The 57,671-nt window shown below is 45.2% G+C and carries 51 protein-coding genes (2 of these 51 only partly in view); 13 read left to right on the plus strand and 38 right to left on the minus strand.

Annotated features, from left to right (window positions below):
- The 20 genes from FM107_RS03245 to FM107_RS03340 all read right to left on the minus strand — a co-directional run.
- On the minus strand, window positions 1-693 hold the 5' portion of the coding sequence (locus tag FM107_RS03245; protein WP_086947071.1) for a heme ABC transporter ATP-binding protein. It extends 111 nt beyond the left edge of the window; only the first 693 of its 804 coding nucleotides appear in the window; the start codon lies at window positions 691-693; its stop codon lies beyond the left edge, outside the window.
- 11 nt (window positions 694-704) lie between these two features.
- Window positions 705-1,745, minus strand: coding sequence for an iron ABC transporter permease (locus FM107_RS03250; protein WP_086947072.1), 1,041 nt, complete (start codon window positions 1,743-1,745; stop codon window positions 705-707).
- Window positions 1,746-1,760: 15 nt separating this feature from the next.
- A complete protein-coding gene (locus FM107_RS03255; RefSeq protein ID WP_086947073.1) occupies window positions 1,761-2,636 on the minus strand; it encodes a hemin ABC transporter substrate-binding protein in 876 nt (291 codons plus the stop codon).
- Window positions 2,637-2,690: 54 nt separating this feature from the next.
- Entirely contained in the window at window positions 2,691-3,515 is an 825-nt protein-coding gene (locus FM107_RS03260) for a ChaN family lipoprotein (protein WP_256959305.1), read from the minus strand.
- Window positions 3,490-3,855, minus strand: coding sequence for a transcriptional repressor (locus tag FM107_RS03265; protein WP_179204388.1), 366 nt, complete (start codon window positions 3,853-3,855; stop codon window positions 3,490-3,492). The genes FM107_RS03260 and FM107_RS03265 overlap by 26 nt, the downstream gene beginning before the upstream one ends.
- 16 nt (window positions 3,856-3,871) lie before the next feature.
- Window positions 3,872-5,983, minus strand: coding sequence for a TonB-dependent siderophore receptor (locus FM107_RS03270; RefSeq protein WP_086947076.1), 2,112 nt, complete (start codon window positions 5,981-5,983; stop codon window positions 3,872-3,874).
- 188 nt (window positions 5,984-6,171) lie between these two features.
- The gene (locus FM107_RS03275; RefSeq protein ID WP_086947077.1) at window positions 6,172-7,452 is read right to left on the minus strand and encodes an HmuY family protein; all 1,281 of its coding nucleotides are present in this window, start codon (window positions 7,450-7,452) and stop codon (window positions 6,172-6,174) included.
- Window positions 7,453-7,521: 69 nt separating this feature from the next.
- Complete coding sequence (locus tag FM107_RS03280; protein ID WP_086947078.1) at window positions 7,522-9,051, minus strand: hypothetical protein; 1,530 nt, start codon at window positions 9,049-9,051, stop codon at window positions 7,522-7,524.
- An 88-nt stretch (window positions 9,052-9,139) separates the two neighbouring features.
- The gene (locus FM107_RS03285) at window positions 9,140-11,746 is read right to left on the minus strand and encodes a TonB-dependent siderophore receptor (RefSeq protein ID WP_086947079.1); all 2,607 of its coding nucleotides are present in this window, start codon (window positions 11,744-11,746) and stop codon (window positions 9,140-9,142) included.
- 75 nt (window positions 11,747-11,821) lie between these two features.
- Complete coding sequence (locus tag FM107_RS03290) at window positions 11,822-12,802, minus strand: FecR domain-containing protein (RefSeq protein WP_179204389.1); 981 nt, start codon at window positions 12,800-12,802, stop codon at window positions 11,822-11,824.
- A gap of 156 nt (window positions 12,803-12,958) precedes the next feature.
- A complete protein-coding gene (locus tag FM107_RS03295; RefSeq protein WP_179204390.1) occupies window positions 12,959-14,200 on the minus strand; it encodes a S41 family peptidase in 1,242 nt (413 codons plus the stop codon).
- 136 nt (window positions 14,201-14,336) lie between these two features.
- Window positions 14,337-14,837 (minus strand): RNA polymerase sigma-70 factor, encoded by a 501-nt coding sequence (locus FM107_RS03300; RefSeq protein WP_086947082.1) that lies wholly within the window; start codon window positions 14,835-14,837, stop codon window positions 14,337-14,339.
- A 718-nt stretch (window positions 14,838-15,555) separates the two neighbouring features.
- Complete coding sequence (locus tag FM107_RS03305; protein WP_256959306.1) at window positions 15,556-16,182, minus strand: biliverdin-producing heme oxygenase; 627 nt, start codon at window positions 16,180-16,182, stop codon at window positions 15,556-15,558.
- Window positions 16,136-16,456, minus strand: coding sequence for a DUF6686 family protein (locus tag FM107_RS03310; RefSeq protein WP_086947084.1), 321 nt, complete (start codon window positions 16,454-16,456; stop codon window positions 16,136-16,138). Before FM107_RS03310 ends, FM107_RS03305 begins: the two co-directional genes overlap by 47 nt.
- A 13-nt stretch (window positions 16,457-16,469) precedes the next feature.
- Window positions 16,470-18,857 (minus strand): TonB-dependent receptor, encoded by a 2,388-nt coding sequence (locus FM107_RS03315; protein ID WP_086947085.1) that lies wholly within the window; start codon window positions 18,855-18,857, stop codon window positions 16,470-16,472.
- A gap of 284 nt (window positions 18,858-19,141) precedes the next feature.
- The gene (locus FM107_RS03320) at window positions 19,142-19,639 is read right to left on the minus strand and encodes a hypothetical protein (protein ID WP_086947086.1); all 498 of its coding nucleotides are present in this window, start codon (window positions 19,637-19,639) and stop codon (window positions 19,142-19,144) included.
- A 252-nt stretch (window positions 19,640-19,891) separates the two neighbouring features.
- Window positions 19,892-20,941 carry a hypothetical protein gene (locus FM107_RS03325; protein ID WP_143559411.1) on the minus strand — a complete coding sequence of 350 codons (1,050 nt, stop codon included), beginning with the start codon at window positions 20,939-20,941 and terminating at the stop codon, window positions 19,892-19,894.
- Between the two features lie 81 nt (window positions 20,942-21,022).
- Window positions 21,023-21,880, minus strand: coding sequence for a hypothetical protein (locus tag FM107_RS03330; protein WP_143559412.1), 858 nt, complete (start codon window positions 21,878-21,880; stop codon window positions 21,023-21,025).
- A gap of 142 nt (window positions 21,881-22,022) precedes the next feature.
- On the minus strand, window positions 22,023-22,835 hold the full coding sequence (locus tag FM107_RS03335; protein WP_086947089.1) for an HmuY family protein: 813 nt from the start codon (window positions 22,833-22,835) through the stop codon (window positions 22,023-22,025).
- Between the two features lie 32 nt (window positions 22,836-22,867).
- Window positions 22,868-23,551 (minus strand): HmuY family protein, encoded by a 684-nt coding sequence (locus tag FM107_RS03340; protein WP_086947202.1) that lies wholly within the window; start codon window positions 23,549-23,551, stop codon window positions 22,868-22,870.
- Window positions 23,552-23,991: 440 nt separating this feature from the next.
- On the opposite strand from FM107_RS03340, the gene FM107_RS03345 reads away from it, so the two are divergent.
- From FM107_RS03345 to FM107_RS20170, 4 genes are all read left to right on the plus strand, one after another.
- A complete protein-coding gene (locus FM107_RS03345; protein WP_086947090.1) occupies window positions 23,992-24,840 on the plus strand; it encodes a hemin ABC transporter substrate-binding protein in 849 nt (282 codons plus the stop codon).
- 28 nt (window positions 24,841-24,868) lie between these two features.
- Window positions 24,869-25,912 (plus strand): iron ABC transporter permease, encoded by a 1,044-nt coding sequence (locus FM107_RS03350; protein ID WP_086947091.1) that lies wholly within the window; start codon window positions 24,869-24,871, stop codon window positions 25,910-25,912.
- A gap of 77 nt (window positions 25,913-25,989) precedes the next feature.
- Window positions 25,990-27,828 carry a heme ABC transporter ATP-binding protein gene (locus tag FM107_RS03355; RefSeq protein ID WP_086947092.1) on the plus strand — a complete coding sequence of 613 codons (1,839 nt, stop codon included), beginning with the start codon at window positions 25,990-25,992 and terminating at the stop codon, window positions 27,826-27,828.
- A 152-nt stretch (window positions 27,829-27,980) separates the two neighbouring features.
- Entirely contained in the window at window positions 27,981-28,172 is a 192-nt protein-coding gene (locus FM107_RS20170) for a transcriptional repressor (RefSeq protein ID WP_373407987.1), read from the plus strand.
- 111 nt (window positions 28,173-28,283) lie between these two features.
- On the opposite strand, the gene FM107_RS03365 is transcribed toward FM107_RS20170, so the two are convergent.
- The 9 genes from FM107_RS03365 to FM107_RS03405 form a co-directional block, all read right to left on the minus strand.
- On the minus strand, window positions 28,284-28,607 hold the full coding sequence (locus FM107_RS03365) for a cupin domain-containing protein (protein WP_086947094.1): 324 nt from the start codon (window positions 28,605-28,607) through the stop codon (window positions 28,284-28,286).
- Window positions 28,608-28,723: 116 nt separating this feature from the next.
- Window positions 28,724-29,368 (minus strand): hypothetical protein, encoded by a 645-nt coding sequence (locus FM107_RS03370; RefSeq protein ID WP_086947095.1) that lies wholly within the window; start codon window positions 29,366-29,368, stop codon window positions 28,724-28,726.
- Window positions 29,369-29,408: 40 nt separating this feature from the next.
- The gene (locus FM107_RS03375; RefSeq protein ID WP_086947096.1) at window positions 29,409-30,092 is read right to left on the minus strand and encodes an OmpW family protein; all 684 of its coding nucleotides are present in this window, start codon (window positions 30,090-30,092) and stop codon (window positions 29,409-29,411) included.
- A gap of 3 nt (window positions 30,093-30,095) precedes the next feature.
- Window positions 30,096-31,391: a leucine-rich repeat domain-containing protein gene (locus tag FM107_RS03380; protein ID WP_086947097.1), complete on the minus strand. Its 1,296-nt coding sequence runs from the start codon at window positions 31,389-31,391 to the stop codon at window positions 30,096-30,098.
- 21 nt (window positions 31,392-31,412) lie between these two features.
- Window positions 31,413-31,955 (minus strand): hypothetical protein, encoded by a 543-nt coding sequence (locus FM107_RS03385; RefSeq protein ID WP_086947098.1) that lies wholly within the window; start codon window positions 31,953-31,955, stop codon window positions 31,413-31,415.
- A 77-nt stretch (window positions 31,956-32,032) separates the two neighbouring features.
- Complete coding sequence (locus tag FM107_RS03390; RefSeq protein WP_143559413.1) at window positions 32,033-32,629, minus strand: hypothetical protein; 597 nt, start codon at window positions 32,627-32,629, stop codon at window positions 32,033-32,035.
- A 13-nt stretch (window positions 32,630-32,642) separates the two neighbouring features.
- Window positions 32,643-33,233: a hypothetical protein gene (locus FM107_RS03395; protein ID WP_086947100.1), complete on the minus strand. Its 591-nt coding sequence runs from the start codon at window positions 33,231-33,233 to the stop codon at window positions 32,643-32,645.
- A 5-nt stretch (window positions 33,234-33,238) separates the two neighbouring features.
- The gene (locus tag FM107_RS03400) at window positions 33,239-34,018 is read right to left on the minus strand and encodes a class I SAM-dependent methyltransferase (protein WP_086947101.1); all 780 of its coding nucleotides are present in this window, start codon (window positions 34,016-34,018) and stop codon (window positions 33,239-33,241) included.
- 93 nt (window positions 34,019-34,111) lie between these two features.
- Complete coding sequence (locus FM107_RS03405; protein WP_179204391.1) at window positions 34,112-36,538, minus strand: TonB-dependent receptor; 2,427 nt, start codon at window positions 36,536-36,538, stop codon at window positions 34,112-34,114.
- 231 nt (window positions 36,539-36,769) lie between these two features.
- Between FM107_RS03405 and FM107_RS03410 the strand changes: the two genes are divergently transcribed.
- Complete coding sequence (locus FM107_RS03410; RefSeq protein WP_086947103.1) at window positions 36,770-37,786, plus strand: AraC family transcriptional regulator; 1,017 nt, start codon at window positions 36,770-36,772, stop codon at window positions 37,784-37,786.
- A gap of 60 nt (window positions 37,787-37,846) precedes the next feature.
- Here the strand turns inward: FM107_RS03410 and FM107_RS03415 are convergent, their stop codons facing one another.
- Together FM107_RS03415 and FM107_RS03420 are read right to left on the minus strand one after the other, a co-directional pair.
- Window positions 37,847-38,821 (minus strand): helix-turn-helix domain-containing protein, encoded by a 975-nt coding sequence (locus tag FM107_RS03415; protein WP_086947104.1) that lies wholly within the window; start codon window positions 38,819-38,821, stop codon window positions 37,847-37,849.
- A gap of 95 nt (window positions 38,822-38,916) precedes the next feature.
- Entirely contained in the window at window positions 38,917-39,480 is a 564-nt protein-coding gene (locus FM107_RS03420) for a hypothetical protein (protein ID WP_086947105.1), read from the minus strand.
- 279 nt (window positions 39,481-39,759) lie between these two features.
- Between FM107_RS03420 and FM107_RS03425 the strand changes: the two genes are divergently transcribed.
- Window positions 39,760-40,413 carry a CPBP family intramembrane glutamic endopeptidase gene (locus FM107_RS03425; RefSeq protein ID WP_086947106.1) on the plus strand — a complete coding sequence of 218 codons (654 nt, stop codon included), beginning with the start codon at window positions 39,760-39,762 and terminating at the stop codon, window positions 40,411-40,413.
- A gap of 947 nt (window positions 40,414-41,360) precedes the next feature.
- Here FM107_RS03425 and FM107_RS03435 read toward each other — a convergent pair.
- The gene (locus FM107_RS03435) at window positions 41,361-41,759 is read right to left on the minus strand and encodes a helix-turn-helix transcriptional regulator (RefSeq protein ID WP_086947108.1); all 399 of its coding nucleotides are present in this window, start codon (window positions 41,757-41,759) and stop codon (window positions 41,361-41,363) included.
- A 172-nt stretch (window positions 41,760-41,931) separates the two neighbouring features.
- Here FM107_RS03435 and FM107_RS03440 point away from each other — a divergent pair, with 172 nt between their 5' ends.
- The 4 genes from FM107_RS03440 to FM107_RS03455 are packed head-to-tail and all read left to right on the plus strand — an operon-like array spanning window position 41,932 to window position 46,040.
- Complete coding sequence (locus FM107_RS03440; protein ID WP_086947109.1) at window positions 41,932-42,399, plus strand: hypothetical protein; 468 nt, start codon at window positions 41,932-41,934, stop codon at window positions 42,397-42,399.
- Window positions 42,400-42,402: 3 nt separating this feature from the next.
- Window positions 42,403-43,062 carry a GIN domain-containing protein gene (locus FM107_RS03445; protein ID WP_143559414.1) on the plus strand — a complete coding sequence of 220 codons (660 nt, stop codon included), beginning with the start codon at window positions 42,403-42,405 and terminating at the stop codon, window positions 43,060-43,062.
- Between the two features lie 19 nt (window positions 43,063-43,081).
- Window positions 43,082-44,341 carry a hypothetical protein gene (locus FM107_RS03450; protein ID WP_086947111.1) on the plus strand — a complete coding sequence of 420 codons (1,260 nt, stop codon included), beginning with the start codon at window positions 43,082-43,084 and terminating at the stop codon, window positions 44,339-44,341.
- Between the two features lie 19 nt (window positions 44,342-44,360).
- A complete protein-coding gene (locus FM107_RS03455) occupies window positions 44,361-46,040 on the plus strand; it encodes a HEPN domain-containing protein (RefSeq protein ID WP_086947112.1) in 1,680 nt (559 codons plus the stop codon).
- A 236-nt stretch (window positions 46,041-46,276) separates the two neighbouring features.
- Here FM107_RS03455 and FM107_RS03460 read toward each other — a convergent pair whose 3' ends face one another.
- The 5 genes from FM107_RS03460 to FM107_RS03480 form a co-directional block, all read right to left on the minus strand.
- A complete protein-coding gene (locus tag FM107_RS03460) occupies window positions 46,277-47,452 on the minus strand; it encodes a PepSY domain-containing protein (protein WP_086947113.1) in 1,176 nt (391 codons plus the stop codon).
- A 13-nt stretch (window positions 47,453-47,465) separates the two neighbouring features.
- Window positions 47,466-50,123, minus strand: a complete 2,658-nt coding sequence (locus FM107_RS03465) for a TonB-dependent receptor (protein ID WP_086947114.1) — start codon at window positions 50,121-50,123, stop codon at window positions 47,466-47,468.
- Between the two features lie 144 nt (window positions 50,124-50,267).
- The gene (locus FM107_RS03470) at window positions 50,268-51,206 is read right to left on the minus strand and encodes a FecR family protein (protein ID WP_143559415.1); all 939 of its coding nucleotides are present in this window, start codon (window positions 51,204-51,206) and stop codon (window positions 50,268-50,270) included.
- A gap of 89 nt (window positions 51,207-51,295) precedes the next feature.
- Window positions 51,296-51,847, minus strand: coding sequence for an RNA polymerase sigma-70 factor (locus FM107_RS03475; RefSeq protein WP_179204392.1), 552 nt, complete (start codon window positions 51,845-51,847; stop codon window positions 51,296-51,298).
- Between the two features lie 143 nt (window positions 51,848-51,990).
- On the minus strand, window positions 51,991-52,968 hold the full coding sequence (locus FM107_RS03480) for an alpha/beta fold hydrolase (RefSeq protein ID WP_143559416.1): 978 nt from the start codon (window positions 52,966-52,968) through the stop codon (window positions 51,991-51,993).
- A gap of 599 nt (window positions 52,969-53,567) precedes the next feature.
- On the opposite strand from FM107_RS03480, the gene FM107_RS03485 reads away from it, so the two are divergent.
- Window positions 53,568-53,837, plus strand: coding sequence for a hypothetical protein (locus tag FM107_RS03485; protein WP_256959309.1), 270 nt, complete (start codon window positions 53,568-53,570; stop codon window positions 53,835-53,837).
- The gene (locus tag FM107_RS03490) at window positions 53,834-55,399 is read left to right on the plus strand and encodes a PepSY domain-containing protein (RefSeq protein ID WP_086947119.1); all 1,566 of its coding nucleotides are present in this window, start codon (window positions 53,834-53,836) and stop codon (window positions 55,397-55,399) included. The genes FM107_RS03485 and FM107_RS03490 overlap by 4 nt, the downstream gene beginning before the upstream one ends.
- Window positions 55,400-55,472: 73 nt before the next feature.
- On the opposite strand, the gene FM107_RS03495 is transcribed toward FM107_RS03490, so the two are convergent.
- Window positions 55,473-56,465 (minus strand): helix-turn-helix transcriptional regulator, encoded by a 993-nt coding sequence (locus FM107_RS03495; protein WP_086947203.1) that lies wholly within the window; start codon window positions 56,463-56,465, stop codon window positions 55,473-55,475.
- A gap of 204 nt (window positions 56,466-56,669) precedes the next feature.
- Between FM107_RS03495 and FM107_RS03500 the strand changes: the two genes are divergently transcribed.
- On the plus strand, window positions 56,670-57,671 hold the beginning of the coding sequence (locus FM107_RS03500) for a TonB-dependent receptor plug domain-containing protein (protein WP_086947120.1). Its footprint extends 1,389 nt past the window's final position; the window shows 1,002 of its 2,391 coding nt (coding positions 1-1,002); the start codon lies at window positions 56,670-56,672; its stop codon lies beyond the right edge, outside the window.

Consider the following 57,671-nt stretch of genomic DNA (forward strand, 5'->3'; position numbering starts at 1 on the left):
TGCGGTTACCACCTGGTTGGGTGTACCGAAAGCGATGGTTTTTCCTTGCTTCAACAAGAGGATGTAATCTGCGTATTGGCAGGCAAAATTGATGTCGTGCAGGATACTGACGACCGTACATCCCTGGCCAGTCATCATACGGGCCAGCTGCAGAATGTTTTGCTGGTATAACAAATCCAGGCCGTTTGTCGGTTCATCAAGAAACAACAGCGCGTTTTGCTGGCCATATATCTGGGCCATTACACGGGCCAGCTGTACCCTTTGCTGTTCGCCTCCGGAAAGGGTGTTGTAGTCCCTGGTACTGTAGCTGTCCATACCTGTTTCCGCCAAAGCCTTATGTACAATTTCATAATCCATCATCGAGGGCTGCTGGCTAAAATGGGGATACCGCCCCATCATGACCAGTTCATCAACCCGGAAGGAGATCGACAGGGTATTGTGCTGGCTCAGTACCGAGCGGAAGCGGGCCAGTTCGGCAACCGTATACGACGACAGGGACCTGCCACAGAGGTCTATACTACCCGAAGAGGGTTCGAGTTCTTTGCAGAGTATTCTCATCAGGGTACTTTTCCCCGCACCGTTGGCACCGATGATGGCAAGCATCTTGTTCCTGGGAAGTACAAAAGAGACATCGTCCAGCAATGTCCTGCCTGCAACCCGGTATGTGATATTCTTTACGGTAAGTGCTTCCATTTTTTAAGTGTTTAAAAAAATCTCTTTTTGCGCTCGCGCATGATGATATAGATAAAGATAGGTGTTCCGATCATGGCTGTCAATATCCCGATGGGTAATTCGGCGGGGGATACGATGGTCCTGGCCACCAGATCGGCGAAAACCAGCACCACGGCACCCAGCAGTGCTGAAGCCGGGATGACCAAACGGTGATCGGAGGAGAATGCCATACGGATAATATGGGGAACGACCAGGCCTACAAAGCCGATCAGGCCCGATACAGCAACAGATGCGCCTACACCCAATGTGGCCAGTATGATGACAATCCGCTTCAGCATATGCACATTGATCCCCATGTGCATGGCCTGCGCTTCGCCAAGGGCAAGCGCATTGATTGACTTGGCGAAAAAGGGCAGGATGGCTATGGGTATGATGGCAAAAGGGACAATGGTGGATACCGTCTTCCAATTGGCACCCCCTAAACTTCCCATACTCCAGAAGGTAATATTGCGGAGCTGTTCGTCATTGGCCAGGTAGATCAACAGTCCTGTAAACGCACCGGACAGCGCGTTGATGGCAATACCTGCCAGCAGCAATGTGGTAATGTCTGCTTTTCCACTGCGCATGGACAAACGGTACACGATCCACGTGGTCAGGCAGGCTCCCAAAAAAGCGGCAAAAGCAAGGGCATAATAACCCAGGAATGCCTTCATCGCGAGAATAACGGGAACTTCCAGTACGATCAGCAGTGCCGCGGACAACATCGCCCCGGAGGATATGCCGATCAGTCCGGGTTCTGCGAGTGGGTTGCGAAACAGGCCCTGTATCACTGCCCCGGATACCGCCAGGGCGCTACCGACCAACATGCCCAATAATACCCTGGGCAGTCGAATATTGATAAATACAGCCTCCTGTTGCGGGCGGAACAGCACTTCGCTCCCAAAACCGACCTTATGCCCGATAATGGACAGCAGTTCTGGGATGCTGATCCTGACCGCGCCCAAGCAAAGCGACAGCAGACTGACAGCCAGCAGCAATAGCAATAATGCCGTGAATATAATACTGTTCTTCAATTCGTCGGGCTTTTACTATTCATAAATCTTTGTTGAAAGCTCCTGCAGTGCTTTGCCCAGCCTGGGGCTGAAACCCGTCAGGAATTGTCCGTCCATTTCGATGACTTTTCTGTTTTTGCCAGCTTTCGTCTCCTTGACTCCCTGCACTTCGAGCAGCCCCTCGATCCCGCCCAGGCTTTTCAGTCCGGAATCAAACAATAGGATCACGTCGGGGTCGGCAGCCACCAGTGCCTCCGCTGTGAGCGGTTTGTAATCCTTAAAGCCCTTGACAGCATTTTCTGCCCCTGCAAGTTCTATGACCTTTTGTACCGGTGTGCCATCCCCGGCAACCATCATCGTTCCTGTCCCCCGGGCATAGATAAAGAGTACTTTTCGTTTTGTTTCTCTAGGCCTGGAAACGGCAACCTTTTCAAGGTCGGCCTCCAATGCATGGATGATGGAATCTCCACCTGTGCTGAGGCCGAGGCTGTCTGCCATGGAGCGGATAAGCTGTTTACTCCCTTCCACGCTGAAATTCTGTTCGAACAAAAGCGTTTTCACACCCGCAGAGGTAAGTAAGCCGGAGAGTTCGGGATTGATGTCCTGCCTGGTCCCTATGACCAATGTGGGGTTAAGCGCGAGGATACCTTCTGGGGAGAGCTTGCGGCTATGTCCGATGCGTGGTATGCCGGCCAGGCTCCCGGGATAGGTGCTGGCTACATCTACACCAACAATTTTGTTTTCCAGCCCTAGTCCGGCAAGGATTTCGGAAGCCGTACCGTTGACGGATACGATCCGTGCCGAATCAAGTAGGGAGGGTTCTTTTTGGTCGCCTATGGAACCACAGCTTCCTAATACCAGGACGCTAGCGAAAAAGAGGATCGCATAGCATGTATTTTTTGTTTTCTTCATTTCTTTATTGTTCTTAATTGTTGATTTGATACATAGCTTAACAGTACCTTCCTGTTAAAAGCTCTTCCCGACCGAAGGGTCGGTAATAATGATAAAGTCAGCCAGGTGTTGCCATGCTGCCCAGTCCGGCTTACTGAAACTTTCGTGACTGAATGCTGAAATGTTAAGCAGTTTCAACCGTTTTGCATAGCGTTGTAATTGGGCATAGGTCCCGAGTTTTTCATCACTGTGAAAGCGTCCGTTCAGGTGCAGTACCTGTTTAACGGAACTCTTCTTTGCCAATCGGGCTATGTTCCAGGCCATGGTGGCATCCCAAAGGTTCTGCGACTGATAAATTTTCATATTGCCCATGCCCTCATGCCCGCCCAACAGGGCGTTAAACTTCTCGTAATATCTTCCTGTCAGCGTATCGATGGGCAGGGGCGCGATTAGTTTTTTCGCTTCTTTCGGAAGTTCTTCCAGACTTTCGATGCCATTCCGGGTCACACGGTTGGTATAGCGTGAAGGGGCATTGGCCGCCAGCACATGGAGGACGTTCTCTTTGGCGTATTCGACCAATGGCCGGTAGTCTTTGTAATTCTTCCATGGACGGGCGTCAGCGTTCAGGTTTTTTTCGGTGACCTGTCCTGTCAGGTATTCGTCCAGAACAAGCTGCACATCCGTCTGGAACATCTCCATGGACAGGGAAAGTCCGTTCCCGTGGAGACCGTGCAATGCTTTGAACACCTCCAGTTGGAGGACATGGGCAACCGAATCGCTATGCTCCTCGCCGAAGAAGACCACCTCGGCATGGACGAGGTCCGCAGTAAGTTCAGCCAGGGTAATTTCTTTGCCGAGCTTCACGCTGTAGATTTTATAACGGTCTTCCTGCGCCATCATGGCCATGGGCATAAGGAATAGCAATAAAATCCAGCATTTCATCATTTTTCGCATATTGTTTATCTTTATGTAGTACTAATTTTTTCTTCATCCTGAATTCCCGTTTCCTGCCTTCGCTATCTGTACGGGCTGTAACCAGTTTCATGTAAGTAAGCTGCTTCAGCGTATTGTATACACTGCTGTAACTTATAGGGTATTTTTCGCGGAGCAGCAAAAACAACGTCTCGCCATCGATGTATCCATCTGTCTTCATCATCCCGTACAGGATGACGAGTTTCTTTTTGGTAAGCTGTGTGTTATATCGCTCAAAAAAAGGTCTGTATAGGTGTTCTACATTCATTAAATTTTCCATTTTACTAACGCTGATAGGTGACACGGAACGTAAAACTTCTACCATAGCCTGTATAGATGGTACGTAGATCTCCGCGATAATGTTCCTGTCTGTCGGTTGCTTCAAACCTGGCGGATGTTGAATCAAACAGGTTCCTGCCTCCCACTATAATCCCAAGCCGCCCGTTCAGCAGCGATCCGCCTATATTCAGATCGGCAAGGCGGTAGGCCGGAGCATGGTTGTGCACGCGGTCTATCTCCAGGCTTCCGTATTCACGCTCGAAGGAGTATATGGGTTGACTGCCGACGTAGCGGTAGTTGAGCTGCACCCAATAGTTTTTCAGGAGCGTGTAACGTCCCAGTATCCCTGCCTCCGAATGGAAGAGATAGCGATCGTACTGCCCACTGTCGGAAAAGTCGTTGCCACGCAGCCCCAACAACGTATATGCTGCCTGAATATGCCATCGCTCTTTGCTTACTTCCACTTCGGCCCTGTTCGACCAGGATTGGTGCGTTTGGCGGTTGGCGTACAGGTAGCGTTCCTGCTGGGCGTCGGTCTGCGGTACGGCAACGATGATGATGCGGTCTTTCAACCTGCGGTAGCCGGAGCTGAGGGTTGTCTGTACGTTAAGGCCGTTGTTGGTTGGGATCCGATAGCGCCAGTCTGCCAGTAGCGCAAGGCCACGTTCCGGATGCAGGTCGGTGCTTCCTTTCAGCAGGCTCAGCTCGCTGTCCAGGTATGTGAACATTTCGCGTTGGTTCGGAAATCGGTTTACCTTCTCACTGACCAGGCCGAAACGGTGCCGACCGGCGTTATAGGCCAGTGAAAGGGATGGAAGCGGGTCGACATGTGAGAGCGTGTGGTGATAGGATATCCGCAGAGCAGGCTGTACAACAAAGGCTGCAAAAGGTTTCCAGCGCAGGTAGCTGAACCCGCTTATCTGAGCGATGTCTTCGTCAATCTCCCGTGAGGTATACGTACCGGGCTGTGCCCCGGTGGATGCCTTTGTCCATCCCGCTTCATAACCTAGTGTCCAGTCCAGCCGGTCGCTTAAAACGGGTTTATCCAGTGTTCCTTTGCTGTACCAGGTGCGAACACCGTACAGTTTGGCCAGGGGTGTATCATCCAATGTCACATTATCGGCCGTACGTACCCAGCTCGTACGTCTCCGAGTACCGGCATCCTGATAGGAAACATCGATGGCCAGCGTAGCATCCTGCCAGACCTGTCCTTTCAATTGGGCATGGTGGAGCTGGCGACGGTACCTGTAACGTTGGTCTGTAGCGGTATAGAAGTCCAGGTAACCGCCATCCCGGTATTCCTGATTATTGATGCGGCCATAAGCGGAGATATCCATATCGGAGATACCGTAGCTGTAGAACAGCGACAGCTTATCGTTACGATAGCCAATAAAAGTATCGCCGTTTAGTGCAATTGCAGGGGACCAGGCGTAGCCGCGGCTATTGGTATAATCCGGTTGATGCAGGTTTCCTGAGTAATCATCCCATACACCTTTGAACGCATCGCGCTGCAGATCGATACCGAAGAATAGACCGCTCGGGCCTAAATGTTGCACGCCAAGCTGCTGTACGTGCCTTCCCTTAGCGCCATAGCTGGCTTTTAGGTTGTATTCACCGGCAATTGCCTGTTCATATACGCTGGCATAAGCCGAAGTACCGATTGGTGCAGTGGCGGTATCGGGCAATGTGACGATATTGATGACCTTGGCGAGCGTTCCGCTGCCATACGCTACGCCCAGCGGGGCATCCGAAATTTCGATGCGCTCCACGCGGTTCAGCGGTATGGAAGAAATATCCACATGCCCACCGAACATATCGCTGCCCGAGACGGGAACACCATTGACCAGTATTTTGATATGACGGCTGTTGAGGTCGAAGGCCCGCATACGCGCACCACCGATTTCCGGCGCCTGCTCAATTTCAACGTTCAGTTCAAAACGCAGCGCTTCGGCCAGGTTATTGGCAGACATGCCGCGCAGGGTTTCCTTGTCCAGTATCTTCAAGGGAATGACAGCGCTGCGCAGACCAACGTCGTTTGGTTCCTGCCCCAGCACTTCTGTTCCAAGCGTAACCAGGAATGTCAAAACGGCAAGATATTTTATACAATCTGTCTTCATTAATATGTGTTATTTTTCCTTCCCTGTCTGTCACTCCCTTCCAACCACAGTACCGAAAGATTCAGCTTTGGTGAGTTTCAAGAGGGAGGCCTATCATCGCAAATCCAGGTCATGAAGAAACTGCTCCATAACCTGGATTTTTAGAACGCCCGGTGTTCCCTGGTAATTATTACCAACCTCTCACGTCCTTATGGAGTGGTCGCTATTTTGGCGTATTTGATCTGTATACCGTTGTTTACCGGTGAACTGCTTCCGGCGACACCTAAAGGTAAGAAGCGTAGCTTGTAAACATCGCCGTTCTGGAGTTTGATGATGTAGAAGCGGTCTACGAACACATTGTAGTTGCCCATATCGAGGTAGCGGTAGTACTGACCGATTTCCTCTTGGCTGTTGCCGCTGAACTTGGTGTCGTCGATATTCGCTGCCACGAAGTTATCAAACTGGGTCGTGATGTCGTTGGCAGTAGCAAGTGCCGGATCGTTCTGCCAAGTATAGTTCGGGTCGAAGGGGCCCGGTGCGCCGGCTGTGCTTCCTGTGGTCTGTACGCGGTAAACTTTCACAGCGGGGTTGTTATTCAAAACGACACCTTTTAGTGCAAACGGATAAGCACCGCCGCCGGCAGTAGGATTAATATAGCGTTTCAATACTACCGCGCTTAGCCCCAGGTTCCAATCGCTAAGCTCCGGCTGGATGGCGTCTGTAATACCTGTTGTGAAGTTTAAAAAGCGGGATTGGTAATCGGAGCTTTTAGCAATCGTACGGTTGGCAGCAGCAGCAGGCAACCAAGCCGTTCCTGCAGTATTCAATGCCCTGTGGGAAATTTGATAAGCCGAACCAGTCCAGCGCACCGAAACCACAAACAAGTTTGTCGTGGTGGCGCTATCCGGATGTACCTGGACGGAATTTGCCGTACGGATCAGGTAGAAACGATCACTTGAACCCGGTGTACCGATCACAAACTGCCCTTCCCGGTGGAAGTCAAAGGTGCTGAGGTCCCCCATACCAAAGGTACCACCGTTGAAGAAATTAGTGATCGCATTGCTGATCTCAGTCTGCGCCGTGGAAGATACAGGAACAATAAGGTTTGAAATACTGGTCAGCTGCTTGCCTTGCGTATTGACCGTATAGTTCAAGTACGCAAGCAGGTTGCTGGCCGTACCATTGACGGGGAATGTACCATTCTGCGAATAAAAGCCAAGATGCCACGCGGTACGATTCGAGACTTTACCCTTTTCTCCGACACCTGTACCAACTGTTGTAAAGTCAAACCAGGCCTGTTGTTCATCAAAGGAAGTGAATCCATCTAATACCGAAGCATTAATTGCTTTAGTGGTAGGCGTCTCGGTTACGGCTGTATACGCCAAGCCATTGACGTGTAGACCGTCCGGTCCTTGGGCCTGGTCTTTTTGGCAGGATGCAGCTGTCATTGCGATTGCTACTACCATTCCTAAAATTTGTTTTTTGTTCATTTTTTTAAAATTTAATTGTTTGATATACCATAAAACCGGGTTTCTTTTTATTTTTCATGTTTTCGTAATCTATTCAAAGTAGTAGTCTTCGAGATTAGGGAACAGGCCTTTCATGTATTCCTTCGTCGGTGGGTTTGTCAAACCACTAAAGTAAATCCATTTCAATGCAGCGCCAGAATTATTCTCCAGAAAAGTACGGATATCCGCAAAGGCCAGTGCGGTACCGCCATAGGTGACATTTACTATTTCAAAATAGCCGACTTTAGAGAGATCGATAAATCCAAAATCGGGCTTTTGCGGAAAATCAACCTTGTTAATTGTAACGTTCACATCGAACTCGTCAAAGCGTTCTCTTTTCCCTACGACCACGTTTTCTAGAGACAGTTCGGCTATATCCAAATTACCAAGATTAAACCCGGAAACATCGACATTGGCGATGGACAGCTTTTTGACCTTCACTTTACCCACTTCACTTCCTCCAACGATATCAAGAGTGCAACTACCACCGTCACCCTCACCTCTACCTGTACCTTCGCCAAATCCGGATAACCGAATCTCATCGATTTCGGTATTGCTGTCAGAACCAACGGTAAAAGTGCTTCTAGGTCCTATTTCCTTGCCTTCCACTACGAGGCGCTTGATTTTTGGTAATATACGGTAATTGACATTTTGGAAAGCTAACCGCGTCAAATGTTGTTTGTCCGGCAATAGCAGGGTGGTCAAGTTCGTCGCCACAACCGCGGGCAGATCCAGGCTTTCCAGCAGCGGGTACTTATCGGTAAAGTCGATCACCTCACCAAAGGGCGAGTAACGGACATTTGAGTTCTCCTTCACGATCAGGTGTTTTAGATTTTGTAGCTGATCGATCTTAAGTTGCCAGCCCGCAGGTTGTTGCGATTGGAGTGTATACTCTAAGGTCTCGAGATTAGTCAGGTGGTTCAGATCGATAACGTCGTCAAACCGGGAATAGGTAGCCAGGTATTTCAATCCACGGAAAGGACGTAATACATTCGCAATTCTTCCCACTTCGCCTCCGTTGCCTTCATTATAAACCAAACTATCCACACGTTCTAAATCGGCGCGCAGGTATTTGGTGGGCTTTCCTTCCACAGGCTGGATATTGAAATTGTTCGCCAGGAATCTTCTTAATCCACGACCTGTATCATCCAACACGACCTCCAGAAACTCCACTTCTTCCGTATTGTAGTTGGCCAGGGTACTTTCCAGTTCTTCCAGCAGTTTGGTCTTGCGGGGCAACTTATCCGTAACCTGCTTGATCTGTTCTTCAAGGTCTGCGTACAGGTCCTGGAAAAGCACGTCAGGGTTGGTTTTTAGCTCGTTAAAGCCGGGGATGAAGTCCTTCAATATCTTCACGCCGGCAATCATTTCGGTATACTTACCCTTGAGACTATTGTCCGTAACGTTTTCCAGCAGGCGGTCCAGCGTTGCAACATCTTCATCACTGATCGTGGCCTGCTCGGAAATCTCCAGGATACGCTGCTCGGTCAGCACGTTGTAGTCTATGCCGGGTTCCACGTCCTTTTTGCAGGAGAATGAAAGCGCGATAAATAATAAGGGTAAAAGAATTTTTGTTTTCATTTCTTTATTGATTACACTGTAGTTTATTGTTTTTTATTATTGTCCGTTTATTTGCCTGTCGGTATCTCTCCATACGCGATACCGTTACTCACATCCGATATGTCAGTTTCAAAAAATACGTATGCCCATAGTATAGCCGGATCGGGTTGACCTCGCGGTCCACGATATGTGCTGGCGGATTCACCATCACATAACTGATATCGTTGACGCCGAGCATATTCCGTATACCGGCCCTGACATCGAGCTTTCGGCCAAAAAAGCTTTTGGAGACGTTGAAATCCAGATTGTGGTACGGATCGGTTTGGGCAAGGATTTTGTAAAATTCCGTCACCTCTTCGCCTGGAGCTCCCGGTTCGTTCACCGGTAGAAATATATACTGGGGCTGTTTGCCGACGTAACGGTAAAAAAGTGCTGCCCGGATTTCTTTCGGGAAAATATAGGTTGCCTGTGCAGTGGCCTGCGAATTGATCAGGAACTTCGCATATTCGTTCTCCGATGCGTCGTCGCTGCCTCTGTAGCCCACGATCGATCCGGTAATGGAGAAGTGGAACTTCTCGGACACCAGCTTGGCATCGAACTGGTTGGACAGGCCGTGATACCTGTTTTCGTTGGTAAAGGTATTGAGGCCTGTCATGACACCCTGGCGTTCGCTGGGGTAAACAATGTTCACGATACGATCCTGTATGTACTGGAACATCGTACCCAGGCTGGTCTGCAGATAGACGCCAGGGCTTACCTCCCGCCGGTGCCCCCATTGCAGCTCAGCGGTCTGTCCGTATTCGGGGCGGAGGTCTGGATTTCCCCGGTATTCGTGGATGGCATCGACATAAGACATATACATCTCCTGAAAATTCGGGAAACGCGTGGATGTCCCCAGGATTAGCCGGAGGTCATTCTGTTCGTCGAGTTTAAATCGTGTTGTAAGCGATTCGTTGGTGCGTACGTTTTGCCCGCTGCTGAAATTGGCACGGAAACCGGGGCGCAGCATGATGCGTGGCGTTACCTGCCACTCGGCGGAGAGCCAGGTGCCGCCATTGGTTAACGTATGTTGCTGTGGATCCATCAAAGTAGAACCACCAAACGTAAGGGTATAGCCTTGGTTGGCAGTAGTCTCGTCCACTTCGTAACCCAGGTTAACGTCCAGCTTGCCCGGCAGAATGGGCTTAAGAAAGGTTCCACGGGAGTAAAACCCCTTGGACTGGAAGTGTTCCATCCAGTCGTTGGGTTCCAAGCGGGTGTGTTCGGGCAAACCGTTCGCCGGATGTATAGCACTGTTATCGAAGAGGTTGATGCCCCGGCGCTTATGGTGCAGGCCGTTGCGCTGGAACGAACCATCCACGGAAAAGTAGGCGTTTTTCCAGAACTCTCCGCGGGCACTGAAATGGTGGTTGTGGCGAAGATTGCGGTAATAGTTGTTGATGCCTAGGTTAACCTCCATATTTTCATCTTTCAGATGAAATCCTTCTATTATGCGTTCGTGACGGGTGAGGTCGGACCGGAAATAGTTTGCCTTGTACATCAGCGACAGCTTGGGCGTTGCGTAGGAAATGTAGGCATTTCCGTTATAGGATACCTTGGGCGACCAGTCATACCCGCGGCTTGCGTACCGGCCTTGCTCGTCACGCTGCCAGTCTTCCGAAAAGGTGCCCCCGCCGTCCAAGCCGTTCCAGAAGCCTTTGAAATCGTCCCGGGATCCGGCGATACCGATAGATAGTCGGTCTGTCAGGTTGTGGCTGGCGTTCAAACGTTGTATGTGCCGTCCTTTGGCAGCATCGTTAAACCGCAGGTTATATTCGCTGGCAACTGTCTCTTCCTGTATATCGATGGACAGATCGGTCTTCTTGTTGGCGCGGCGTTTGGTGATGATGTTGATGACACCGGCAATGCTGTTGGCGCCATATTCCACACCCATGGCGCCCCTGATGATCTCGACACGTTCCACATCATCCATGCTGATGGTAGAGAGATCCACATCGCTGCCCATATTTTCGTCTCCGGCAATGGGGATATTGTCCATCAGGATTTTGGTATATTGGCTGTTGAGGCCGAGTACGCGGATCTTTGACCGCCCGGTGCCGGATTGGTTCTCGATATCGATATTGATCTGCTGCTTGAGCAGTTCGCCCACGTTGGTGACGGACATGCTTTCGATAGTATGTTTGTCGATGACTTCCACGTGGTAGACGGACTTATTGAGTGACTGCGGGCGGAACTGCCCGGTCACGATCACAGGGTTGAGATCGAAACTCCAGGATATTTTGTTGGTGTCCGACGGTTGGGAATATGCGCGCTGTTTGGTGGCGTTCCCTGTTTTCCGGCCTGCCGGGGGGCTTGACCCTATGTGTATGTCGTTGCCTAGGACCATTAACTGTCCTCTTTCCACACCCAGTATGTCGTTGAGGATGGTAAGGAGTGGCGTATTGCTGTATTTTAGGCGTAAAGGGCGTTTACCTTTTATGATCGCATTGCTGTAGGCAAAAGAACAGCCTGCCTTTTTTTCAAGGGCTTTTAATGCTTCCTGGACGGTCACTCTACCTGTGGCGATGGTTACCGGTTTGTTGAGGAGGGTTGATTGTGCCTGTATATTTAAGGAGCACAGGATCAACATCAGCAGGAGAAAGATTGATGGTGTCTTTTTAGAAGGCACATATAACGCATGCCATGTAGATTTACTACATTTGTAAAAATGATTCATATATAGTGTTGTCTGTATTTATTTCATTTTACCACGGTACTTTGTTTGGCGACGGGCGCCGTGGTCTTTTATTATTTAGTATATTTTAATTGTTTTATGCTCATAATCAATGTTGTATCGAAAACCCAGGACGAAGGCCATGCTTCGTAGCAGCTCCTCCAATTTCGGGGCGTCGAATCTTGCATTGTACAGCTGATTGAGTAATTGTTTTCGGGATATAACAATTTTGTACCCGTACCATTTCTCAATCTTTCTGAACGCATCTTCGAGCGGTTCCTGTTCAAATACCAGTTTATTTTCTTTCCAGTGACCGATAAATGGGATGGATGCATATCCTTGCGCAAGTGAATGCGTAGCTTCATCATAAATGGCAAACTGCCCTGCGTTCAGTTCCACGAAATCCTTCTGGTCGCTACCGGTCATAAAGTGTACCGTGCCTTCCGATACGGACACTTCCACCTGCGTTCTGTGCGGCTCCGCCCGGACATTGAATGCCGTTCCCACCACTTTTATCTGCGTATCGTATGCCGTATGGATGATAAATGGATGCTGTTTGTTTGCCGTAACTTCAAAATAGGCTTCTCCGGCCAGTTTGACCTCCCGATCATGACCTAAAAATACTTTGGGATAGCTTAAGGAGGCACCGGCATTGAGATAAACTTTCGTTCCGTCACTTAAAGTGACTATCTTTTTTTTACCGTACGGCACCTGGGTGTGGACGGTTATCTCATTTTGTTTAGGTGGCTTTACACCGTATCTGACTACGCCTATTGTCGTCAGGGCGACCAATAATACAGATGCCGCCACATAGGGTGTCCAACGCCACAATGTTCTTCTGTTGTGCTTAGGGGTAGTAATTTCTTCCTGGGGAATACGTTCCATCAGGAATTCCCACATGACCGACCGGGATCTGGCAATATCCGAAGGGGGTACTTCCGGAGCTTCATGTGTTACGGAGATCGTATCCTCCTCCAGCCAAGCGCTTACTGCTTCACGTTCTTCTTCTGTGCATTGGCCCAGGTGATATCGCTTCAGGAGTTCCGGTGTAACGTTCATATATACTATTTCGTGCTGTTGTACCATATACTCGTAAAACCGGACCTTATCCCTTAGTGTAATTTTTAATTAAATTATAACGTTCTTGTTTTCAGTGAAATAAAATTTTTAAAAAAGGTTTGTATAAGAACGATTCTGTTTAGGCAAGGGAGATGATCATTCCTTCTTTAGGGTTAATCCCGACGGCTCCATTGGGATCGGGTCTGTTATTCTCACGATCAGCTCTTTTTGGGATATTTTGGAAGGTACCCGATTTTGGCTTTTGTTCTGTATGCCTTCTCCTTCAAGAATTTCTTTGATTGCGCTGTCCGAGGGATTCCCCCAGGCGCTTGGATACATATCGACGGGTGTCGTGACCGTAGGCGGTATTCCGTCGAAATATCCGTTCCAGCCCTCCGCGTTCAGCAGATGGAAACTCGGCAGGAACAGGCTGTACTTATCGATATTTATACCAAACGATCCGACGGGTTTACCGTAGGTCGGCTGACCTACTATGCTGATATCCAGATATGGCTTTACGATACTTATCAGCAGTTCAGCTGCAGAGGAAGTCCGCACAGAAGTAATAAAAGATATTTTTCGTATATCGTTCATGTTCCCGAGTGGGTCAAAATATTTGGTATTTGCCGTGGTACTATAATCCACATCAGCCATCGTAGCCGGCCGGCCTTTATAATATACCACCTTTCCGTTTTGGTCAAGATAGGGTTGGTAGCCCAGGATAGTTGCATTTCCTTCCTGCATCTGTTTGTTGAAGACCTGGGAAAACATCAGCTTGCCCTTCAGATGAGAAGGGGCAAGGAAATTTGCTATATACTCGGCTGTTTCAACATACCCTCCATTGTTGGTCCTCAGATCAATGATCAGTTCATCGATAGATTGGCCGGAAAGAAAACTGAAGGCCTCGTCATATTCGGCCTTTGAATCCTTCAAGGTTGGGAAGGCGTCTAAGACGATATAACCTATTTTCCTGTTATGATGTGGCAGGATGGCCCGGTGCAAAACGGCTTTGCCGATGGTCGTTCCCGATGCCCGCATAAGGCCGCCCGCGGTTCCTGTTTCTGTAATGAAGGAATACTTGGGTGTATTGGACTGGATAGGATATTCAAACGGTCTGCCCGTCTGTGGATTGGTTTTAAGTTGGGTAATGTCGAAAAGCTCTTGTTTGAAAGCCGATATTTCAGATGCTTCGCCAGGATAGCGAGACCTCGGGGCAAAATCTGTATAGCTTGGCAAGGTTTCGTTCCACAGATAAAGCTGCTTGGCATATAGAAAAATGGAATCTTTGGTCATATCGAACCTTGACCCGGTAGTAGGGGACACGATAGGGTCGGATGGCAATGGGAGCGGTTCATTTTTTTTGCACCCGGCCAACAGCAACAGTATTAAAAATCCCATTTTTTTCATCTGTGTATAATTTTTTTTTATGGTGATGAAGCTACTAGATTTATTCATTCCCCTATGTGGTTGAATAAATCATGATGGTTTCATAAGGGCGGATATTGATGAAGAGTAAGGTTTCAAGGTTCTGGTCTTAGCGTGCCAGACCCAGCTTTTGGCGGATATATTTCAATGCCTTTGTCAGGTGTTGTTCCACGGTTTTTTCGGAAATGGATAATTTACCGGCGATATCCCTGTTGTTCAGTCCCTGATCCCTGCTCATAACATAGATCTCCCTGCATCTGCAGGGCAATTTTTCCACGGCGTGGCCGATCAGTTTTTGTATCTCATTAAAACTGACCTCCTGCTCGGTAAAGCATTGGAAGTCGCAAGCCTGTAACCGCAGTTCGTCTATCAGCAGTTGTTTCCTGCTTTCCTTCCTAAAAAAATCGAATACTTTGTATTTAACCGCTTTGTATAAATATTGTCTGATATCACCCTCAACGGTTAAATCGTTGCGCCTTTCCCATAACGAAAGGAACACATCCTGCACAATCTCCTCCGATTCGCGTTGGCCACAACGGTAACTCAGTGCGTATCTCAGCAATTCATCTGCGTATTGTTTATATATATGTTCGAATAATCTCAGATCCATGATATTACACCAAAAATTGATCTGGCAGGGAAGCTGTTTTTGTGGCTTTCCGTTACCACAAGAAATTTTCCACCCTTTAAATCTGCCAAATATAATATTTTATTTGGAAAGATTCTAAATAATAAAGTTCGATAGTCACTTAAATGTCAATATACGAGTACTTAAAGGCGTCTCCAAAATAGACGGAATGAACCTACTTAGGTACGGGCTGTACTGTTGCTTAAAGAGGTACTGGTATACCCGGATATACAAAACAGACAAGCCCGCACTTAGGCAGGCCTGCACTTGTTTCCGGTATATCATCAAAAATTACCAGTTTTCTTTAAGCGGAAGCGTGTGCACGCTAATTTTTTCTTATCTTCTATAGTTAAAAATCCGTGTTATTTATCCTGTCAGTAAGTTCATCTATTCCTCTAATTTCCATTGGAAAGTTTTTACACCTGGTAAAACTTCCATTCATCTTTTTGCAATTATTATGGTTATTAACGACTTCCTATGATATAGGATTTCTTTCTGCATTTATAGCACACATAGCGCTTTATGGGCAGGAAGAAAAGGAAAGTCTTTACCCACCATGCCCTCGGAACACGATCATAGAGCGTGTTGCCTTTACAGCGTGGACAGTTCCTCAACGGTGTAATGTAACCCGGATTCTGTTCTGTTTTGTAATTTTGCATTCCTGTTTAACCATCTATTTTTATCCCGAAGCACGCCGGTCCTATTGCATGGCCACGGCATCGTCAAAAACATCGCCGAACCGACCGAACGTCTCTATAGCTGTATCTATTGCCCTTTCTCTGTCCATCTCGTTGCCGGGCAGGGCATTCAGCGCAGCGGTAAACGATCCCCACATTTGGCCGGATTCCGCACCGTAACCGCTAAAGAAAGAAAATCCGTTGGCTATACCTTTCTTTTGCAGCATCTGCACGATGTACGGCCCACCCATGATGGAGCCCTCCAATACATACAATGCGCCCATTGCTTGTATGGAATCATCTACTTCTGGTGCAATGGCCACGGGCAGGTCGCAAAGATTCCCACCAAGCGTTTCGATGTCGGCCTTGATGTACGACGAATTGCGCCGTTCCTTATAGTCTGGCAATACCGCCTCAGTATAAGGTGCTATAGCTTTTTCAACAGCGTTGAAATAAGCATAGAAGCATTTCAGCAATCCTACATAATCGGCATCGTTAGCGATGTCCTTGATACGGAGCACTACTTTTTTCTCCGTTTCCTGATGGCCCCTTCTGGTGGCCTCTTTGATTTTTGTACTTAACATTTTCTTTCCTTTTTTTCGTTTAGCTATTAATAATGTTATACACCTGATACAGACACAATGCATCATGAACAGCCGTTTTGAAATCAGCAAACTCCCATTCATCAAAGGCAAAGCTGATTTCGGGATTGGGTGTATGGATGATGACTTTCCATTCGCCATCCGGGAATTCCACACAAGCTGTCTCAAAGAGCACTTCGTCGAGGAAACGGGAAAAATCCGACAATGCCTCCGCATCCAACCGCAAGATAAGGTTGCTGTGCCAGATATGGATTATCTGGCAACAAGTGGTCTGTGTGATCGTTGTTTTGCCCTCCCGGCTCAGTGTTTTCAGCTTGCACATACTATTTCCTTTATCAATTCTTATAAAACCGATACGTCAGCCCCATGAGCAGGACACGACCGGGTTGTCCCGGCATGAGCCTGTCTGTGTAGTCCGTAATATTGTCTGCGGTAAGCTGCAAGCTCAGGTGCTGCTTTATAAGTTTCTTTTCTATCGCCGCATTCACCAGAAAATGCCCGTTCACAAAGGTGTCGTATTGGTCAAGAAAGCGGTTATTGTTCCGGTCTACAAAACCGTACTTACCCCGGTAATTGACCCGTATATTGGCGGTAATATCCCACGGGGCAAAGCGGTAGGCCACCCGCAGGTTGGCCATGTGACGGGAGCGGTTTTCCAGCCCGAAGTAGTCGGATAGCCTGGAATCCCTGAATACCCCGGTAGCATTGTCCCGCACCGACCCGTAAGCTCCAGTGCTGTTGCGGATGCTGTCCATCACACCTTTGTCCTTGGAAACCAGATACTGATAACCTGCTGTAATATCCACATCCCGAAAAGGGCTGTAGCCTATACTTGCCTCCAGTCCTGTGTTGAATGATTCGGGCAGGTTCTGGTAGGTGTATATATCCCTGATACTTGTGCCAGTAGCCACGCGGATGCTGTTGATCTGGTTGGAGAGTTTATGATAGAATACGTTAATATTAATCTTGAGGTTTTGCCTTGGCGTGAAGTCAAAACCACCGTTGAAAGATAGCGACTTCTCGGCCTGAAGGTTCTGATCCAGTTGGTTGACCAGATATTCCCTGATTTCACTGATTTGCCCGGCATCTTTCATGTCCTGGAGTGTCTGGCCGAGCAGTTCTGCACCGATGACTAAGTAGTTGGCTATTGGATTCATAAATACCTGATAACGCTGACGATAATCGGGTGTCTTGAATCCACTGCCGAGCGCCATCTTGAACGTCAGTGTCGGTAGGATATGGTACTGCAAGCCGAGGCTCGGGTTCAGGCGTCCACCGAAACTGTTGTGGTGGTCGTAGCGCAAACCTCCTACTGCTTCTAGTCGGTCACTGATTTTCCAATCGCCTTGCAGGTACGCAAAGCCGCTCCACAGGCCCCCTGGCACGTTGAAGTCCCGGTTGTCCATGTTCTCTACGCTACCGCCCAATCCCCCGGTGAATTTCAGATTGTGTACCGGTGCGTAGGCAAACTGTTGTTCGAAGCGGTGCAGGGTCTGCTCGAATTTTTCGGCGCTGGCCTGGGCGCCGGTCTGCTGCCAAAGGATGCTCATATCCGACACGTATCGGGTGAGGTAATAGCGACTCATGCTGCGTAGGCCGCCATTAAAAGTCTTGTCGTAGGTCAGCGAGGCATTGATATCGGTGATGTCCTGGCTGTCGCCCGCAGTATTTTGGTTACCCCCCGTGCCGAAAATCTGTTGCATATAGGATTTGCGCAAAGCGTACCTTGCTGAAGTGCCTATGGTACTGGTTTCGGTCAATCGGTACCTTGCCCGTCCCTGTACCGTATAGTCATCATAAGGTGGTGCAGTAGTACCTCCTGACATAAATTGGGGGTCAGTATTGAAGCCATCGGTGCGGTAATAGTTGGCAGAGAGGTTGACCGAACCCCGCTGATGATGGAACGGTGTCTCGCCTTCTAAGGTGGCGTCCACAATGTTGAGCGAGCCATACCGCAGGGCAGCCAACGCCTGTGGCTGTATGGCACCGTGACGAGTGACGATGTTGATGGCACCGCCCAATGCCTCGCTACCAAAGAGGCAGGACGAAGCACCCTTAATGATCTCGATACGCTCGATATTGCTCACGCTGATCCGTGACAGGTCGAAGTTGCCGCTATTGCGGCCGACCATCGGCTGCCCGTCGATCAGGATCATCACATAATCACTGCCAAAGCCCTGCATCTGTACGCCCACGGCCCTTGCTCCTCCTCCTATGTCATTGACCACGGCAATGCCCGTCTGCTCTTTCAATACTTCATCCAGTCGGCGGCTGCCCATCTGGGCAATGGTTTCCTTGCTGATGACCGTTACGGGCATGGCGCTACGCTCTATATCGAGCAGATGATCGACGGCAGTCATCTTGCCCAGCACTTCCACCTCGTCCAGTGTATTTTCGCCCTCATCAAGCCGTATCTCGATGGTATTGGTTTTCCCGACCTCGATTTTTGCGTTGACCGTATATGACCGATAGCCCAGCCTACTTATATATACCGTGTATTTTCCGGCAATGACGCCCATGAAGAGGAAGTTGCCGTTTTCATCGGTCTGGGTGTGGTGCATGTCGGGTTCGAGGCGGACACTTGCACCTATTATGGGAGAGTTCTGGTCGTTCAGTACCTGACCGCTAAGGGAACCTCTTATGGTAGATTGGGGATATAAATATGGTAGATTAATAAGCAGAAGAGCAAAGAGAATATACAGCTTATTATTTAGTTTTTTCAATTTTCAGTTTTTTGCTTTTTTTAATATCAATCGACGGAATTACTTAGATACGTGTTACATCACAAAAAATAATCTGCTCCGTACTACCTATATTTTCACGAACTTAGGCCCTGCAACTTTAACAGGATAAGTCCTGTGTGACGATTAATGTATGTTGTTCCGTTACTTTTCTTCTAACCATTACGCTTTCTTATGCAATGGATTTAAATAGAAATGAGGAGCCTATTGGCTCCCCCTTTCCTATAAGCTAATTGGAAAGCATGGTTAATCTTCCCGAAAGCCTGTTACAACTGTTTTACCTCAAAGGTATATATACCCTGGTTATTGGTAGCTGTACCATTGGCCTGGTACCCCGTAGCCGCAAAGGCATAAGTGTTGGTTCCATCGCTGACATACATGACAAAATCCTCAACGAGGCTTACGATGCCACCTTCGGTATATTCATACCAACCTATCGGGTTAGCCCCGGTTCCGGTACCTTTTCTACCTAATGCGTACGGGGCTGCAGTACTTGGAGTACTACTTGTAACATCATCAAAAGCTGTATCGTCACTGTACTGTAGCGTAAAACTGCCTGAAGCTGGGCTAATGAACGAATTGTTATAACTGTCGAACTTTAGTTGTCTGCCCGCACCTGATGTTTCCCCTTGGGTGCCATTAACTATGTTGAAATAAATGGTGCCATAATCACCGCCACCTAAGGCAGGATTTCCCCAGTTTCCCTCCAATGTCACGGACCATGCGGTTAAGGATATTTTTACGTGTTTTAAAAGATGTATCATGATATGATAAAATTTATGGGACTTTTTTTCATAAAAGCCCGGATGAACTAATATTGTGTCCCGTACCGATAAAGTGCAACACATCCATTGCAGCCCCGATTCCCCCAGCGGCCGGTACAGGCACATTAATTTATAACGTAAGCCGTGGGTTGTTTGCTGTGGCGGAGCGATCCATTATTGATTTTTCTTGCTTCTTATTACCATATAGTTTGTTTTTAGATTAAAGTGATTGAAAACTTTTACCATTGTGTTTTACTCCAACACATTTATTTCCGGCCATGGCCATAGTGTACTCAAACTATTTGGAGTTGAGAGATCTGGATTTAAGCCACTTTGTATAATGAATCTGGAATTGTTTATGTTGACACCCGCAATTTTATAATCCGCCGTTACTGTAGTGGGCAATTGATAAGTAAGCCGAGTACCACTATCGCTGATAAGCTTGGCTTTGGCAGAGCTCTCTATATAGTTTCCGTTAGGATCCAAAACAGTAATACCTGCATCCATGAAATTCCCTTCAAAATAGGGGGCGGATTCCCCGCTCAGACTGTAGGAAATAGTTAGTTGGCCACCTGCGGTCACTTCCGTCTGGTCAATGGTTGCACTAAAGCTAAATGCCGTAGACCTTGTCGATGGGTTGATATAATAGGCAGGGAAAGTTACGTTGTAAAAATCGGAGGCAAACTCCAACCTGTACCAGCGCCCCGCTACGATGCCGGCCTCATTGTCGTAAGGTAACCCGCTAACATGCAGTCTGGTAATACCAAAACTGGTAAAATATTTTCTATCTACCGGAAACCTTTGCCCGGTTATGCTGTCTATCAGGGTTATTTTTGCGCTAAGGGTATCTATAAATTCTCCTCGCAGTTCAAAAAGTTGATTCCCCGCATCACCTCCCATTGAGTAGGTAGTACCTATATGGAATTCTAACGTTGTCGCCGGGCGTTTTGTGATGGGTTTCAGGGTATAGGTACGGGTACTGCCATCCTGTGCCGTTACGGTATAAACGGTTTCTTCGCTGAAAGCTACTTCCGTACCCGATGCAGGGCTTACCTTTGCATTTTCCGATACACTTATACTGGGAACAATGCTTTCTGGAACGGGTTGGAACGGAGGCCAGTATACCAGAATGCTATCAGAGGTTACCGTCGCCTTTAATGTATTACCCTCAGCGTCGCTAAGGTCAAACTTTTCAATATCGTTAAATGGGTAGTCCAGATACTCATCGGAGCAGCTATAAGTTATGAACAATATCATGGAAAACAGCCATAGCATCTGTTTTATTCTTATTCTTGTATTCATTTGTTTCTTTGTTATGATTTTTATGTTACGGTGATGGTTTATGCTGCAACTTCTAAGGGTTTAAAAGTGCTGTTTGAACCCTTATTCCTCAACTGTAAAAGATGATACACGGTGTGTTACCACATCGGGCCAGTCGGAATAGGTGCCGTATAAGATCCCCGGACGGTTTTCGCCCAAAGGCAGATCTTCGGGTATTTTTACGGTTGCCGTTGTGCGATCACTGCTTTGTATGGGCAGGTCATACGCTACACCACCTATCTCTACCGTAAGCTTTGTCAGGCCTAAAAACACATAATTGTTCTGGCTATTGAAAACATAGTCTTCACCCCGTTTTACCCGGATCAAACCCGTCGTTAGCTGAGGTGCCCGGTATCTGACGGTCAGGGGTTTTTCTGTTTTGGCTGTATTGCCCAAAAAACCTATTTCCACATCGTAATTACCCGCCGTGGCCTCTGCCGGTATGGGCAAGCGGAACGAATACCCCAGATAGTTATAGGCATTTTTTATCTCCACATTGGTTACATCGGGCTCAAACACCTCTCCGGTTTCCTGATTGGTAAGCTTTGCCGTCAGGGTCTCTGCACTGTAGCTATAGAAATCGCCATACACGGTGATCGTAGCGTTGGGATATCCATTCGCTATATCCGTTGTTCGGAGAAATTCCACGCTAAGGCTTGGCGGCCCTTGGACTACAATTTCCAGCGTATAGGTACGTTTGGTTCCATCGCTACCGGTAACGGTATAGGTCTGTCCGGTTTCCTTAACGCTGACCGGCAGAATCTCGCCCTCCACTTCGGCCCCATCGGCAACGGTTATTTCCGGGTCTATGACGTCTATAGAAAGGTAATAGGGAATATATACCGTAATGGTATTGGCATCATTATCTATACTGCCGTAAATAAAAGCTTCATCGGCTATGTTCGTCACCTTGTATTCCACTATCTTATTTTGTGGCAATAAGGGTGGGTCTATCGTATCCTTGCAGGACGAAAGAAATACTAGAAAAGAAAATACAATCAGTATTTGGGTTATAATATGTTTAGAACTGTAATCCATTTTGTAATTAATTATGAAAAGGGTGTTATCTTGTTATTTCAAATTTTGTGCTTCCTGCCTTGGCCAATACATACTCGAAAGTATAATATACATGAGGAGAGTCCCGTCTCCATTCCGATGGATCGGTTTGGTCCTTGTACAGGCTAATCATCTTTATCTTTGCGTAATTGCCCCGTGCCGTCCGTACCACGAGTGTACGCGGCGGAAGTTTACGCTCGTTTGCGGCACCTTTGTACAGTGTAGCTGTATCTGCGAGACAATAAGCAATGTGTTGGTATTCAAAGGAGCCATCATTAAAAATAGTTCCGGCAAAGTCATAGCAGTAGTAACCTACACCGCTGCCGAATGCTCCTGCGTCGTCCGTCCCGAAAATGCCCGATCCGGTGCGGAACTGCGCATCGCCAGGTATGTCCACCACATCATCAAATGCCTTTTCGAGAATAAGTATGCCACCTTTACCCGGTCCTCGGTAGCCAAGATTGGAAACATCTGTACCATTATTCCCCCCGGCGAAGCTCCTATAAACACCGTTGAAACTGATATCCCATCTGGCGGTCTGTGTGTAGGCGGTGTTCACCGTAGTTTGATTTTCCAAACTGTAGTATATGGGATCTTGGTTTGCCATAGGTTCGTGCCCTGCGGGGAGCTCTCCTCCAAGATTGGTAACGGTAATCAGTTTATTGAAAATAGATTCGTCCACAGGGGGAGCCGGTTCCGGCTCGGGCACACCACTTTCCTTGTCGCAGGATGATAGTGTAGCTATTGAAAGTAGGATAATAAAGCACTTCAATAATGCCTTGTAGAATTTGTCGTTTGTTTTGCAACCTGTTGATGCCATCGGTTCCGTTGTGTAATTGTTTTAATCCTATATTATTTTGTTCTTAAATTTTTGCTGCCGTCCGGTTGTACGTAATACCGAAAGGTAAAGTAAGGTGCAGGCCAGTTCATATTCGTCACATCTGGGGGGTTGCCCTGATAGACATTGAGCAATTCGAGCTTGGCATACTTTCCATCCGGTAGCCTGATGACCCATGTTCGGTTTTTGATCGGGATGGCAATATGGGTGTCCATACTATAAAAGAACCAACCTACAGCGTAGGCATTAGTCGCCCAGCCAACTTTGGTGATCTGGGAGTTGTCAAATTCTTCGTCTGATGGTGCTTCGTTAACATCTGCATAGGGTTGCTCCAACATCAGCACTGCTGTCTCTGTCGCTGGTCCCTCATATCCCGGATTGTAGAAGTAGTTGGCATTATTGATAAAGACCTCGCTATTATAAGGACCGGTAAATGCAATATCCCAATCATCAGTTTTCATCCATTTTGAAGAATCGGCCGCATTGCGGAGCCAGATCTGTTGCTTGTCCGCTAACCGGAACAGAAATGTATCGAATCCTTTCTTGGTCTTTCCTTCTGCCTCGTCACCCATGGATCCGTTGGTGTCACCCGCCAGATCGTAAATGACCGTGCTTTTTCCGTCCTCGATATTTGTGCTCGGAAGAATTTCTTCTTTTTTGCATGACGTAAAGGCGAGGGATAGCGAAGTACATGCCATAAGGAAGTAATTCAACGCTCGTTGGCTCACTTGAAACTTTATGAAAAAACTATTTATGTTACTTACCATTATATTATGTCACTCTATTTTTAATCATTCTAAATAAAAACAACGATGCAATATTAGCCATAACCGCTCACAGGTGATTTGTTCAATCCGTTTTTTCTTTTGTTCAAAACGTTTTATCTTTTGTTCAATCCGTTTTTTCTTGCCCCAAATTGGGCTGTTTTTTTAAAGAAACAGACGAAATATTTTCTATATAAAGCACTAATATTCTGTAAATTATACATGATAATGACTCTCTGTTATTCCAAAATTTCATTTGTTTAATCCGTTTTTTGTCGGATTGTCATGTATTTGTATTTAGATTGATTAAACCATTCTTTTGTGTCAATAATTTATCAGCAAGGCAATTGCTTCCTTGCGATCTGGACTAAACGATGTATTACAAAAAGACAAGAACAATATTGCTGCTAAGCAGCTTTTGCATGCTGTGTGTTCTATCGGCAACAGCCCAACCCAAACGCATCATTACGCTGGGGGGAGCAATCACCGAGACGGTGGCGGCATTGGGATTTGAAAGACAGATTATCGCCGTGGACGTAACAAGCGAATATCCGGTGGCAATAAAGAAATTACCAAAGGTCAGCAGGAACCGTTCGGTCTCGGCCGAGGGGTTGATGGCCTACCGACCTGACCTGGTTATTGCACTACAGGGCGATGTTCCTTACGGGGTTATCCAGTCACTAAAAGGGGCGGGAATCCGGTTCGTGGCCATCAAACAGGAGTATTCGGTCAAAGGTGCATTGGTCTTTATCCGTGACATAGGCAGTGCGCTGGGCGTAAAGGATAAGGCAGAAAAGCTGGCGCAGGAAACCGAGCAGGGTATAACCAAAGCCCTGCAAACCGTAAAGGCAAGTAGTAAGAAACCAAAGGTATTGTTTCTCTACGCCCGTGGTACGGGCACGATGACCGTCGCCGGAAAGGGAAGTAATATGGATGCGATAATCGGTCTTGCCGGGGGACGCAACGCTATACAGGAGTTCAACCGCTACAAGACCTATAGCACCGAAGCACTCGTTAACGCCAATCCGGATGTACTGGTGATGTTCGATTTCGGCATGGAAAGTCTGGGGGGCAAGAACGGCGTGCTGGGCATGCCGGGGGTAGCGTTTACCAAGGCTGGTAAGAACAAAAAGATTGTATCGGTCGATGGCCCGTTGATGATAAATTTTGCTACACGGCTGGATCAGGCTATACTGGCACTGCACCGGGAATTAACCCGATAGCATATTGGATATACTGAAAATATAATAAATGACAAAAAGAAGCATTATATACCTAAGCCTCACCATCGGGCTATTGGTGGTCGTTGTCTTTTCGCTTGGGATGGGCGCAATGAAAATCCCTGTGCAGGAGACCTTGAAGATATTGGCAAAAGCATCGGGTCTGGCTAAGGATGCCGTGGTCGATGATCTGGCAGAAAACGTATTATTGCACGTGCGGCTGCCCCGTGTACTTTTGGGCCTGCTGGTCGGCGCGGCATTGGGCATATCGGGCGGTGCGGTGCAGGGTATCTTCCGTAACCCGCTGGCCGAACCGGGATTAATCGGTATTTCGGCAGGGGCTTCGCTCTTTGCCGTATTGATTATCGGGTTGGAAGCCATCCTGTTCGTTACGTTGGGTCAGTTATTTGGTTTTTATCTGTTGGCTTTCGGTGCGTTCGCCGGAGCAGGATTGGCCGCGATGTTGGTGTACCAGTTTTCCAAGACGGACGGCAAGCCGAACGTGGCAACAATGCTGCTGGCCGGTATCGCCATCAATGCGCTTGCCGGTGCGCTTACCGGACTGGTCACGTACCTCGCCGACGAACAGCAGTTGCGTACCATCACCTTTTGGATGCTCGGTAGCCTGGGTGGAGCCAATTGGAACATGGTGCTGGGCATCACGCCCTTTGTCCTGATCCCCGTATTTGTATTGCCCGTTTACGGCAGGGGGCTCAACCTATTCGCCATTGGCGAGCATCAGGCCGAGCAGATCGGCATGAACCCGAATCGCATCAAAAGCGGTGTGGTCATCCTATCGACACTTGCTGTGGGGGCATGTGTTTCCGTATCGGGTATCATCGGCTTTGTCGGTCTGCTGGTGCCGCACATCGTCCGATTGGTTGGCGGCGTGGACCATCGGCTTGTACTTCCGGCATCGGCCCTGCTGGGGGCGTTGGTGCTTACCCTCGCCGATATGCTGGCACGTGTGCTTGCCGCGCCTGTTGAGCTCCCCATCGGGGTTATCACGGCATTGCTGGGTACGCCGGTATTCCTGTATATCCTGTACAAAGACAAAAAGAAAATATTACAATAGATATGAGATATGCGTATTGAGATGTGAGATAAAAAGTACATCTCAATACGCAATACGCCAATCGCAATACTAAAAATATGTTAAGAGTAGAATCCGTTAGCTACGAAATCAACAAAAGGCACTTACTGAAAGATATTACGTTCAGTATCCGAAAGGGAGAAATGGTGGCCATACTCGGTGCCAATGGGGCCGGGAAATCCACCCTGATGAAAATCCTCTGCCGGGAGAAACAACCCACCGACGGTAAGGTGGTGTACGGGGGCCGGAACCTCAACGACTACACGGCAAAGGAACTGTCCGAAACGCGGGCCACCCTGTACCAGCAGAACGCCATTACATTAGCGTTTACCGTAGAGGAAGTGGTATTGATGGGTCGGTATGGCAAAGAAGCCACATCTGCCGGGGAAGCGGACAGGGTTGCCCTAAAGGAAACGATGGATATCTGCGGTATCAGCCATTTGGCTGACCGCTCCATGCTGACACTTTCCGGCGGTGAGCAACAACGGGTACACCTTGCCCGTGTGCTGGCCCAGGTGTGGGATAACCGGGAAGCGCTCCTGCTGCTGGACGAACCCATCGCAAATATGGATATGCTGTACCAGCACCAGACCTTGGCCATTGCAAACGCATTGGCCAAAAAGGGCTATATGGTAGTCTGTGTGTTGCATGAGATCAATCTCGCGGCGCAGTATGCCGACCGAATCATCATGCTGAAAGGCGGTCGGAAATGGTGGGACGGAGCCCCCGAAGAGGTGTTTACCTCACGCAATATATTCACGGCTTTCGGTGTCCATTCGACCGTGCAGACCAACCCCCGTACCTTGATCACGCAGGTCACGCCGAACGGACTCAAGTTTGACGCTGCGGCATTCAATTCCAACCTTGCCGATATTTATAACAAGCGGTCGCTTCTGGAACGCTTCATTTCCTATCGGGATGAATATCCGGCCAAACCGCTCTGGCAGGTTGCCGAAACACTTGGCGTGAGCGAGGCAGAACTTTTACTTTTGGGTCTGGGCGAGAACGTGACCCTGCTACGACCCGAAGTGGGTGCCATCCTCGGACGGATTGCCGATCTGGGGCTGGTGAAAGGCGTGACCTACAATGCCTATTGCGAAACGGAGCGTACGGGCGTGTACCGGAATTTTTCCAAAGAAGACCACACCCTGTTGTTTTTGGACGAGGATATAGACCTGCGGATATTTCCGGGCCGTTGGAAGCTCGCTTTGGCGGTGGAAGACAAGGGAAAGGAAAGCCTGCGGTTTTTTGACGCCGAGGGGCGATCTGTGCACCAGATCCACCTGACAGACGGCAGCTACCGTGATGTGTACAGGGATATCGTCCTTACATTCCGGCAGGACCGGCAGGTTGCCCCCAAAATAGAACGCACGGGCCGCAAACGCATGGAAGAACGGCGGGACGCGGAGATCGACATCAGTGATTTTCATGTGGCATGGAACGATATGCAGGATACCCACGAGTTTTTCGGACTGCTCAGGCGCTTCGGGCTGACCCGCATGCAGGCGCTACGGCTGGCACCGCCAAGACGGGCGATGCAGGTCAGCCTGGAGTCTTTCCGCAGGACGATCCACCAATGCGCGGAGACCGATGTTCCCGTGATGAAGTTTACGGCCAACGAGGGCTGTGTACAGATCAATACGGGAAAGTTGGATGACATTGACCACACCGATCAATGGATCAGCCTGTCGGAAACTTCCGGCGGTAGATTGCGGCTGAACGAGGATGCCGTCCACAGCGTGTGGCATGTGGTCAAACCGACGGTGGACGGCGATGTCAACTCGTTGGAGCTCTACGATGCCGAGGGCGAACTGATCGTGCAGTTTTTCGGGGAGCGCAAGCCGGGCATCGCTGAATTGGAAAGCTGGCGCGAGGCATTGGCAAACAGTCTTGTTTAAGGGTTATCAATCACAGATTACCAATCATGAGCGCATCAGTTGATCCATCTGCTCCCCACGACGCTTTATTGGAACGGCTGAACGACTACTGCCGTTCAAGGGATATGATGCATTCGGACAGGCGCTGGCGGGTGGCCCTGAAGCTGCGGGAAATGGACAGGGAAGCCGAGGCCGAGGATATATGGATTTCTATAAGGTCTGACGGGTACGAGATCAGTATCAGTTGCGTGTACCAAAGCCTCGGTATACTTACACAGGCCGGGATATGTGTCTCGGCAAAGGTCGGAAACCGCCGGTCGGTCTACCGCATGCATCCAGATTTTAGCATACCTGCCGTCCAGTAGTCCATATAATAACATGGCAATCAACTCATTTATTATTTGTTAACTAAAAAACTGCACAGCCTGAAAATTAATATGGAGCCTGTGCAGTTTAGTATTGATACGAATGTTCGGTCACCCTCTGACCATCGTCAGCAACATCTTGAATGCCGTGGTTGCATATACGGCATGGGGAATATTGGCAGGTAGGATAATCATTTCTCCCGCATTTACCTCATAGGGCTCGCCCGCAATGTGTATCAGTGCTTCGCCCTCAACGACTTGCAGGGCAGCATCAAAGGGAGCGGAATGCTCGCTGAGCTGCTGATCTTTGTCAAAGGCAAAAAGAGTAATGTTACCTGCCTTGCTTTTGGCGATTTGCTGGCTAATCACTCCGTTTAGTGAATATTGGATTCTTTCCTTTAGGGAAAAGACAGTAGGTGTTTCCGTTGTTGTCATTTAATTTAAGATTTTCTTGTTTTAACCTGCGCAGCAACAGTGTTCCTATTGCTGCGAGGCTGTTACGTTTATATATATATTCACTTATACTTTTAATTTACAAATAGTATGACGATTTATAAGTCTATGTAATCATTTGGGTCTAGTCCTACAGGTGACTTTGTAGGATTGGCAATGTTCTTATCTTGGATCCATACATGAGCTATCATCATCATGATGCTTTCATTTACAATAGCTTCCAATATTTGCGAGGTTTTACCTGTTTTAAGATTGTAATTAGCTGTTAATGAATAACCCATGCCAGTTGGCTGAGTTGGTGTTCCAGCCTGTGAAATCTGAAACATATCGTTTTGTTCACACTTGATCGAAATAACATCATTTTCCTTTTTTATTATGTATTTTTCGAAGTAGTAAAAAGTTCCAGATACAGAGAACCACAATACACCTTTTTTATCGATTACCAAGTTTGGAGCCATATATTTGCTACCCGTATTATCCAACTGTGTGGATTTTAATGTTTCACTGAAGTCCGCTGCACTTTTAAAATCAGGATTATCCATAGAACTATATAATAGATATTTATAGTTACTATTATATTTCATTGTTGTTCTTAATTCTTCTTTCAATTCTGCTTGTATTTCCTCTTCGGTTTTTGGTACTTCGGGTTCGGGATCCTTGTCTTTACTGCAAGCTCCAAATCCTAATGTCATCAGTGCAAATGCCCCGATAAATAAGCTGTTATTAAATTGCTTTCTGTTCATGGTTCTAAAGATTAAATATTAAAAAGTTAAAAATTCTTGTTTAAAAGCGGTATCCTATACCCAATGTTACTTGTGCAGGGTCGGGCTTTAGCTGTCCATTCAGCTTCCAGCCTACCGATTTGGTAAAATCGGGATTGACATTGGCACGGCTTGCAAGAAAGTGCCTGATATCTAACTGTACAAACCAACAGTCTGTTATATAATAATCCGTTCCGATACCTATGTGTAGAGCAGAACGGCTGTGGTACTCTACGGCATCGGCTGCCCAACCGGGATCTGGTTTGTCAAACAGCATAAAGGTTCTACCTGCACCTATAAAAGGTTTAATTGGTTTCCATTGATTGATGTGATATTTTACGGACAGGCTTACTGGTGCTATCCACACCCTGCCTAATGGGATTTCATCTCTCAATACCTGCATACTATTGTAGTCGCCATCGGTCATTTTTATATGGTACCTACCGGCAGATGCCGATACTTCTGCCGACCAGTCGGGGGTAAGGAACCATGTGAGTCCAAAACCTGCAACAGCTGAATTGCCCAATTCGTATTTGCCACCTACTTTTTTCAGATAGCTGGTTTCATTGGTTTTTGAATATCCGCCATAAAGCTTTACAGAAAAGGACTTAAAATCGTCTTCCTGTGCATACAGATTATTTGCGGTAATCAGATACTTTATAAGAACGAGACAAAAGGATATTATTTTTAGTTTACTTGTATCCATGCCTTATTCCTCTATGATCTGTTTAAAATTCTTCCAACCGGGTGCATTTTTATATAAATTAGCTGTTCCTGCTGGCACATATAATTTTACCTTTTCAAAATCCGGACTTTTGTTATATTCAGGTGTCCCCAAGGGATTGATTAATATATTGTCGAATAAGGTGTTTGCTGGCGGGGGCGCTACCCAGGCTACATGGACTTCTTCCAGATTGTCCATGCCATTAATAAAGCCTCGTCCCAGTTCTGTGATATCTTTATGAAACCAGATGCGCTTAGTGGTACTTTGGTAAAAACAGCTTTCACCAATATGAACAATCTGTCCAGGAATACGAAGCTCTGCAAAATTGTTGCCTCGCATAGCCCTATTACCCAATTCAACTAAGCTTTGAGACCATTTGATTTTTTTAAGGTGTATTCCGCTAAGAAAACCTTCTCCTACTTCTTTTATACCGTCCGGCATTAATAATTCTTCTATTTTAGTTCCTGCAAAAGGTGCAGACCCTATTGATTTTAATCCTTCCGGGAGCGTAATAGTTTCCAAATCCGCACTTGAAAGAAAGCACTCATCGGGCAATGCGGTTACTTTTGGAGGAAAAGTAAAACTGGTTAGCTTAGTATTCGCAAAGCACCCTCTTTTTATTACTTCTACCGACTCCGGTAGTTCAAGGTCTTCATATGGGTAATATCTATAGGCAAATTGCCCGATTTCTCTTACGGTGTTAGGTAATTGATATTTTTCAATGGGCATATAAGGAATGTCAATCGGATATACATGGCCTGTCTGTTGCACATCTAAACGTAGACTGACTACTTGGAAAGTCAAATCTCCAATAATTTCTACATCCTCCGGAACAATTACCTCCCGAATCCAGTAGGATTCGGACATCACATTGTCCCCTGTACTTTTTATCTTTCTCGGGAAAACGAAATAATCTAAGTTTTTAAGCTTATGAAAAGGAGAATTGATGAATTGCCCTTCAAAAACCTCTGCGTCCCGAAAATCAACCTCCCGTAGTTCACCATTGAACGCTTCGGCTATATACCGTTTTATAATGCCAATATCTTTATTATTGATATGGCCTTTTACAATAAGCTTCTTTATACCAGACCAATTCATTTCATCCGAAGCCACTTCAAAATCTCCGGCTTTTTTGCCTTCATAGATCAGTGTATTGTTGTCATTCTGGGGTAGGATAAAAGTGGAGGAGTTCGCGGGGAACTCCTCCGTCTTATCACATGAAGCCAATATTACCACTCCTATTAACAATAATATACAACCTATTCTGTACGTAGCAGTCATTTTTTGAATTTAGGAACCATTCTAAATTTTGGTTAATACGATTTGAAAAGGTATTTGAAATCCTAATTTGATACGTATGGCAAAAGCCGAAGCCGAATTACCTGTCGTAGTAATAATAGCTGCTGAACTGTCCGAATCCTGGTTTGGGTTAATAAAAGAAGGAATGGAACTTCCCGGGTTGCCATTTCTTCTTGCTAATGCAACTACACCATTACCGTTGGTTATATTTCCCGTAACATCATCGAAAGTAAAACTCACATCCTGCAATGCTAGCGCCATTGGCATTTGATTTTTCCAATAATGCTTCGTTGTAGCATAATCGAAATCTCCATAAGATGAAGGTGGAGTTCCAGGGTTAAATCCACTGGTATTGCCACTCGCATCACAAAATTCCACTTTTGTTATCCCGCCTGTTACGGCAGTAAATTTGATATAATGGTTGCCATCAGGATTTAGTAGTCCTTTTGCAACACCCGCAAAAAAGTCACCCATCGGGTCAAAGAATACACTCACTTGGTGTATCCCTGTTAGGGAAATTGCTCCCTTTGTTTGATTTGTACTCATAATATTGATTTTAAAAAATTATTAATAAATATATTTGACTGCCGCACACGAATGGGTATACGATAGGTTTCATGTGCTTAATTAAGTTTTTGGGCAGATTTAATTACTACTACCACGGGCAATGCTACTCCGGGATCCAGTTTAAGATCGTATTGCATGGTTCCAGATCCATTTGGGTTCTTTTCAAATACACCGCTTATTTTGGAGTTTCCATTGCTATGCAATCCCTGTTCTAACGCTTCATCAGGTATTTCAAATCCTGGGTCATCGTCTGGCTCAAAGCCATCAGCGGGTGGGTTGGCATCAAAATAGCCTTTGCCATCCACGTTATGTACCATCAACCCTTTAGATGTTTCGGTAACGCTAAACCGCGAGTCCACACTCATTTCAAATGGCATTGGGCTGGCACGGAAGCCGGTAAAACGTAAGCGCAATATGCCATTGCCTTCATCAGTAACTGTTCCGTCCACTGTTCCTGTTGCTATAGGGATTGTTCCCATCATCGCAGGTATCACCTGAAAGCGATATTTTCCTGTCATTCCATATTGCTTTATCAGGGTACTACCTCCAATATCCTCGCCCTCCTTACTGCACGAGCTAAGCACAAGTCCGCAGGCCAACAGCATCAGCACGGACAATAAAGCAGATTGTCTGTATATAGGTTTTGCATTCATTGTTTTATAATTTTTATTTTGTTCCGGTTATATGTGCTTTCATTGCAATGGGTAACATCAGGTCGAACAGGACATATAGCTTTTTACTGCTGCGCACATAGTAACCCTCCAACTCGGCATCATCACTCTGCGGTAGCGGGGTGCCGATGGGCTGTCCAGATACCGCAGCTGTACGCACACTTCCGTCCGTTCCTCGAAGCCATATAGTATCCTGAACGGCATTCAGTTCCAGCAATACATTAATATTCGTAGTCATTTCCAAAGGCATCATTTCTGTCTGGAAATTCCTGTACCCAAATTCCAAAGCACCGTTGGCAAGCCATTGCATCCGTACCGGCCATCTGCTTTCTGTAAAAGTCAATAATGGTTGGGTGCGGGTTTCATTGTCATACATAACTATTTTTATATCTACGCTGTCCTTCCCATAACCCAGATAGGCCTCGTATATTTCCTTTGCCAGTGCCTGCGTGCCATAGTCTTCATTCAGGTAATCCTCACGGTCGGGCAATAAAGACGGATCATCAAGGTCCGGCGAGTAATAGTTATCCTTACTACATGAAATAAACATGAAAGAGAATAACACTATGTAACCAAGTCCTTTCATCCGGATTATCTTTTACGGGCAACAATAGCTACTGCATTAATATCTTTTTTATGCTTTTTGAAAGTATGGCGCATTTGCAGGATACGCTTACGCAGTTCACCTTGCGTAAGTACATTGAACATGATTTTCAATGTGCGGAAGATACCCTCATCCGCCAATACACGCTTTGGCTCCAGCAGAGCCATAGCATTAGTATCCACCTTTACAATCTCAAAGCCTTCGTCCTCCAAAAGTTCGCACCATTCTCTCGCGGTTAGCGGGCGAGCATGCACCCGTATATTGGCACTCAGGTCTTTGTAAACGCTTTGCTTAATCTCTTCACTGATGTGATCGGGCTGTAATCCCAGCTCGTGGATGCCATAAAAGCCTCCCGATTTCAGTATCCTTGCGGCTTCTTTTATAATAGCCTTTTTATGCTCCAATGGCTGCATGGTCAGCATTGCTTCGCCATATACTTTAGAAGCGTAATTGCCTGGCAGGGTGGTGTTGGAAGCATCGGCCACGATCATGCTCATGTTAGCATAGTTGACATTTTTCTTTGCCAGTTCGGAAGCCTGCTTATTGTTATCTACCCCGGTATAGCTGTTCGGTTTTCTGGCACAGGCAATGGCAGCTGTAAAACCCAGCCCGGGTGCAAATTCCACCACATCGTCCGATGGATTGATGTCCATATTCTTCATCAACACCTTGGTCAGCTCCCGTCCACCGGGACGAAGTACCTTTTTCCCTACCTTCGCAAGTATCCAGTGCCCTTGTTTTTCGTTTAGTTTTTCTTCTATTGCCATTTCTTTTGGTGTATTATCGCATCATTGTATAATGCATATTGTCCTTGTTTCTTTGTCTTTAATCCTTATTCCTTTATCATTACTCTTTGTTCCTTAAAGCTTATAGGTCAGCCCCACATAAAAAGTCCTTGTCTGTCCGGGCATAAAAAATGCTACATTGTCCACCGTAAATTCGGGGAACGGAATCGGCGGCAGCAATATCTGGTCGCTGATGATGTAGCTTGATGCATAATATTTATTCAATATGTTCTTTCCTTCTACGTAGAAGGAGAAATTCTTCCACTGCTCTATTCCTGCCCTGAATCCAAAAATGGTAAAAGCAGGTTGATATACGGTATTGGTGTGGTCTATCGGGCTACGCTGTGGCTGGCTCTCGGCATTGAGCGAAAAGAACAGCTTGTCCGGACTTTTGTATTCAACCGCTGCCGTCAGGTAATGGGGCGGTACGCCCGCCAGCTTGTTGCCCTGATAATCGTCAGACGAGAAATAAAAATCGCTATAGGTGTACATCGCCCTAACGGAGATTTTGTCCTTTGTCCTGAAAATATTCTCAAACGGAACAGCTATTGCACCGAATTCTATCCCTTGATGGATCGTGTTCGGATAGCTCTTGGTCTCTTTTACCCCCAGAACAAAATCTTTTATTTCTAAGAGCTCATCTTTTACCCAAGACCGGTATAGGGACACATTCCAGCCATAGCGTGTACCCTCATGGCGTGTACCAATTTCAGCCGTAACGGATGACTGTTTGTCCAGCTTGATTGCAAAGAACTCTTTCGGGCTGGTATTGATGTTTTCCGTGACCTTTGTGCCTACGAGTTCGTCAAAGGTAGGTGGTTCATAGCTTGTGCTAACATTACCGAAAAATTGAAAATCTCTGTTTTTACCGGCATTATAAATAAAACCGATCCTCGGGTTCACTGCCCTGAATTGCTGGTCCATCGACTGGCTATATGAGTAGAAATAGCGGTACTTGTGCGAGGAATGACTATACCAGGGGCGCAGTTCCGGGTCGGGAAAAACATCTTCGCTATTGCGCTCGTTGTTTACGGCCTGTACATTGCCGATAACATGCAACCTCTCGCTGAAACGATGGTGGTATTCGGTATAAAATGTCAGGTTCACGGCATTCAGATTGTCCTTACTGAACATATAGGAATCCAATCCATTGACATTGATATGTCCCTTACGGTCGATATTGCCATGGCTTTCCAGAAAGCCTACGGTTAGTTTTCCCTTATCCATCCTGTGTTCTGCCTGTATGCTGATACCCGCGTCATTCCCCGTGGAGCGTTGCGTGGACAGGACGACGGGAAAGACAAACCTGTCTTTGATAAGCTGGTAATAAGCTGAAACGGTAATGTCGGTTTGTGGTGAAAGCCTAAAAGCGGTACGGTTGGCAAAGCGGAGTATCTCCGCCTCACGCCCCGGCTTGTCACGTTCTATGTTAGGCCCCATGTAATAAGGCAGGCTTATTCCTTTGTTGATCTGTGTCGGATTGTCCAGGAGCATCTGCATCGTGAGTGGCCCCGGCACGTTAAAATTAATGTACGAATAGTTGAGATAAATACGACTGTCGATATTGCTTGAAAAACGATAGCCAACATTTCCGGCTACATTCATTTTTTTGTTTTGGTTGTGCTGGCGGAAACCATCCTGACGGCTTCCCGAAACGGAAAGAAAACCATCTGCTTTGCCCCAATGATTGCCCATCATCAGGTTGCCCTGCGCATAACCGAATGAACCGCCTTCTGCTTTTAGCTGTATGCCTGGAGCATATCGCCCGGTACGGGAGTTGAAATTGACCGCCCCGCCAAGCGTAGCTGCACCATACCGCAATGCGTTTGCGCCCTTGAATACCTCTACTGATTCAGAAATAGCAGGATCCATCACCCCGATGATAAACGATCCATCGGCAAAGTTCACCGGGATACCGTCCTGCAACAGGTAAACCCCACGCCTTTGGGGGTTGCTCTGGATACCGGATCCCCGTATGCTTAACCTTGGCTGATCGTTCGCTCCGAAAAACTCCTGTATGACCACGCCGGGTTCGTATTTCAAGGCATCTTTTATGGTTTCCAATCGTTGCACCTCCGGTGTCATCACGGCAACGGATGTTCCACCGGCAATCATTTTATGTTGCATCTTGATCGTTTCGAGCGAGGGAGCCGAAGAAAGCGTTTGTCCTGTAATGGCTACTTCCCGAAGCTCGATCCGTTTTTCTTTCAGATAGATTTCATAATAATGTTTGTTGCTTTCGTTTTCCGTTATATTCACAGTAGCTTCGAAGAGTTCGTACGACATGTGGCTGAATACTAACGTATGCTTGCCCTCTGACGTGAATAATTTGAAGTATCCATTTGCATCTGTTGTTGTTGCAAATTTATTGGTTGATTTTAAAGCGACACTTACATTGGCAATAGCTTCTTTATCCTTCGTCAGCACCTTTCCTTCGATCAGGAATTGTTGCTGACTGATGATGGATTCGTTTCCGTGAACTATTTGACAAAATGTGTTCATTATTACCAAGAAAAAACAGTACCTAAAAAATCCTTGCATATATTAAACTTCCAACTCGTGTTCTGTTAATCTTCATTTTATTGTAATATCCTGTTCGATAAGCGATATTATTTAGAATCATACTAAATAAAATTTACCTTTGCAAAGGTAATTGAATGTGATGTTCATTGAGTACCCGAATTGGTAGTAAAAACTCCCAAAATGGAAGAATTTGATAAAGTATAGTTTATTATGGAATTGATAGCGAGCAATCTAAACGGGTCGAAAGTAGCGGCTATCACGGTGTCTGATGGCTACGATCTGGGATCCGAATTGATAGAACACCCGATTCACCATGGTGATTCGTTTGATGAGCAGTTTAGGCTTTTTCATACAGACGGTCTGATTCTGATTGATGTCCATTCGGAAGTTGTTGAGCAGATTACCGCGTGTTTATCTTTCAATAGCCATATTGTTGCAATGGTCTTTCATCTTGAGGGGGATGTCAACATCATGACCACCGGCGGCAATCATGATGTCAGTATACGGATGCACGGAGACGAACATAATGTCGAGGTAATTAATTCCAAAATGTTGAAAGTTGCTTACGAACCCGGAGCGCCTGTCAATTCATTCATTGTCTTACTTTCCCGTGGGTTCTGTCTTCGGGTCATGCCCCAGGAACACGACAGACACAACAAGCTGTTAAGTGCGGTCAATGAAGGAAATCAAAGTAGGCTGTCGCCAGAGTTTGCCCCTTTGAGCCAAGATATGAAACGGATTATTGAGAATGTCCGCAATTGCAGCCGAAAAGGGTCTTTTCACCGCCTTTGCCTCGAGATCAAAATCGCCGAATTGCTTATGCTTCAATTGGAGCAACAATACTCCCTACATGCTGAACAAATAGAAAGACCGATGCTGCACAATGCCGATATGGAGAAAATAGAAGAGGCAAAAAGAATATTGGAAGTACATTATATCCAGCCCCCTACTATCAAGGATCTGGCACTGACGGTTGGCCTGAACGAAACTAAACTTAAAGCCGATTTCAAGAGAATCTATAATAGTACCATACATGCCTATACGCAGCGAATCCGCATGCAAAAGGCACATCAGCTTCTTACCCAAAAGAATTTATTGTTAAAAGAAATTGCCCTGCAAGTGGGCTATCAAAAGCCCTCTAATTTTACGGCTGCATTCAAAGAGTTTTTCGGTGTCCATCCGGGAGATATTGGGTCTATAAAGGGAACGCCAGAACCTGCGGAATAGTGCCCTTCTACCCATTGACGAGATGTGCCCCTACGTCGATCAAGTCAGGGCTGAAACCACTTATAGTCTCACCTCGCTCGGTGGCATGCCGTAATACCGCTTAAAGGCATTGGTGAAACTGGCCTGGTGCTTGAACCCCACCAGATTGCCTATTTCGTACATATTGTTCTTCTTTTCCTCCACGATCAGCCGTCTGGCTTCCACCATCCGCAGGCGCGTGACGAAATCGTAAATAGTCGTCCCGAAATATTTTTTGAAGCCCGTACGAAGTTTTGATTCATTGAGCAGGGCGATCCTGGCGAGTTCCTTTTGCGCGGGAGGATCGATAAAGTTGCTTTCAAGGATTTCCCGCACATGCTCCAGTTTCTCGATGTCCGTTCCCTGCAATATTTCCTTTTCATCCTGTATATACTGGCTGAACTGCTCCAACTGGTACATAATCAGCTCGAGTATGCGCGCATCGGTGAACATGCGTTTCAGGTCGCCGTCCTGCTTGCATTCCCGGATGCTCTCGATGGAAGTGCGCATTTCGGGGGTGACATACAGGTCTTCGTCCATGAACGACGAAAACACACCTTTTTCCATCTCATGTATAAAGCCCTCCTGCAAAGGAGACGACACATCTACCAGATTGAGGTAGTAATCCTTGGACAGCACGATGAGGAAATAGATATAATCGGTATCCGCTTTTACTTCGTAAGATTCCTTTTGGGCAGGTATATAACGTATGTTATGCCTGCTGCGGCCATAACGGGGCTTGGTTTTACTTCCGGCCCTATCCTTGACGAAGATAAACTGGCTGGCTATGGCATCGCCCTCCACTTCGGTCTCGATGCGTACCTTCTGGTTGAAACTCATCTCCGAGTGGAGCAGGAAAAGTCCGTTGGTGGACAATTGGTAGTTCCGCATGTGCACAGGGCTATGCCTGATGTTTATCTCGCGTTCGGATAACCTATGATTGTGAATGTACTTTTCCGGTATTTCTTCCAGAAACAGCCATTCGTTGTGGTTTTCAATCTTTGCCTTGATCAACATGTCTTATTTGCTTTTATTAGGGCATAAACAGTGAATAGTATATATTCGCAAGCAAATATACCATTATTTATAAGCATTCTAAATAAGAAACATGCTTATTTTAACAGTATCTTTTCGTTGTCAAGAAATTTAAAGATAAACCTTAAAAGGACATCGCTTTTTTCGTAATAGGTTACGGCTTCCAACAGGTTGTCGAAAGTGGCGTGGCGCAGTTGTCGTTCCATGTCCAACAGGTATTGCTCGATCCTGGAATAGTCCCAGGCTACATCCGTGGATTTTATATCGATCCGTGGAGTATGGCGACCATTACTGTACAATGCTTTAAGGAAAGCAACGGATACGTCTTCCTGCAATTGGAAACGGTTGGCTGTACCGTTGAAATGGTCAGGCCAACATCCATTTTCCCTAAGGCAGACAATTTGCCTACGTAGGTTTCGCGCAATATCAACGAATGCTGTACGTATCAGGTCGGTATTCCTTGTTTCCCATGTGAAGATTTCGATAAACTCGGACACCCTGTTAGCGGCATTCTCGACCCGGTCACTGACCATCCGAGCTTGACAATAGGGGGGGCGCTGATTTTCCATCCGCTGGGCTTCGCTGATCGTTTTAGCGAGACGTCTATTAGCCTCGAAATACTCTGGTACGGTATATCCCATTGTTGTCTATTCTCAATCTTGTTTTCGATACAACCTGCATGTTATTGGTCAACTTACACAAATATAGGACATCTGAATGAAATGGCAGAAGTCTTCATGTGATTAGTGAATGTAATCGAAAGATGTTTTGTATTCATCTGGAAATGGCCTAACTTTAGGTTGGCCAAAAAAAATTAGTTATGGGATTCCTGTCGTTTTTCTCTAAGCTGTTCGGTGCAAAGCGCACTAGAAAGGGAATGCCGGAAATGTTTCTGGCAATGAGGTAGGTTTTTGTTTGCAATGATCGTCTCAATTAAAGAAACTTATACAGACTTTTATCATTTTGTAAAAAATCCAATTGATGAACCTGCGCCAATCCAAACAGCGAGGCACAAAATCAATAGGCTTTTTTCCATCTTGGCAATCGAAATTCCGATTATAGCAGTAATTGGTGCTACTATTTATGGTATTGAAAAACTTGGAATAATTGATACAGGTGTGCACAAATTGGATACGTTATTTCAAGAGTTACCATTATGGAAATTTGTGATTTGGGGAGTGATTATAAATCCATTTCTGGAAGAGTTGATTTTCCGACTTTGTTTGAGATTTAATCCCAGAGATTTAACAGCTTACTCTATATTGCCAGTTTCAGTCATCGGCAATCAGAATATAGCGAAAGTCGAGAAATATTTATCCCGTCTTTGGGCTGGCAAATTTCCACTGATATTCTTCTCATCTGCCTTGCTTTTTGCTTATTTTCATTTGTCAAACTATGAGCTTACAAATAAGGTTCTTTTGTTATCACCCTTGCTTATCGCGCCACAATTAATTACAGGCCTTTTTCTAGGCTATTTAAGGATAAAGTATAATTTAATGTTAGGATATTTTATGCATGCTATTCACAATGCATTTTTTATTTTACTGGCATTTATCACTATGGATTTAGGTTGAATAATCTGGTGAGAAATTTCCGTGGTGTAAACTTCATACTAGATCCCACTTATCCATTAATCGTATTTCTCATTACATGTAATAAAAATAACAACATTTATAAAATCGATTGCCTGAGTTTACAGTTAGTATCATTATAACAAAGCTGTTACTAGAAAATTACAATGTTGTTTTTATTAGCATACAACAAATGCCTAGTTTTGAAAGGCGTTAATGAACGGGGGCTTAATCAGATTTGATTTTCCCTCGTTTTATTTACATAGGTCTCTATTTTTTTGGCAAGATGCCACACACTAATACTTTTAATATCTAACAATTGTTTAACCTCTCCACCTGGTGGATCTACTTATCTGCGTATGCTTAATCACGAAAACCTCTCTCAACTTAGAATTGTACCCATAGGTGAAATTAAAACAGGTGATTTTGTTGTAGACCTGGGTAAAGTTGTAGAAATTGATAAATTTCCAAGCCGCATCAACCTCATAATTCTTCGGTTTAATGAGAAGCATGTTATAAAATTTAAACCGGAAACGCTGGTTGTAATAAAATAATTGAGGGGCTAAGGGAGAGCGGGCCAATTATTGCTTCCTTTTTAATAGTCAACAATGTGGACAAGTTATACTACAATACTTATCAAGTATTATATTTCCCTCAAGATATACCAATAAACCCCAATACTACGGTTATGGATGTTGTGTTAAGCTTCTTCTTTGGTGTACTATTTTTAATCGTATTTATATTAGTATTGGAACAATGGACAAAAGAGCAAATCACAGAAATGAAGGAAAACTGCGGCTCTTAGATTGCATTTACTTTATCCTGTGCTCTTTGTAATGGGTGTCCTCACGAGCCCTGAATATTTTGGTAACAAGTTCGCCGATTTTCGGTTTCCTAAATAACAGATTTGCCTTCAATAAGAATTAAAGCCGACATCTTTCCATCGTGTCCTACTTATCTTTTAGCCGTTCCAAATATTCAACTTTAGATTTTTCGGCATCAAGAAGCCGTTCGTACAGCTTCTTATTCTCTTCGTAAGCCTCGATTAATTTGTCCAGAGGATTAAAGTTATAATGTACAGAACCGGCCTGATCATGAAGGGTGCTTGAAATGATATTGATTACCGCTTCCTCATTGAAACGTTGGATGGCTTCGGGGCTTACCTTCAAAATCCTGGCCACCTGTTCTAATATATTCTCTTCGATTTTTTCCTTGGCTTCCAGTTGGGAGATTTTCTTTTGCGTCCAGTCGTCGCCTAATTCATAAGCAAGGGTTTCCTGCTTCATGCCAAGTATTTCCCTGAAACGCTTGATGTTACGCCCTTCGTGTATTTGTTGTATTCTCTCCATAATGATAAAATGCTAAGCCAAAAGATAGTGCTACAAGCTGCTACCGTTTACGAAAATACGGAATATTTCATGGAATAATATATTCCCAAATCGGGATAATTTATGCCAGCTAAAGGTTTGAATATGCCTTTATGGTTCGTGACCTTAGAACTATAACCAAATACTGCAAGATATGAAAAAGCAAAAAAAGAAGGTTACATCAGTGGACAAGTATGAGAAGTATTCCGAAATCGGGGAAATGTACTCGTCCAAGTGGAAGCATTTAGAACTATTCATCCCATGCAATTTTAGGATGTTATGTGCCATTCTGAACATTAAGTTAGAAGACGTACTAGGCGATTTTATGTGGATAGTGAGCTACTCCCATTCTGACCGTGCAACGGAAAAACAACGAAGGGCTGCCAGGAAGTTTTTCCTCACATGCGGATTCGGACAGCCCGGTTACGCAAAAAATGACATAAAGAGAATGTTCAATGAGCTGAAAGCGGTCAGGACAGTTTGTGACACGATTAACGGTATGGAGCCGGATGACACTAGACTGTTTTGGAAAAACAACCATATGTATGTAGAGCACTGGTTCAAACGGTGGTTTGAAAAGAATAAACGAACGGATGATGTAACAGTGCTTGAAAAATACTAACCCATGAAGATCATGAACAATGTAAACTCTTTTCACATGATCCGCGTCCTTACCCGGTGCGAGATCTGCCTACATCAGGGCGGTTCGTACGCCGTCCATGTGGATGAGCCGGATGACATTGCCCAGTGGATAGATTACTACGTGGAGAACGGAGAGTTAATCATCCAAACCAAACCAATACATTATGGCTTCTTATTACTAAGCGGTAGCTACCCCAAAATGATAGTTGAATGTACTAACCTGACCTGCATCCAAATTTGTGACAGGGCATTTGTCACGACAAAAGAAGAATTTCAAGTGGAGAAACTTGGCATAATTGTCTATCAAGGTAGAATTGAGTTGGATATAAATGCGGTCTTAACCGATTGTACAGTGCTTAAAAGAGCGATGGCAAAAATACGTGGCAGTACGATTGTATCGCAGGTTTTAGTGCATCAGCACGGTGTATATCATGGTGATGAATTTGATGCGTCAGAAGCCTATATCCACCTTCATGGTGATGGTCAGGCTTCGGTGTGGGCCACAGAAGAACTGGAAGCCAGCTTGTTCAGCAGAAGCAAATTACAGTATCATGGAATTCCATCAATGCGGTTAATTCATATTGATGAAGGTTGTTCGATCAAGCCATTTGACCGATCTGGATTTACAAAACACGAGGATTAACTAATAAAAATTTTGAGTTATGGATAATGCATATTTAAATAATCCAGAAGACAAATACGAAACACCGTGGTTCTTACTGGAAGGAGGAATCTTTGATTCTATTCGTTACGGTACCTTTGAATCTTTTAATGAAAGTCTATGGCAACTGCTTGTGGCGTTAACGTCAAACTACAACAAAGACGATGCTGAGAAACAGAAACTATCAGGGACTCTGGGTAAAGTGGTACAGATGGTGAAGGGGTGTCATTATTTCCTGCATCATAAAAAGCGTTTAAATTTTAAGGAAGACTGGATAGATGTCAACTGGTTACCGAATCCTTATCGTTGTCAGAAAAAATATCGATCAAGTAACGATCAGAAACTTAACCATCATCTGGCACATTTTAAAGAGCCCTTTTCAAAACTTACACGTGAGGAAGCACAGAACTTCGTACTGACTTTTAAGCATTTCTTCATAGATATGGACTTGACCTCGTGGCTGAATTTACTAGAAGACTGGAAATCTTGCCTGAATCGCAATGATACCTTATTTGAATCCGGAGAATACGCTCCGTTAAAGACTTATGAAAAACTGGTGGGTCTACATGAAGCTTGCATGTTAGGATATCATTGGGCTGAATATTCTTATCCTCCGCCCAACCGGCATTTGATTGAAGATTTTCTAGGAACTACTTACGAAGGTTACAGGTATGCCAGTCCATTTGAAATGATTGATGGTATATTCTGTGGGGTTAGTTATGTCGATCTTCACGAGAATATTTCAGCGTTGTACATGGGATGTTCGCGTAAACGCAAGGAATTAACAATGGACGTTGTTGACTTGCGGTTTTATTTATGCTGGTTAATAGAAACGGGATGGCTACTGTTACAAACGGATTATCTCCCAGAAGATTGGCTCCTTCCGGATAGTTTCGATGTTTTGCACTGTCCCTTGCCTGAAAAAGAAGTACAATACTGGAGGCCGAAATGCCTAAGCATCAAGGAACGGAATAAACTAACGAAGACATTATCAAAGTTGTACCATGATATCGACGTTCATGACGTAATATATGAGGCAGAGAACCGAATTATACGCTATTTAGACCCAAATAATACGGACTGCCTGAGCGAGGAAAATTTGAAGTCTAGAGTTCGCCTGCTTAAAACCCTGGATATACTTACCCTGATTGTATTGGATTTTTGCAAAAGGCGGACAAAACCTGATGGAATCACCTATCCAAAAGTATCTGAAGAAGAAAAGGTTGAGGACATAGATGAAGTCGAAAACTCAATATTATGAACTATAAATCTATTTAATTATGAAACACACTGATCAAAAAGAGCTGACAATTTTAAAACAAATTATCCTTGCGTTGACTTCAAAATATAACATCGAAAGTATTTACCTGAATACTCATGAAGGTACCGATGTAAGTTATGAACTGATTATTCTGGTATCTAATAAGTACGTGAAAACTCTGGGCGAATTGGTACCTAAAATTGTGAATACGATAAGGGAATACCCACAATATCGCATCATGTGCTATGTCGCCTTCCAAGCGAAAGACAAAATCAGAGAGGGCAGCCTGTTTTTGTTTTCATCCTGTCAGCCTGAGAAACTGGTATACCAAAAGGAAGAGTCTGACTTTAAACCTGTACCTGCTAATTATGATTCCAGAAAATGCTTAGATCTGACCATGGAATTGCGACACAGGGAAGAGCAAAAAATTGATGAGTTTAAAGACGGGTATTATCATTTCAAGGAACAAGGGAAGTACGCAATGGCTTCGTTTATGTTGCATCAAACTATCGAATTAACTTACCGTTACCTCGAACTACTGTTAACGGCGAAGGAAAGGATTACGCACTCTATCCGTTGCCATCATCGTTTCCTGAAGGAATCATGTTCTTTATATCCAGCTATTTTTAATGACGAAGTGGATGAAGATATCCATCTGTTTCAGGTACTGGAGGATATTTACCGGGCAACCCGCTATGAGGACAAATTTCAGGTTGACTTGGAAACATTGCTTCAACTGGAAGGAAAAATGGAAACCGTACTGTCAGCCGCCGTAGTCATCTTTGAGCAAGTTGTCCTTGCTTTTGAGCAGCAAGTTTCAAATGCAAGCATTCCTGACCAGGATAAAAAGTCTTCTAATTCCAAACAAAAAACAGAATTCCAATTCGATAAGAGTACCCCGCAGGAAAGTATACTTGAATATATACATTCCCAGATTAACGAGGATATCAGCATTTATCTGTTTGGCAACCGGACAAGACGCTTTGAGATACGGGGTGTTAATGTGAAAGATGATAAGAATGAAACAGCAGACCATTGTTATGATCTACTTATCGTGAGTGATAGCGATATCCGGGATAAAGTAATGAATATCCAGGCTTCAATTAATCAAGAATCTGGAATATCCGTATTGTTGCTTTCGTTTACACGTGAGCAAATACAGAAGAAACTGAACAGTAATAGTCCCTTTTTTCATCAAGTTTTGCAATACAACGCATCGTTATTCTGCTCAGATAATTATTCTCCGGATTGGACTTTTCATGAGAACAACGGTATCCTTACTGAAGACGAACAGGGTAAGGCCAAAACGAAATGGTATAGCCGAGAAAATAATGCAAGCGGATTTTATAACGGTGGCTCTGGAATAGATAATTCGGAAGAGGTTGCAATTAAGGTATTGCTCTATAATCAAGCTATCGAGCAAGCCTGTTTAGGACTGCTGGAATATTACTACGGTTATAGCCCGTATCAGTATAATCTAAAACACTTGTATAGCCTTTGCTCAAGTTTTTGGCTATTTCCGAACGATATTTTTCCCCGATCAACAGAAGAAGAAAAGTTACTTTTCGATGAATTTGCCCAAACTGTGAGTGATACCCGATACCTAGGCTCGTCTTCAGTCGGTTGGGATGAAGCTTATCGGTATGATCAACGATGTGAGCGGTTTCTGGAACAATGTAGCAATCTGGTCCGTGGGTAAACAATCCCCCTTATTGTCGCCGTAGAGACAGATACTATTTAGGATTGTAAAAAGCAATTAACGGGATTGCCCTTGGCATAGGAATAAAATAAATGTCAAGTAAATCCCAGTATTTACAAGCATTTAATCACCCAATTAAGTGATTAAATGCTTGTAATAAATTTAGTTGTTGGATACTTTAGTTTTTCTTTTTTTCAGCCTGGAAGCTTTTTTGATCGTGATTGCTGATGTTTACGCTATTTTTTGCATCTTTTCTTTTTTCCCCACTTTCTGTTATACCAAATGATGAAGCCGGTGACGGGAAGCGAAGCGCAAATCAAACAGGTTATACAGGCTATAATCTTTGTTGACAAACCACCAATTGTTCCCACGTGTAAGTCACTGTTAAGCCGGATTATTTTTTGTCCTGCGGTGAGTTTCTCAAATGGCAAGGTACCATTACGTACGCTGAAACCTTTAGAGGAAAGCTCAGTTAGTGTCCCGGGATCAAAATAGCGGCTATAAATACCATAATAAGTCCCTGGATAAGGATTTATGGTGAACTGTATAGGAGTGGTACTATCGTATAAAAAGGATAGCGTAATTTCACTTTTCCCGATTTGTACATCGTTGAGGATTGTTTCCCATATCATATCAACAGGGGGCTCCATCCGCTTTTTAGCTACTGAAAATTCGTTAACCGACAATTCGTTCCAAATCGGGGTGCGGGATTCACCCACAAACGAATGATGCATCTCTCTGTACCACTGAAAGCTGTAATATATACCGGTGTAAGTCAACACAAATGCAAATATGAAGGCATAAAAGCCGAGCACATTGTGCAGATCGATATTGACCCGCTTCCAGCTTGCGCTCCACATAATACGAAAACTCTTTGCACGTGTTGATTTTGTCCATTTTCTCGGATACCACCAGAATATACCGGTAACCATAACAATAAGAAAAACCAGGCAGCCGGCCCCTACAATTGGGCTTCCGATCTGCCTGGGTAACCAAAGGAAACGGTGCCCACTTCGTATAAACTCAAAAAAACGATGTGTAGCGCTTTCCTGGAAAACATAATTATACAAAATCTTACCAGTGTGGGGATCCATATGAAGATAGCCGACATAGATAGCGTTGAGTGTATCAGAATAGTCAATATAACTTGACTTCCCTGTTTCGCGGTACGTTAAGCTGTGCAGCTTGTAATTATTTGGACTTTCTATAGAATCCAGATAGCGAGTCGCAGATTCGTGCAGTGTCGTGGGATTCTTGTAAGAAACATCGGTATTGTTGAGCCAATGAAAAGGCTCTGTAAAAAAAGCGACTTCATCACGAAGCACCCATATGCCTCCCGTAAGGCATACGATAAAAACGATGCCCCCGGAAAACAAGCCAAGCCAAAGGTGTAGCCATTTGATGATCTGCATACCCTTATTATCTTTAAAGGCTATAGCGTATGGAAAAGCGGAAATTTCGCCCGGGCATCGATTTCATAAAAAACTCGCCCGACTTGCCCGCTAGATAGTTAAAGCTATTTGCTGAAAAATTATAGGTATCCGCCAGGTTATAGAGGTTCAGCGCGAAAGAAACCTTTTTGCGATTGTAGTACAAAGCTGCATCGATACTCTTATAATTCGGGAGTTTCTGCTGCTTATCCGTATCCTCTTTTTTAAATGTGACAACATACCTGTCCTTCTGGTAGGAAGTACCGGCTCCTAGACCAAAACCTTTTAATGTGCCTTGGCTAAAACGGTAAGTCAACCAGATGTTGCCATTGTGGATCGGATTGGTTGGGCGTGTACCTATAAGGAGCGGGTCAGCGTCTTTGGTGACTTTGGCATTGATGTAGGCGTAGTTTGCGGTGAGTTGCAGGCCAGGTGTTAGATTTCCCATAATGTCTACTTCTATTCCTTCACTTCGTATCTGCCCCCACTGCGCACTAAAGCCAGGGTTGTCTATATCTGCCGTAAGCACGTTGTTTTTAGTGATTCTGTAGGCACTTATCTGGGTAAATAACGCCTTTTCCAGCCACTGGCGTTTAATGCCGAATTCGATATTATTACCGGTAAGGGGTTCAAACTTGCTGCCATCAAATGACTGTCCGGGCTGTTGAAGGAAGGATTGGTCATAAAGGGCATAAATCGACGTATTGGAAAATGGATGTACCAAAAGTCCCGCCCTGGGAGAAAAGACCTTATCAACCTCCGGTTTAGACGTGCTCCCATTGCTGTAGTAGGTATATCTGCCACCTAGGGTCAGCTGTATCCATGGAGCCAAAGTAAGTTGATCCTGGATCATGACAGCCTGCCAACTCATAGTCTGTGGCACACCCAAACTGTTTGGTGTATTATCATAGCCAAAACTGAGGTTATCGATGTCTATCAACGTGTCCAGTTGTTTGCTAAGTCCGTAGAGTGGGTCATAGACGTTAATAGGGAGTATATTACGGACGTCTGCATGTTTGCCCTTGGTATGGAGGATACCTCCGTCGATTCCCACCAGTAATTGGTGGGACACTGATCCAGAACGAAAATTTCCGTTTATAAATGCCTGTGCAGTGTAGAAATCATCGTAAAATTCAATATACCGGTAACGTCTGGTCAATAACCCATCAGGATCTACGATTGCGTTTAGGCTATAAAGGTCTTTGCCTTTCCATCGCGCCAGCATAACACCAGCTTGCGAGGTAATTTTCCAATTGTCATCTAGGTGGTGTTCAACATGAACATATCCATAGTTGTTGGAGAGTTTTGTTTGTCCAACCGCCGGATCACCGACCAATAGATCCCGTGGCAACGGCTGCCGGTCAACAGTGGGCATCACATTGTTTGTCGCTAAAAGACCGGCCACATCCATATTGTATTCGAGGGTGACGTTTGTTCGATCTGAAGCCTTATATTGTATAACAGGGGCTATGCTGAACCGATTGTTCTGTCCATAGTTGACATGTGTTCCTGATTTTTGTCCCATAACGTTCAATCGGTACGACACTTTCTCAGACAACGGTGCGCCCACATCCACCGAAGTGCGATAAAGGCCATAACTGCCAGTCATAAATTCTATTGATGCATGTTTATAGGAAAGTGGTTTTTTGGTTACTACATTGAACATACCGCCTGGTTCGCCCTGTGCGAGCATAAAACCTGCTGGCCCCTTTATGAATTCGATATTTTCAATATAACTCATATCCTCCTGCAAGATGCCGTATCCGATAAGGGTAGAAATAGGCATTCCGTTACGCAACCGGTTATTGCCAGCAGAAGTTCCGCGAATACTAAACCCAGTAGATGCACCTGCATAAGGCATATTGTCGGTTATACCACTTATGTTTTTCGTAATCTCCGAGGGTGTCAGGAGTTGCTGTTCTTTAAAAGTGGTGGAACCTATGGAAAGTATGTTCTGTGGTGTTTCCATTAAAGGGCTCTGGATACGGAGAAAACGAGAAGGCGTGTCTACCACTTTGTTAACTGGCATACCATTGACAACTACTTCCTGTAACGTTTGCGCATCTTCGTTAAGGGTAAATGTTACATTGACTATGCCATCAGGGACTACGGCTATTTGCTGTTGTTGTGTCTGTAATCCTACAAAGCTGGCTGTGATGGTATATGTACCTGTTTCGATATTCTCCAGCCTGAACTGGCCCCGATCATTTGCCTGTGTGCTGCGCTGACCCCGAATACCTATGCTCACAAAACCCGCAGGCTGACCATCACTGGTATACACAACACCGGACACGGTTCCCCTTCCCTTAGAAGGTTGTATATTTATTTGGTTTCCCTTTACCTGCATTCCTCTTGCAAGTTCTCCGAAAAGTTGTTCCAATACACCGGACAGCGGTTGATTGGTCACGTTGAGGGAAACCACTCTGTCTGAATTGACAAAGGTCTCGCTGTAGGCAATGCTGCAATCGGCCGCTTTCTCCACGACGGTAATAGCTTCTGAAAGTTTGACTCTATTGACTTGGATAGTGACCTTTTTCTGCAAGATGCCTTGTTGTGAAAATGCGGCCGGAATGAAAGTGATAGATAATATAATAAGGGATAGATATAACTTAAATTGTTTTAGGTTTCGAATGTTTATAAATAAAGAATACATATTTTTGATGAATGTAATTTTGATTGATTGATGAACAATTGATGATCGGTTACTAATTCCCGGGACAATGTTTGGCGACGGCGACCCGGGGATTCTTGTTTATTCTCTTCGGCTTTATGGTGGATACATGTTTTGGGCTATTACTTATGGATAAATGGTTACGTTTTTTCCTACTATTTTGAACCGGATGTCAGTAGCATAGGCCACATCTTCCAGTACCCGTCGCAATGATGGGTTTTCATATTTTATTTTCATACGGTATTCGTTGAGTTTAGGATCGCTGACTATGATGCTGACACCGTACCACCGTTCCAGTATGGGAACCATTTCGGCAATGGTACTGTGGTTGAATATCAATCTTCCGTCCTTCCAGCCGCTGTCCTCGTGCCCTGCAATTTCGTCCATTTGCAGTTGCCCTTTTTGATGGGTCGCCCGGTTATTGGCCACCAGTACCAGGGTGTCGCGGCTATCACTTGCCGTGAACATAACCTTACCCTGTTCGACCGTTAGGTTTGTTTCTCCTTCGCTTTCAAAGCTGTTCAGATTGAATCTCGTACCCAGTACTTCGGTACGGGTACCGTGGGCTTCCACGATAAAGGGCTTGCCCGCCTGTTTGACCACCTCGAAAAATGCTTCGCCGTCCAACGCTAATAGGCGCTGAGGCCCCTCGAACGCTTTGGGATAAGTCAATGTACTGCCGGAGTTAAGGTAGGCTTTTGAGCCATCCGGTAATACCACCGATATTTTTTTTCCGACGGGAACGTGTACCGTTTTGTACTCAGGAGTGGAACCATTAAACGAAAACATGCCGATATGGTAACTATAGAAACCGATAGTGACAAAAACAAACCATAGTGCTGCGATGGATGCCGGCCGGAACCAAAAACGACGTTTTCTTTTCGCAAGGTGCATATCGATTGCATCGATAAGTTTGGCTTTCTCTGTTTCCAGGTCGGTGCCAGGCATGAAATCATAATGTGTGCCCGCATTCTCGTGGTTTAACCATTCTTCCACTAGCTTCTGTTCTTCGGAAGTGCAGGTGCCAGCTCCATATTTCTTCAACAAGTCCGGGTTTATTTCCATCGTGAATGCTCCTTTAGCTATATAGTTCCACCCCGAAGGCAATTACCCTGAGTTTACGACGAAAAAAATAAAAATAACTTGGAAAATGGCTAATAACGTTCGTTCCGCAGATGTTTGCGGAGGAATTTGAGGGCCTTGGTAAGATGGGTTTCGACAGTTTTTTCGGATATTGAAAGTTTTCCGGCTATCTCCCGGATGGCCAAGCCTTCATCACGGCTTAACACATAGACTTCCCCACAGCGTTCGGGTAGCTGTATCACAAGCTCCGATACACGGCGCTTTATGTCACGGTGGTAGACAGTTTGTTCCGTATTGCTAGTTTCTTCCGTGAAGGTAGATATTACGTTTTCGTGGCGCCGTTCATCCCGGTATTTATCCCTGTAGTATCTTGCTATTTTATTACGGAGGGCCGAAAAGAGATAGTGTTCGATGTTCACGTTGATCTGAAGATTGTTACGCCTGTCCCACAGCGTAAAGAATATATCCTGTACGATTTCGCCCGAAGCTTCTCTATCCTGAGTATAGTGCTGGCAATAAGCCAGTAGTTTCTCCCAATGCAGGTCAATGAATTGCCGAAGGTCTCTTTCATCGGAAAGGAAAGCAGATAATTGCTGACCGGATTTATCGCTGTTTTGCTCCACTTCTGTTCTTTTACAGAAAGCAAAGTTATTATTATTTAGAATGAATCAAAACAAAGAAAGCCGATATATTGTATTTTTTTTAGTTTTCCGCGATTTTTCATTTGTAATTTCGTTGATGGGAATACGCAAACTTATAGTTGGGGTTAATAAAAACACTGATTTTTTAGCATTTTATTGATTTCCTTAATCAGGAGTTCTTTATCATTTATCTGAAGCAGATGTCCACTATTTTGTGCTTTCACCAATTGGCTGTTTGAAGACAATTTTAACAGCTCGTGCTGGCCCTCATTTACCAACAGACGAAATTCATCTTTGATACTGGATTTTTTAATTCCTGCATAGCGGACTTCGGAAGTACCCATGATCACTGTCAAAGGAATATCGCCGAAAGAAGGATATTTCTCAGCATCTTTGAAATTCAGGCTGTCATTTTTCAATTCCTCCAGTACTTTATGGTATGATCTGTAAAAGAAATCTCTTTCCTGACGATGTAAAGGGTGCGCAAACGGAATCTCCCTTGATATAGGAATAAAAGAAAAAACTGCGCGGTAAATCCCCGTATTTACAACGGACTTGATCAACCAATCAGGCGGTATACGCAACGCTTTTAATAATTCTGGTGAAGCTTCCTTTGCAAGCTTTGGATTTGCAGCTTCTGCCAATATAATTCCTGAGATATCCTGCACATTTCGTCTAATAAAAGGCCTTAAGTAAACACTTGCCATGGAGTGCCCAACAAGGATATAGGGTTTTGGGCATTTTGTTTTTTCTAAGAGTAGTTGGAGTTCGTGGGAAATGTGATCGTTTGTTACCGGTATACCTGTATCTTCACTCAGCATGAGCCCATTGCGATCATAGGAAATTGTTACCGCATGTGGTGATATGCTGTCCTGGATTTCCTCCCATACGCGATGACTGCTTCCCATCCCAGATTGGAATACGATCGTACAGTTCCCGTGTCCTTTTTTTACATAATGAAGCGGCTTACCGTTTATCTCAACAAAAATTTTACCATTAAAAGCCGTTCTTTCCAATCTCCATCTTGAGTATTGCTCAAATATCACGCCTGCAAATAGTAATACAACGACGATAATAAGGGACCATATTAAAAATGAAAGCATAAGTTTGATCATATAAAATAGCTTGCGTCCTTGGCCAATTAAAATTCTCTTTCCACCCGTTGAACCAAATGAAAAATCGGCTTACCGGATAAAATTAATAAAAACGGCACCTGAAATTGCCAGCACAGTAGCAAAACTTCTGTTTTCATAACTATTAAGTCCATAATCACAAATCAGTAAAGCATAAAAGGGATATTTTTGTCTCAAATAATTATTTTTTGTAATCAACTTAAATTGATGTTAATAATGGTTTCGGGTTAATATGACTACGCTTGCAGTCTATCTGCTTTTTATTGGGGCACTTTCCGGTTACCGGTCATCCAGATACTGGCCGAAGGAAATAACGGTTATTCCGTGGTTAGGAAAACATTGTTGGAACTGGGGAAGCATTCTATTGGGTTTAACCTTGTTGTTGCTCGATAAAGGATGGACGGTTGGTGTTTTATCAGCGCTATGTATCTATATGGTATCATTATCCTGTATAGTCTTTTTTGCTTCCTGCCCCCGGCAGATAAGATTGCTGGCATTGATCGTATTCCATTCTCTATGTCTATTTGGTTTAATTGTTAATTTCTGATATGCCGGCAAAGCAAAAATATTTGAGCACTCCGGGCCAACGTCTGTTAAAAATTAGTGCAGGACTGATCGGTGGTTACCTGCTGTCAACCGCGCTGCACCTTGCCATGGCATTGGTTCCCTCCATTGGTATAAATCTATTGGTTTCGGGAACATTTTCCGGCTTCCTGCTGTGGGTGGTATTAATGATCATCGCCTTTTGGGTACGTAATGGCTGGGTGGTTTGGGGCATTTACTTATTGCTTACGTTGATCTTTGGTCTCATTGCTTATAACGGGAAGGTCGCGATATGAAGGGACTTGGCCCGAGGGCATACAACATCCTTTTCCATACCCATACCGTAAGTGGAATCGTCATCAGCTTAGTACTGTTTATAATTTTCTTCGCAGGAGCGATATCGCTGTATAAACAGGAAATCTACCAGTGGGAAAATCCGGCCGCCCGCATCACTGTGATAGACAATATTGATTATGAACGGATGATCACTAGGTTGGATTCGGTCAAAACCGGTATCAAAGAGGCAGATGAAGTCCGTGTTGTACTACCTACCGAAGCACGCCCAGTCTATACAATTTACGCTCCTGTCACAGATTCGACGGGTACCCATTTTACGACCTTTGTTTATAACCCCCGTACGGATCATATTACAGAACTGTTCCATGGGGATGGAACCACTACGGGAGATACACTTTACCGCTTACATTTTCTCGACCAGGTGCCTTGGTACATCGGACGCTATATTGCGGGATTTGTTTCGCTGTTCTTTGCATTTGCTGTGGTGGCAGGAGTACTTATCCATTGGAAAAACATCATTCCAAAATTCTATGCATTCTCCTTTAAACAGATAAAAAAACAGTTTTGGACAAATGCCCATACCATATTCGGAATAATCGGTCTGCCTTTTCAATTGATGTACGCCATAACGGGAGCATTTTATATGCTAAGCGTCTTTATCCTCGCACCGGCAGTTCTTGTACTGTTCAAAGGTGATCAGGATAAACTGGTTACCAAGATCTTTCCTACAGAGGCCTTTCATGCGCATGATTCCGTTGATCATTCTGCTGTTCATATGCCCATAGCAAAAGGGTTACGACAGATTCGCTCCGACTATCCGGAATATCAACTCTCCTATCTGGAAATCATCAACCCTGGAAGGGAGAACGCAGCATTGGGAGCCGATCTGGTGGATAAGAAGACCTTCAACAAGGATGGCACTGTAGTATTGGACCTGCATTCGGGAGACTATAAGCTGCAAATCAAACCCGGTGAGAAAAATTACACCCAGTCTGTTCTGACCGGGATCAATAAGGTTCACTTCGCTGCTTTCGGGGGATGGATGATGAAAGCGCTTTACTTTATATTATCCATGTTCAGCTGTTTTGTTATCATCAGCGGCGTACTGATGTGGAAAGAAGCACGTAATAAGCCTACATACAGCGATCGTCAACGCCGTTTCCACCATCGGGTAACCGTGGTTTACCTTGCGGTCTGCTTCAGCTTATTTCCGGCAACAGCGCTACTTTTTATTGCCGAACAGCTTGTCCCCGTGGGATCGGGCCATGCGAGTTCCGTCAATACCCTGTTTTTCTTAAGCTGGTTGTTGTTCGCAACGGTCGGATATCTGCGGAAAACGGAAAAGCACATCACGATCTATTGCCTGGTGCTGGGGGGAGCGCTGGCCTGTATCATCCCATTTGCGAATGGATTCAATACCGGGGATTGGTTGTGGATTACCGCCTTCCATCATCCTTACGTATTTATCACAGATACCCTGTGGTTTATCACAGGCGCAATGACATTGACCTTCGCCTATTTAATGGGAAAAAATCGATTTGGCATCAGGAACAAACAATAGTCAGCAAGGAACAAAATGTATACAGCTGTCTCCTCTCTACAAAAGCTGATTTGTTAATTGCTTATTATATCCGCTACCGATTGTTGCTTTTTTCCCTCAATTTCATCGGTGAGTACCCCAGGATTTTTTTAAAGGCATTACTGAAATTTGCCGTATTTTGATAGCCCAGGCGTATACCTATTTCCTGGATGGAAAGTTTGGTATCCAGTAGGTATCTCTTTGCCTGGTGCATGCGGATGTCCTGCAGATACCCAAAGACCGTATTGCCAAATACCATTTTAAAGCCCGCTTTGAGTTTTGTCTGATTGATGCCTGCCTGTCGTGCCAGTTGGGGAATCGTAAAAGGCTCCTCCAGGTTACCACGGATAATCGAGGCGGCCAAATGGATGCTTTCCCGGTCGTCTGCGCTCAGGTTTTGCGGAACATGTTGCCTTTGGCTGTCTTCATAGAGTAGCGCAATGAGTTCGTAAGCCTTGGATTCCAAATAGATCCTTCGGGTTAGCCCCTCGTATGTACATGTTTGTATGTCCTGTATGCTGTTGAAAATCGCAGGACTGATGCCGATCGTATCCGTGGTTAGTTTACTGCTGATCCCGTTATGTATCTGTGACAGGAAACCGTCGAGCTTTTTTGATTCACCGACATATTGGTCCAGTAACGATAAAGGGAGATGTATATCAAAGGTATGGTAAGAGGTCTCTTTTTGGAAATGGATATTAGCCTGGTTTTCTTCGCTGGAGAGATAGGCGATGTTACCTGACATGGCCGGCGTAATGTGATCCTTACTGGATTTATCTTGGTAAAATATACCTTTATCAGATAGGTTGAACTGGATTTCCAACAGATCTGCATCGCCCTTGCCAAATATCTCCAGATCCTCTTTCATGAAGTAATTCGATTCCAGTATGGACAAGTTTCCGCGCAGTATCTCTTCCTTGAAAGAAACACGTCCCTTTGGAGTTGTCAATCTGATGCGGTTGACATCATTTTTATTGAGCATCTTATCTGACCCGCCAATAGAGGAGATCATGTCACTGAAATCGGAACCTGCTATTTCAATGCCCATAACGAAACTTCTGTTTTCATAATTAATACTTCCATATTCACAAATAGGTAAAGTCTTTAAAGGATACATTTGCAATTCACAAATATAATTTATAATCATTATAAATAAGAATGATTGGGCCGAAATTATCTAAACCGTATCCCGACCGGATGATTTTCAGGTTTTACAAAGCATGGGTTTAGGATTATTTGGTTTGAAAAGGATATGATGACATTAAAGAAAATACTATGCTTTGCCGCATTTTTAAGCTATTGTTTGCCTTCCCTGGCCCAATTGGGCCGGGCTTCGGTGGTCGGGTTTGTACATAACCAACAGAACGAACCACTTACTGCCGTTTCTGTACGCTTCCCGGAATTAGGCAAATCAACCCAAACTGATGATAATGGGCGTTTTGAATTCTCAAATCTGCCGACAGGGATCTTCACGGTGTTTATTTCGCAGATCGGTACCGACAGCCTGAAAACCAGGATTGAGGTAAAAGAACAGAATCATCCGTTCTATTTCAAGCTTAACAGCGGCATAACTTTATTGGACCAGGTTTCGGTTTTTGGATACACCGCTAACCAGGAAGCCAATCGGCAGGCTTATCATATCACCGCACTGGATGCCAAGAAATTCCAGAATACGACACTCGACATCGCGCGGGTACTGGACAAGGTTCCGGGAGCACGTCTTCGCGAGAGCGGTGGTATGGGATCTGATTTCGACTTTTCCATCAACGGCTTTTCCGGTAAAAGAATCCGGTTTTTTTTAGATGGTGTACCTATGGATGACTTCGGCTCCGCTTTCCAGATCAATAATATCCCGATCAATTTTGTAGACCGTATCGAAGTCTACAAAGGTGTCGTACCGGTTTGGTTAGGCAGCGATGCCCTGGGCGGTGCAGTTAACTTGATTTCTGACAGAAACATGAAGAATTACCTCGATGTTTCTTATGCATATGGTTCCTTTAATACACATCGTTCGAATATCAATGGAGCCTTTACCTCCAAGGACGGATTCCATGTCCGCATCAACGCTTTTCAAAACTATTCGGACAACGATTATAAGGTAGAAACAGACGTTGCAGACCTGTCAACGGGAAAACTCAATAAGGTCCAGACCGTCCGCCGTTTTCACGACCAATATCACAACGAAACCGGTATCCTGCAGGTCGGCGTAGTAAACAAGAAATGGGCCGATGAGTTCCTTGCAGGCATCACCTTG

The organism is Sphingobacterium sp. JB170, assembly GCF_900163865.1.
Taxonomy (GTDB): Bacteria; Bacteroidota; Bacteroidia; order Sphingobacteriales; family Sphingobacteriaceae; genus Sphingobacterium.

Coding starts and splice junctions, on each gene's coding strand:
- FM107_RS03420 (WP_086947105.1), bottom strand. CDS start 39,480: ATGGGATATACCGTACCAGAGTATTTCGAGGCTAATAGACGTCTCGCT.
- FM107_RS03455 (WP_086947112.1), top strand. CDS start 44,361: ATGAAACACACTGATCAAAAAGAGCTGACAATTTTAAAACAAATTATC.
- FM107_RS03355 (WP_086947092.1), top strand. CDS start 25,990: ATGTTAAGAGTAGAATCCGTTAGCTACGAAATCAACAAAAGGCACTTA.
- FM107_RS03400 (WP_086947101.1), bottom strand. CDS start 34,018: ATGGCAATAGAAGAAAAACTAAACGAAAAACAAGGGCACTGGATACTT.
- FM107_RS03465 (WP_086947114.1), bottom strand. CDS start 50,123: ATGTATTCTTTATTTATAAACATTCGAAACCTAAAACAATTTAAGTTA.
- FM107_RS03275 (WP_086947077.1), bottom strand. CDS start 7,452: ATGAACAAAAAACAAATTTTAGGAATGGTAGTAGCAATCGCAATGACA.
- FM107_RS03345 (WP_086947090.1), top strand. CDS start 23,992: ATGTATTACAAAAAGACAAGAACAATATTGCTGCTAAGCAGCTTTTGC.
- FM107_RS03305 (WP_256959306.1), bottom strand. CDS start 16,182: ATGATGCATTGTGTCTGTATCAGGTGTATAACATTATTAATAGCTAAA.
- FM107_RS03340 (WP_086947202.1), bottom strand. CDS start 23,551: ATGGCATGTACTTCGCTATCCCTCGCCTTTACGTCATGCAAAAAAGAA.
- FM107_RS03285 (WP_086947079.1), bottom strand. CDS start 11,746: ATGAATCATTTTTACAAATGTAGTAAATCTACATGGCATGCGTTATAT.
- FM107_RS03320 (WP_086947086.1), bottom strand. CDS start 19,639: ATGATACATCTTTTAAAACACGTAAAAATATCCTTAACCGCATGGTCC.
- FM107_RS03350 (WP_086947091.1), top strand. CDS start 24,869: ATGACAAAAAGAAGCATTATATACCTAAGCCTCACCATCGGGCTATTG.
- FM107_RS03335 (WP_086947089.1), bottom strand. CDS start 22,835: ATGGCATCAACAGGTTGCAAAACAAACGACAAATTCTACAAGGCATTA.
- FM107_RS03395 (WP_086947100.1), bottom strand. CDS start 33,233: ATGAAAGGACTTGGTTACATAGTGTTATTCTCTTTCATGTTTATTTCA.
- FM107_RS03450 (WP_086947111.1), top strand. CDS start 43,082: ATGGATAATGCATATTTAAATAATCCAGAAGACAAATACGAAACACCG.
- FM107_RS03270 (WP_086947076.1), bottom strand. CDS start 5,983: ATGAAGACAGATTGTATAAAATATCTTGCCGTTTTGACATTCCTGGTT.
- FM107_RS03440 (WP_086947109.1), top strand. CDS start 41,932: ATGAAAAAGCAAAAAAAGAAGGTTACATCAGTGGACAAGTATGAGAAG.
- FM107_RS03480 (WP_143559416.1), bottom strand. CDS start 52,968: ATGCTTTCATTTTTAATATGGTCCCTTATTATCGTCGTTGTATTACTA.
- FM107_RS03390 (WP_143559413.1), bottom strand. CDS start 32,629: ATGAATGCAAAACCTATATACAGACAATCTGCTTTATTGTCCGTGCTG.
- FM107_RS03295 (WP_179204390.1), bottom strand. CDS start 14,200: ATGGGATTTTTAATACTGTTGCTGTTGGCCGGGTGCAAAAAAAATGAA.
- FM107_RS03495 (WP_086947203.1), bottom strand. CDS start 56,465: ATGGGCATTGAAATAGCAGGTTCCGATTTCAGTGACATGATCTCCTCT.
- FM107_RS20170 (WP_373407987.1), top strand. CDS start 27,981: ATGGACAGGGAAGCCGAGGCCGAGGATATATGGATTTCTATAAGGTCT.
- FM107_RS03260 (WP_256959305.1), bottom strand. CDS start 3,515: ATGATGGCGCAGGAAGACCGTTATAAAATCTACAGCGTGAAGCTCGGC.
- FM107_RS03265 (WP_179204388.1), bottom strand. CDS start 3,855: ATGAATGTAGAACACCTATACAGACCTTTTTTTGAGCGATATAACACA.
- FM107_RS03405 (WP_179204391.1), bottom strand. CDS start 36,538: ATGAACACATTTTGTCAAATAGTTCACGGAAACGAATCCATCATCAGT.
- FM107_RS03300 (WP_086947082.1), bottom strand. CDS start 14,837: ATGGATCTGAGATTATTCGAACATATATATAAACAATACGCAGATGAA.
- FM107_RS03425 (WP_086947106.1), top strand. CDS start 39,760: ATGATCGTCTCAATTAAAGAAACTTATACAGACTTTTATCATTTTGTA.
- FM107_RS03280 (WP_086947078.1), bottom strand. CDS start 9,051: ATGAAAACAAAAATTCTTTTACCCTTATTATTTATCGCGCTTTCATTC.
- FM107_RS03325 (WP_143559411.1), bottom strand. CDS start 20,941: ATGAATACAAGAATAAGAATAAAACAGATGCTATGGCTGTTTTCCATG.
- FM107_RS03255 (WP_086947073.1), bottom strand. CDS start 2,636: ATGAAGAAAACAAAAAATACATGCTATGCGATCCTCTTTTTCGCTAGC.
- FM107_RS03380 (WP_086947097.1), bottom strand. CDS start 31,391: ATGACTGCTACGTACAGAATAGGTTGTATATTATTGTTAATAGGAGTG.
- FM107_RS03290 (WP_179204389.1), bottom strand. CDS start 12,802: ATGAACGTTACACCGGAACTCCTGAAGCGATATCACCTGGGCCAATGC.
- FM107_RS03460 (WP_086947113.1), bottom strand. CDS start 47,452: ATGCAGATCATCAAATGGCTACACCTTTGGCTTGGCTTGTTTTCCGGG.
- FM107_RS03415 (WP_086947104.1), bottom strand. CDS start 38,821: ATGTTGATCAAGGCAAAGATTGAAAACCACAACGAATGGCTGTTTCTG.
- FM107_RS03445 (WP_143559414.1), top strand. CDS start 42,403: ATGAAGATCATGAACAATGTAAACTCTTTTCACATGATCCGCGTCCTT.
- FM107_RS03370 (WP_086947095.1), bottom strand. CDS start 29,368: ATGAACAGAAAGCAATTTAATAACAGCTTATTTATCGGGGCATTTGCA.
- FM107_RS03435 (WP_086947108.1), bottom strand. CDS start 41,759: ATGGAGAGAATACAACAAATACACGAAGGGCGTAACATCAAGCGTTTC.
- FM107_RS03490 (WP_086947119.1), top strand. CDS start 53,834: ATGAAGGGACTTGGCCCGAGGGCATACAACATCCTTTTCCATACCCAT.
- FM107_RS03375 (WP_086947096.1), bottom strand. CDS start 30,092: ATGGATACAAGTAAACTAAAAATAATATCCTTTTGTCTCGTTCTTATA.
- FM107_RS03365 (WP_086947094.1), bottom strand. CDS start 28,607: ATGACAACAACGGAAACACCTACTGTCTTTTCCCTAAAGGAAAGAATC.
- FM107_RS03385 (WP_086947098.1), bottom strand. CDS start 31,955: ATGAGTACAAATCAAACAAAGGGAGCAATTTCCCTAACAGGGATACAC.
- FM107_RS03470 (WP_143559415.1), bottom strand. CDS start 51,206: ATGGAAATAAACCCGGACTTGTTGAAGAAATATGGAGCTGGCACCTGC.
- FM107_RS03310 (WP_086947084.1), bottom strand. CDS start 16,456: ATGTGCAAGCTGAAAACACTGAGCCGGGAGGGCAAAACAACGATCACA.
- FM107_RS03410 (WP_086947103.1), top strand. CDS start 36,770: ATGGAATTGATAGCGAGCAATCTAAACGGGTCGAAAGTAGCGGCTATC.